The sequence below is a fragment of the Nocardia sp. NPDC004654 genome (genome assembly GCF_040609595.1).
In the GTDB taxonomy this organism is placed as follows: domain Bacteria; phylum Actinomycetota; class Actinomycetes; order Mycobacteriales; family Mycobacteriaceae; genus Nocardia.
On record NZ_JBEXKI010000001.1, the window covers coordinates 744,998 to 801,253 of the forward strand.

A 56,256-nucleotide genomic window follows, 5' to 3' on the forward strand; every position below is an offset into this window, starting at 1 on the left:
CGGAATTTTCGGGCTCGGAATGAGATCGCGCGCCTGGCCGAGGACGTCGCGCACCGCGCTGTCGAAATAGATGCCGTTGGAGGGGTCCTTGGTATTGCTGCGCACCAGGATGTTGCTGCGCCACGCCCACATGCTGCCCGCCAGCAAGTTGGGGAAGCCGAGTCCGGCGGTGTCGCCGAACGCGGTCAGCATCTCGCCGTGGCCGTTGTCCCACATGATGCCCAGATCGGTGCCGAGCACGTTGTAGGTCTGGGTGTTGTTGGGACTCGCCATGCCGGTCACCTGGAAAACCGCTCGGCTGCGACCGGCCAGATTCGGCAGCCCGGTGGTGCCGTTGAGCACCGGAATCGGGTTGATCGCGTTCGGGTTTGCCGTGGCGGGGGTAGTTGCCGTGAGAAGCAAGGCCGTGCTACCCGCTAGCGTCGAAAGCAGGATTCTTGCGGTCTTGTTCAAAGTCGTGGGCCCTCCGGGTCTCGCCGAATCGGCCTCGACACACCACCCCCCGATGTGTCCCGAAGCACATTTCGAATGGCTGGCAAATCGACGGAAATGCTAGCAGTCGAACCGGGGAAATTGGTGGCTTGCGATCTTGTCCCTACGAATCGTTGCTTTCGTTGTGCGATCTTCCATCGCGCTTCCTGGCCAATCGGAGCAGCAACGGCAGCTGCGTCGCGCGCTCGATGGCGAAAGTGCGCCGGGCCGACGCGTGCCAGGACCGCTCGAACAGCCGCTTGGCGCCGGCCACCGCGTGTGGCGAGCGGGCCGCGATGCGTTCGGCCAGCTTCTCGGCGGCCGCCAGCGGGTCCGCGGTCACCTCGGTGACCAGGCCGATGCGCTCGGCGTAGGCGGCGTCGACCACGTCGGCGGTCATGGTCAGCAGCAGCGCTTTGTCGATGCCGATCAGCCTGGAAAGGGTCGCCGCGCCGGTCATGTCGGGGACCAGGCCGTGTTCGGCCTCCATCACCGAGAACTCGGCGTCGGGTGTGGCGAAGCGGACGTCGGCGGCCAGCGCGATCTGCAATCCGCCGCCGAAACAGCGACCGTGCACCGCGGCGATGACCGGAATTTCCAGCCTTCGCCATGCCCAACAGGCCTCTTGAAAAGTGTTGGTGCCGCGCCAAGGCAGGGGCACGAAGTTCAGCGCGGCCGCGAGCGGGTCCTTGGTCGCCTTGGCGACGTCCAGTCCGCTGCTGAAGCTGGGGCCGTTGCCGGACAGGATCACGGCGCGGACGCTCTCGCGCCTCGCGACCGTACGTGCGGCGTCGACCAAGTCCTCGAGCATCTCGATGGTCAGGCCGTTGTGCTTGTCCGGCCGGTTCAAGCTCACGTAGGCGCGGTCGCCGTCGAACCGCAGCGCGATGTGGGATCCCATGCCCGGATCTTACTCTCGAGTCAGTTCTTGTCCACGGGCTATTGCCCTGGTCGGAGGGGTCTGCTTCAATCGAAACAAGTTACCGTCAATGTTGACGGTAACTGGAGTCGAGCGGAGGAACAATGCTGCCAGCCGGAATGGATCCGCGGACGCCGGTGCTCGTCGGTGTCGGGCAGGTCGTGCACAGGGCGGGGGAGCCGGGACTGCCCGGTCCGGTCGAGCTCGCCACCGAATCGCTGCGCCGCGCGGGCGCGGACAGCGGCGCCGGGGATCGGCTGCTGCGCGCCGCCGATCTGGTCGCGGCGGTCGCCCCGGTCAGCAAGCCGTACCCGGATCTGGGTGCGCTGGTCGCGGCCGAATTGGGCGCCGCGCCGAAGCGCACGATGCAGTCCGTGCGATTCGGCGGTGACGCACCGCAGCGGCTGCTGAACACGGTCGCGCAGGCCATCGCCGACGGACAGTCCGAGATTGCCCTGATCACCGGCGCCGAGTCCGTGGCGTCTTGGAACGCGGCCACTCGCGCGGGCGCCGCGCCCGGTTGGCCCGAGCAATCGGAGGATGTCGCGCCGAGCGAGGTGATCGGCTCGGACAAGGCGCCCAACTCCGAGATGGAGACCGCGGCCGGACTGTGGGGTCCGGTCTACTTCTACGCGCTGATGGAGACCGCGCTGCGCGGCAGGCTCGGACTGAGCGAGGACGCGCACCGCGAGCGGATCGGCGGACTGTGGTCGCGGTTGTCGGCGGTGGCCGCGGACAACCCCTACGCGTGGCTGCCCGCCGCGCAGTCGGCCGCCGATCTGGTGACGCCGTCGTCCGGCAACCGGATGGTGTCGACTCCTTACCCGAAACTGCTGGTCGCGAACTTGTCCGTGGATCTCGGCGCGGGACTGATCCTGTGCAGCGCGGCGGCCGCCGACGCGGCCGGAGTGCCGCGCGATCAGTGGGTCTTCCCGCACGGCGGCGCGACCGCGACGGACGAGTGGTTCGTCTCCGAACGCGCGGACATGAGCGTCTCACCCGCGATCGCGGCGGCGGGCCGGTCCGCGCTCGGCGCGGCGGGCATCGGAATCGACGATGTCGCGCATGTCGACCTGTACTCCTGCTTCCCCGTCGCGGTGCAGGTCGCCGCGGAGGCGCTCGGTCTGCCGATCGACGATCCGGCGCGGCCACTCTCGGTCACCGGCGGCCTGACTTTCGCGGGCGGCCCGGGCAACAACTACGCCACGCACTCCATCGCCACCCTCGCCGCGCGGCTGCGCGAGGATCCCGGCTCGTACGGTCTGGCGACCGCGCTCGGCTGGTACATCACCAAGCACGGCGTCGGCGTCTTCTCGACGCGCCCGCCCGCCAACCTGTTTCGCGCGGCCGAGGCCACGGTGCCCGTCGAACGTCGCGCCACCGCGCCCGGCTACACCGGCCCGGCGACCGTCGAGGCCTACACCGTCGCCTACCGTAAGGGCCCCGCGCCGGAGCACGCCGACGAACCCGAGGCAGTGGTGATCAGCGCGCTGAATCCGGCTGGCGCACGCATACTTGTTCGGGTTTCCGACGCCAAGACCATCGCGGCGTTCACCGACGGCGACCCGATCGGCGCCAGCGCCCAGATCATCGCCGCCGACCAGCTCACCCTGCGCACCGAGAGGACCCTCCGATGACCGACCAGGTACTCGTCGAACGCCGCGACGCGATCACGCTGTTGACCGTCAACCGGCCCGAGGCACGCAACGCGATCGATCTGGCCACCGCGCAGGCCATCGAGGCGGCCGTCGACGACTTCGAGGCCGACTCCGACGCGCGCGTGCTCGTGCTGACCGGTGCGGGCGGAACCTTCAGCGCGGGAATGGATCTCGTCGCGGCGTCGAAGGGCGAGATGCCGATGACGCAGCGCCGCGGCCCGCTCGGCATCGCGGCGAAACCGCCTGCCAAGCCGATGATCTCGGCCGTCGAGGGTTTCGCGCTGGCGGGTGGCTTCGAGCTGGCGCTCGCGGGCGATCTGATCGTCGCGGCCCGGGACGCGCAGTTCGGAATCCCCGAGGTGAAGCGCGGTCTGGTCGCCGCGGGCGGCGGTGTCCTGCGGCTGACTCAGCGCCTGCCGCGCCCCATCGCGGCCGAGCTCGCGCTGACCGGCGGGCGCATCGGAGCCGAGCGGCTGTACCAGCTCGGGCTGGTCAACCGGGTCACCGAGCCGGGCGCCGCGCTGGCGAGCGCGCTGGAGCTCGCCGCCGAAATCGTCGCGGCCGCACCGCTTTCCGTCGCGGCGAGCAAGCGCATCATCGACGAGTCGCCGGACTGGACGGTGGCCGAGGGGTTCGCCAAGCAGGGCGAGATCGCGTTGCCCGCGCTGTTCTCCAAGGACGCCGCCGAGGGTGCGCTGGCGTTCGCGCAGAAGCGCGAACCGAAGTGGCAGGGGCGCTGACCCGATGACCGAACGCGTCCGGGAGACGCAGGCGCAGCGCCGCGCGCGGATGCGCACCCGGCTCCTGGACGCGGCGATCGAGAGCTTGGTCGAGGTCGGATACGCGGGCACCACGACGCTCGAAGTGCAGAACCGCGCGGGCGTTCCGCGCGGTACGTTGCAGCACCACTTCCCGACCAAGCCGGACCTGCTCGCGGGCGCCGTCGAACATCTGGCCGCGCGCCGATTGGAGCAGCTGACAACCGAATTCGCGGCGATTCCTGAGGACGTCGATCGGCTGGCGACCGCTGTCGAACTCACCATGCGCATGTTCAGTGGTTCGTCGTTTCTTGCCGCACTGGAGATTTGGGTCGGCGCCCGCACCGACGCGGAACTGCGCGCCGCCTTCCTGCCGTTGGAACAGCGCCTCTTCGAGCTGATGCACACCAGCATCCGCGACATCTTCCGCGCCGAGTTCCCCGACGATCCCCGGGTGCCGACGATCACCGAGTTCACTATCGAGATCATGACCGGGCTGGCGATGCGTGCGCTGTTGACGGGAAATGTGGAGCGGAACCGAATTCTTCAGCAGCGGTGGGGGAATGCGGTGCGGGTGTTGTTGGGGACGGCTCCGGCGGACACGCTGCTGGAGGTTCGGTCGGTCTGAGTGGCGCCACCGGTCGCTCGCCTGCTCTGTTCCCAGGCGGCCCTAGCTGATCGCGACGGCCGCGAGCGTGCGCGCTACTTGTCCAACTGATCGAGCAACAGCCGAGCGCACCCCTCGGGGTCGTCGAAATACGGCGAGTGCCCGCTGCCGGGCAGCGTGACGTGCCTGGCGTTGGGAAACGCCGCCCGCGCCCTGCGGTGCTGGGTGGCGTAGGTGAGGAGGATGTCGCGGTTGCCCCAGGCGATGGTGACGGGAATGTCTGCGAGCGCGCCGATTTCGGGCAGTCGGACGTCGGTGAAGGAGTCCAGCGCTTCGGCGAAACCGGTCGAGCGGACCGCCCCTTCGGCCGTGTCGATCGCGACCTGCGCGTCCACCGCCCACGGCTTGCCGAAGATCAGGGAAAGGAAGACGGTGCGGCCCGCTGCGTTGCCGAGGATCTTGGGCAGCACCGGACGCAAGGTGCGCGCGAGCAGCACCGACTTGCCCAGCGACTGCTGGCACCACACCCGGCCCGCGGTGTCCCAGAACCCCGCCGGGGAGTAGGCCGTGACCGAGCGGGCCAGCCCGCGCGCGCCCAGTTTCAGGGCGATCAGTCCGCCCATCGAGTTGCCGCCGAGGTGCGGGCGCTCGATGCCCTGCTCGGCGAGCCAGTCGGCCAGCGCGTCGGTGAGTTCGTCGACGGATGTGTGCGGCAACGGATCCGAGTGCCCGAAGCCGGGCAGATCGACGGCGATCACGTCGAAGGACGCGGCAAGCGTTTCGATGATCGGCTCCCAGATCTGCCAGCGGCTGCCGACGCCGTGCACCAAGACCAGCGGTTCGCCCGTGCCGACCCGGTGATGATTCCACGCAGTCATGCTCGTCCTCGGTTATCTGTTGGCGGTGTGCCAACAGTATCAGGGCATCCGCGTTCCCGCTGGCAGAGTGGTCGTTCGCGGGTACGATAAATGGTATGGCAACGCGTAAGGTCACCCTCTCGCTGGACGAGGCGGCCTGGTCGTTCGCGGAACAAGCTGCGGCCAGGGCGGGCATGTCGCCGTCGGCGTGGATTTCCAAAGCCGCGCGGCGGGAAGCGGTGCGCACGGGCGTCGGTCCGGTGACCGACGCGGCGGCGGAAGCCGCGGCCGACGAGGCGGAGCTGGCCGCCGCCGAGGAGGCGATGCGTGCGCAGGGGTGAACTGTGGAGCTATCACCCGCACGGTTCGCCTCGGCGCCGTACCGTCGTGCTCATCAGCAGCGACGGCATCAACGAATCTCCCCGGCAGTGGCTGATCGCCGCCGAACTGCTCGACCAGGATCCGCAGGACATCCTCGCGGTCCAAGTGCCTGGACGCGGCTGGGTCCACGCGGGCAACATCGGCCGCATCTACCGCGGCTGGCTCGCCGAGCGCATCGATGACATGGACGCCGAGGTGCTGGAACGGTTGGACACCGCGTTGCGCGCCGCGATGGACTTGTGACGCGGATGGCTCGGCGGGGGTACGGTCCCGGTGCGGGAACCGTTGAGAGCGAGGGCATTCGGGTGAGAAGAACGGTCATCGCGGTGGCGTGTGTCGTGCTACCGCTGCTAGCGGGTTGTGGGGACGAGGCGAGCACGGCGTCTACCACTGCCGCCACGTCGACCGGGAGTACCGCGTCTGTCACCTCCGCCGCGACCTCCACCGTCGCGCTGCCCGCCGGGGACTTGGGCCAAGCCGATATCGCGTCGGCGCTGGCGGGCAAGGGGCTTCCGCCGAAGCAATCCGAGTGCGTCGCGCGAATCTATGTGGAGGAGAAGATCTCTCAGGACGGGTTGCGCAGGATTCTCGGTGCGGATCTGAGCGGTCCGGTAGACCCGGTGCTGCTCGGGCTCAGTGCGGAAGACCGGACGCGGGTCGGTACGGCCACCCAGCGGATGGTGCAGGAGTGCATTTTCTGACGGGATTCCGCGCCGCGGCGAGCCGTCCGAAAGGGATGCGCAAGGGCGCGGAGTTTGCGGCGTGCCACCCCACGCGCGACGGCAGATGAGCGGAATCGGCTTGCTGGCGAGCCAGTTCGCGCCCGGTGCAGCTCGACCGCTTGGCTCGCCGTGAACTGTCGCCCGTTGACGAGGATCCCGTGTCACCCAGGGCGGTCAGACAGCGATCGTCAGGTCGATCTCGGCGTGTGAACCTTCGACGAGATCCTCGGCGATCCGGACCGGCTTCTTCACCGGCAGCACGTACGTCCCGCGCTTCTTGTCCGGGAACAACGAGGTCGACCAGGCGCTCGCGCCGATCCTGACGCGCACGCGGACCGCCCCGAAACCCCCGGACCGGTGCCCGTAGCGCTCCTCGATCTCGTCGGCGATCTCCTCGGGCAGTGACACGAAATGCCAGGAGCCCGCGCCGGAGTGCTCCCATACCCGCGCCGTGAACGAATACCGCGAACCAGCCACGTGGCGACTGTAACGGCGCGGTCCGACACGGTCCGTCTCCAAACCCCGTCAGCCCATGCGATCGCACAGATTCAAACCCTCGTCTCACCACCGCCCCGGTGATGCACTGGGAACAGCCGGGTGCACCAGCAGCCGCGCCCGGCCACCCCACGAACTACCGGACACCACGGAGCGGCCATGACGACGGAGCGGATCGCGGAGCAGATCGAATTCGCCTAGCGGGTGCCCAATGTCAGCGGCGGCCTGGTCACCAGCGATATCGAACAGCCGCTGGAAATTCCAGCACATCGGCCGTGCCCTGCCGCACGAGACCACGTCACCCCTGCACGGCGTCATCTGACAGGGAAACCACGAAAGAAAGGACACAGCGGTGACAGTGACCGTCGTCGTCGGCAACCCGAAACCAGCATCCCGCACCCTGGCCGCGGCAACCCTGGTGGCGCGCGGCCTGCGCCCCGATGCCGAACCCACCGTGCTCGACCTGGCTTCCTACGGCCCGGCCCTGCTCAGCTGGGGTGATCCGGCCGTGGCCGATGCCGTGCGGACCGTGGCCGAATCCGAACTGGTGGTGTTCGCGAGCCCCACCTTCAAGGCCACCTACACCGGACTGCTCAAGCTGTTCCTCGAACAGTTCGACGGCGGAACGGGATTGGCGGGAGCGCTGGCCGTCCCGGTGATGCTCGGTGCGGGACCGGCGCACGCCCTCGCGCCGGACCTGCTGCTCAAGCCGGTGCTGGTCGAACTCGGCGCGACCGCCGCGTTGCCCGGCCTCTACCTCGCCGATCGGACCTTCGCCGAGGACGGCGTGATCGGTGCCTACGCCGAGCGCTGGGGGCCGGTTGTTCGAGCGTTGGGCCGTCCCGGTGCGGCGGAACCGGGCACGGACCGTTCCGGTGGGGGTGGTTCAGGGACGAGTTCTTCGGGTGCGGACTCAGCGGGCGCGAGCGTTGCGGGCGCGGACGCAGCGGGCGCCGCTGTTCCGGGCCGGACCCCTTCGGACGCGGCTCCGGACGTGCACACGAGCAAGGCGGTGGAACATGCATGACCTCTTCGAAACTCCTGCCGACGGAACGGGTTTGCGTCGCGCGTTCGCGAACTTCCCGAGCGGTGTGGTCGCGGTCTGCGCCGAGGTCGACGGCACACCGCACGGCCTCGCCGTCAGCACCTTCGTGCCCGTCTCCCTCGATCCGCCGCTGGTCTCCTTCTGCGTGCAGAACAGTTCCTCGACCTGGCCGCGCCTGTCCGCCGCGTCCCATCTCGGCCTGAGCCTGCTCGGCACGGATCAAACCGACGCCGCACGCGCGCTCGGCGCCCGCGACGGCGACCGCTTCCGCGCCAGCGAATTACACCGCGGCACCGGCGATGCCGTCTTCATCCGCGGCGCGTCCGCGTGGATCGAGGGCGTCCCCGAGGCGCAAATTCCCGCGGGCGACCACCTCGTCGTCATCCTGCGTATCCACCGCCTGGCCACCCGCCACGACGTCGACCCCCTCGTCTTCCACGGCAGTCGCTTCCGCCGCCTGCACGCCGAGCCGAGCGCGATCACCGACGTGGCGAGCTGATCACCCCCGGCCCTACCCTGGGCCGGTGCCCCTAGTCGAGGTGACCTACGCCCCCCACGTCCCCGAGTCGACCCTGCACGCACTCGCCGAGCACCTCCCGCACCTGGTCTCGGTCGCTGTGGAGTGCCCCGAGGAGCCCTACGACGGCGACCTCCAACCCGGCGACGTCGAACTCCGCTTCCGCCCCCTCGGCCCCTACGACCGCAGCGGCCTCGACGCGGTCATCGAGATCCGCTCCAAGTACTTCGACTCACGCGCCGCCACCCGCCAATCCCGCGTCGACGCCCTCCACCGCGCGATCACCGACCACACCCCACTCGCCGACTTCGGCATCTACCTCACCATGCCCATCGCCGCCTGGGCCCAGACGGAGTAGCCCCGGAAACGACGAAACCCGCTGCGGGGCAGCGGGTTTCGAATAGCTGAGCCGATGACGGGAATCGAACCCGCGCTGTCTGCTTGGGAAGCAGAAGTTCTACCATTGAACTACATCGGCGCGGTACCGAGGTACCACCCGAGACTGTAGCAGAAGCGGCGTTGCCGTGGGAAAAGTCGAGCTAGAAGGCCCTGACCTGCGCTGATGCTGCGGCAGCGAGACAGCCGACGCCGGCGAGCTGATCGGTGTCGCCCGTGCCGTTCGGTCGGATTCAGGGCGGTCGGTCTTCCCCAAATCTCGCGCTCCATCGCATCCGCCGAGCCAGCAAGTCGATCGTGCCGGTGGTTCAGTGGGCGAGAGCCGCCGCGGAATCGGTCCAGTTCCGGAGGACTTCCGTCAGGCCGTCGGCCGCCAGATCGTCGGTGGCCCAAGCGGTGTAGCCGTCCGGGCGGATGAGGACGGCGGCGGGGGCTCGTGCGGTTCACACGGTTCTACTCGCTGCGAAGCCTGTGGCAGGTCACGCGTGCGGATGGTGGCGAGCGAGGCGGGGATCAGGGCGCGCTTTCCAAGTCCGCCTTCAACCGCTGCAACGTGCGCCGGATGTTCCCGCGCTGGAACTCGGCGAACCCCGGCTTGCCGGTGGCGAGCTTGTCGAACCAGAGGGTCGGCAGGTCGGGCCAGCCGCGGCGGTCGTCGGTCCAGGTTTCGGTGATCATGGTTCCCTCGGGCACGGCCTCGAAGCGGTATTCCCAGCTGGCGATGGCGACCCGCAGGACCGGCTTGCGCAGGCCATAGCGGCGGACCTTGAACGCGAAGCGGCTGCCGCGGTCGGCGGCGGTGACCTCGCAGCCGGTGGACCAGCGCACGCCGCGGCGGACGTTGGTGCCGACGAAGCGCATGCCGACGCGTGCCGGCGCGCCTGGCTCGGCGACGACCGCGCCGGTGTTCTCCGGGCTCCAGCGGTGGATTTGGGTGACGTCGCTGACCCGGTCGTAAGCCGTCACCGGGTCGATCGCGACGACGATGCTGTCGGAGATCCGCTTTGTTCGTGGCACGGATCGACTGTAGCGGCGGCCCCCGAACGCAGCGTCAGGTAGCGGAACACGGCCAGGCAGAGCAGGATCCACAGCGCCCCGATGGTCCAACCCGCCAGCACGTCGGTGGGCCAGTGCACGCCCAGGTAGACGCGGGAAGCGCCGACGGCGGCGATGAACAGGACCGCGACCAGCGCCGCACCGACTCTGGCCGCCGCGTGCGCCAGCTTGGGGATGAGCACGATGGCCACGATCCCGACCACCACGAACGTGCCCGTGCTGTGGCCGGACGGATAGGACAGGCTGTTCTCCACCGCGAGGCGATCGGCGACCGGCGGGCGTTCCCGGCCGACGAGTCGTTTGGCGATCGCGACGATGAGCGCGGCCCCGAGCCCGGTCACGGCGATGAGTACGGCGCGCAACCGGTCGCGCTCGCGCAGCAGCGCCACGCAGACGATCACGGTCAGGATCGTCATGGACAAGGTGTCACCGCAGTTGCTGACCATCTGCGCGGTGGGCGTGAGCACCCCGTTGCGATTGTCGACGGCCCAGCCGGAGATCTCCGGGTCCATCGTCGCGAGCCCGCTGCTGTCGAGCACATTGCGGGTGAGCACGGTGATGAAAGCCGCGAGCAGCACACCGAGCGCGATGAGCGTCGGCACCGTTCTGCGGAGATTCGAGTTCACTGTTCCTAGGTTGCCCGCTCGCGCTGAGAATTAACTGAAGAACGGCGGCCGCTTCGCCCGCACCCGTGCCGTCGAAGGACCCGATTCGCCGAACGCTACGCTCGTGCCGTGCTGCTTTCCGATCGTGACCTCCGTGCGGAGATCGCCGCTGGCCGTCTCGGGGTCGAACCGTTGCTGGAGAGCCTGATCCAGCCGTCGAGTATCGACGTTCGCCTGGACCGGATGTTCCGCGTCTTCGACAACACCCGCTACACCCACATCGATCCCGCGCAGCGCCAAGACGAGCTGACCAGCCTGGTCGAGCCCGGTCCGGGCGAACCGTTCGTGCTGCACCCCGGCGAGTTCGTGCTCGGCTCCACGCTGGAGGTGTGCACGCTGCCGAACGACCTGGCCGGGCGGCTGGAGGGCAAGTCGAGTCTCGGCCGTTTGGGCCTGCTCACGCATTCGACGGCGGGCTTCATCGATCCCGGTTTCAGCGGCCACATCACGCTGGAACTGTCGAACGTCGCGAACCTGCCGATCACCCTGTGGCCGGGCATGAAGATCGGCCAGCTGTGCCTGCTCCGTTTGACCAGCCCCGCGGAGCACCCGTACGGCAGCGCGGTGGCCGGTTCCAAGTACCAAGGCCAGCGCGGGCCGACTCCTTCGCGCTCCTACCTGAACTTCCCGCTGCCGACCGAGGTGGTCGACGCCGCGGAATCGCGGTAGGCCGCGCACCCCGCGACCCACGACCGAATCCGCCCCGCCGACTGCCAACAAAGGGGGCGGATTCGGCCGCCGATCGGCGGCGAGGACCGACGACGCATTCAGTCCCCGCCGCCCGCTCCCACCGCCAGCGCCGTCGTGACGACGGCGGACAGCGGCGGAAGCGTGTCGCCGCGGCTCGGCGGGTTCACCCAGAAGCACCCTTCCCGGGTGAAGCGTCCGAGCCCCGTCGGCAACATCACCGCACTGCCGATGGCAGGTATCCCGATATCCAGACGGTTCAGCACCTCCAGCACCTGCGCGCCGGGACGGCTGTCCGGCTCGGCAAGGAAGCTCCAACGGATCTGCCTGGCCAGCATGGGACCCCTCGTCCCCTGCTGTTCCAGTGCCGCCCTGACCTTTTCGGCCCGGACGGTCGGCAGATGAACGACGCAGACTCGGCCGCTGATGGGCAGCATTACGAAACCGCCACGCTCGGTCACCGGTAGCCCGTACTCGTGCCGGTAGAAGGCCACCCAATCCTCGACTGTCCTGAGTTTGTCCACGTTCACGGCCAACTCCTTGCCTCCTGCTACCAGGGTCGGGCCATCGACCGCGACTCGGCATCGCCCCCATGCCCGCCTTCTACTGCCAATCCGCTGCCCTTGACCGGAAGGACCTCGCCGACCTGAGCCGCCAAAACCCGCAGCGCCCATAGCAACTAGGAATTATGTGTGGCAGTCGCCACTCGGCCCTCGTACCCTGGATGAAAGTTCGTGCGGAAGGGATGACATCGTGGTCCGGCACTGGTCAGGTAGAGAGACCCGCGCCCTTCGCGATGCCAAGCGGATGAGTATCCGGGAATTCGCGGCGCATCTCGGTGTCCACGAACGCCTGGTGTCCAAGTGGGAGGCGGGGGGCGACCGAGTCCATCCGCGTCCCGTCAACCAAGCCGCGCTCGATACATCCCTTGCCAGGTCCGACGAGGTTGTGCGGGCACGGTTTGCGGCGCTGACCGGCGATTCGCCGGTCGATGGATCTGCCGCCGGATTCGACGTGCGTTCCGCAGCGGGGGCGCGTGCGAGTTATTCGAGCGACGCGGACCTTCTTGCTCTCATAGACGCCGGTGCGATGAGAGGTGATGCGTTAGCAGCTATTTCGGAGAGGGATCTGATCATGGCGGCTGCCCACGAGGCCAGCGAACACGCAGGCCGGGCCGAGAGCACCAATGTGGGTGCGTCCACGTTGGAACAGCTCGACGCCGATGTCACGCGCATCGCGAACGAATACGTGCACATCCCGCCGGTTCCGATGATGGTGGAGATGCTTCGGGTCCGGCGCCGGGTGTATCGACTGCTCGAGGGTCATCAGCGCCCGGCCGACACCAGCCACCTGTATCTGCTCGCGGGCACGCTGTCCGGCCTGCTCGCGAACGCGAGCACCGACCTCGGCTACTACGACGCGGCGGGCGAGCAGGCCAGAGCGGCATGGGCTTACGCCGAGCTATGCGGGCACAACGGGCTGCGCGCCTGGACGCGCGGCATGCACGCGCTCATCGAGTACTGGTCGGAGCGTCCGCGCCGGGCCGTGCTGCTCGCTCAGAGCGGGCAGGACTTCGCCGATTCGGCGACCGCCAAGGTCCGGCTGCTCAACATCGAGGCCAGGATCTGGTCCAAGATCGGCAGCGCCGCCGACACCGACCGCTGCATCCGCGCCGCCGACGAGGCGCGCGAGCAGGCCGCCAGCGACGACCTGCACGACGGGATCGGCGGCGTCTTCGGTTTCCCCGACGCCAAGGCCCAGTACTACGCGGGCGCCACCTATATCCATCTCGGCCAGGCCGAGCCCGCGCTCACCGCGACCGAGCGCGCCATCGACCTCTACTCGAACGGTCCGTCGGAGAAGCGCTCCTATGGCGCCGAGGCGCTCGCCCGGGTGGACTGCGCGGCCGCGCATCTGATCAACGGCAGCCTGGACGGCGCCGCCGAGGCCCTGCACCCGGTGCTAGGACTGGCCGAGGACAAGCGCATCGCCCAGCTCGAGGAGCGGCTGACCGGAGTGCGAAGACGGATCGCCCAGCCCGCGTTCCGCGACGCCGTCGAGGCCCGTTTCCTGGACGAACGCATCGAGGAGTTCTGCGGCTCGACCGCGGCCAAGGGCATCCCGCCCGGTAATTCCGCACCTTGACGCACTGTCGAATGCCCTTGCGAGGGGATGGCACCATGGGAAGGTGAGCCCGAGTCATCTCCCCCACCATCCGCCGCGCGTTCTCGAGCAGTCCACGAAGCTGCAGAACGTCGTCTACGAAATCCGTGGACCGGTACACGCGCACGCGGCACGGCTGGAGGCGGAGGGCCACCGCATTCTCAAGCTGAACATCGGCAATCCGGCGCCGTTCGGTTTCGAGGCGCCCGACGTGATCATGCGCGACATCATCGCCGCGCTGCCCTACGCCCAGGGTTACTCGGAATCCAAGGGCATCCTGTCGGCTCGGCGCGCCATCGTGACCCGCTACGAGCTGGTGCCCGGCTTCCCCGAACTGGACGTGGACGGCGTCTACCTGGGCAACGGCGTCTCCGAACTGATCACCATCACCATGCAGGCGCTGCTGAACAACGGCGACGAGGTGCTGATCCCGGCGCCGGACTACCCGCTGTGGACGGCGATGACGAGCCTGGCGGGCGGCACCCCGGTGCACTACCTGTGCGACGAGTCCAACGGCTGGCAGCCCGACGTCGCCGACATCGAGTCGAAGATCACCGACAAGACCAAGGCGCTGCTGGTGATCAATCCGAACAACCCGACCGGCGCGGTCTACTCGGCCGAGGTGCTCCAGCAGCTGGTCGACCTGGCGCGCAAGCACCAGCTGCTGCTGCTCGCCGACGAGATCTACGACAAGATCCTCTACGACGACGCCAAGCACATCTCGCTGGCCAGCCTCGCGCCCGACCTGCTGTGCCTGACCTTCAACGGCCTGTCCAAGGCCTACCGGGTCGCCGGATACCGTTCGGGTTGGCTGGCCATCACCGGTCCGAAGGATCACGCCGCGGGCTTCCTGGAGGGCATCGACCTGCTCGCCTCCTCCCGTTTGTGCCCGAATGTGCCCGCGCAGCACGCGATTCAAGTCGCGCTCGGCGGGCACCAGAGCATCGAGGACCTGATTCTGCCCGGCGGGCGGCTGCTCGAACAGCGCGACGTCGCGTGGGAGCGGTTGAACATGATCCCGGGTGTGTCGTGCGTCAAGCCGAAGGGCGCGCTCTACGCGTTCCCGCGGCTGGATCCGAATGTGTACGACATCCACGACGATTCGAAGCTGGTCCTGGATCTGTTGCTCCAGGAGAAGATCTTGATGGTGCAGGGCACCGGCTTCAATTGGCCGAACCACGATCATCTGCGGATTGTCACGCTGCCGTGGGCGCGCGACCTCGCGGTCGCGATCGAGCGATTCGGCAACTTCTTGGCGAGCTATCGACAGTGATCTGCGTCGCGGGCCTTTAGGGCCGAATCGCCCCGCTTCTGGGCCGGAAACATACCGAATGTATGGATAGAAGCGAGTTTTGAAGACCCGCTAGCGCAAAAGAGCAACTTTTGTGTACAGTGGCTCTTGGCACTTCGAGTGCCCGGTCGGGTTGCCTACCCCCCCTGGGCAACCTGGCCTCGGGTTCGGCCGCCTACCCCCCTGGGCCGCCGGCCTGCGGGCGGCGGAGACATCCCCCTGCTCTCCGCCGCCCCGTCCCGCCTCACAGTCCCGCCTCTCCGCGTTTCAGGCCAGATTCAGGTGCGTGGTGATTTGCGTTGGCGACCGGCGGTAGGTGGGTGGTCGAGTCAGCCCGTACCCGGTGAGTTACCCGGATCTCGCGAGATCAGTTATCGCGTGTCGATGTTCTGGTTGTGTCCCGGTGGTGCTGGGCAGGCAACCTGATCTTGAAAATGACATCCTTTAAGCTCGGCACCGCGCAGCTGCCTCGGGGAAGCAAGCTCTTGCCGTCCGGCACGAGTGTCCGGGGCCACGACGGACAGGTAGGAACCCGGTGAGCGACCACCATCATCACCACCACCACGATCACTCCGGCCCGATCGCGATCGGCGACACCGCCGCGCGCGTCGTGGTCGGGCTGCTCGCCGTCATCGGCGTGATCACTGTCATCGCCACGATCTGGCTGTGGCCGAGCCGTCAGCACGTCGAGATTCCGCTGCCGATGCAGAACGCGGGCGGCGGCGCGGTGGTGACCGAGGCGGGCACGGTCATCGCGCAGGACGTCGGTCCGTGCGGCAGCCCGTCCATCGGCAAGGTGTTCGCCGACAAGCCCGAGCCGCCGCGCACCAACGCCTACACCTGCCAGCGCAGCCTTATCACCATCGACTCCGGTCCGCACGAGGGCAACAAGACGCTGCTCGAAATCGCGCCGGGCCCAGGGCAACCCGATCTGCGCGCCGGTGACGAGATCCGGTTGGTCCGGCAGACCGATCCGAACGGCACCCCGCTGTACTCCTTCGAGGACTACTCGCGCGGGCTGCCGCTGACGCTGATCGCGCTCGCCTTCGTGGTGGTGATCATCGTGGTGGCGCGATGGCGCGGTGTGCGCGCACTGATCGGTCTGGGGTTCGCTTTCGCGGTGCTGGTGATGTTCCTGCTGCCCGCGCTGCTGGACGGCAAGCCCGCGATTCCGGTCGCGTTGACGGCCGGGTCGCTGATTCTCTACGCCGTGCTGTATCTCGCGCACGGCGTCAACCTGCGCACCAGTTCCGCGCTGCTCGGCACGCTCTCGGCGATGCTGCTCGCCGCGGGGCTGTCCTGGCTGGTGATCGAGATGACCCATCTCACCGGTCTGTCCGAGGAGCAGAACACCAACGTCGCCACCTATATCGAGCACGTCAGCATCACGGGCCTGCTGCTCGCGGGCTTCATCATCGGTTCGCTCGGTGTGCTCAACGACGTCACCATCACCCAGGCCTCGGCCGCCTTCGAGTTGGCCGCCCTGGACGAATCCGCTTCGCGCCGGGAGGTTTTCGCCGCCGCCATGCGGGTCGGCCGAGACCACATCGCCAGCACCGTCTACACCCTCGTGCTCGCCTACGCCGGTGGTGCGCTGCCGCTGCTGTTGCTGTTCAGCGTCGCGGGCCGCTCGATCCGCGACGTGCTCGCCGGCGACGCGGTCGCCATCGAGATCGCGCGATCCTCGGTCGGTGGTATCGCGCTTGCCCTTTCGGTGCCGCTGACCACCGGTATCGCGGCGCTGCTCGCGCGGCCGTTCGGGCACAAGAAGGTGACCGCGCCCGCGCCTCGGCACGGGCGGCACTCGCGGGGGTGAGGGCTGGCGCTGTTCAGCCTGGCGGGGGCGGTGGGGGCGGGAAGGGGAAGACCTCGGGCGGGATGGTCGGCACCACGATCGGCGGGAGGCCGGGGACGACGAAGGTGTTCGGACCCTGGGTGGGCGGCGGGGTCGTGGTCGTCTGACGGCGCGGGGGCGGGGCGGCGACCGATTCCTCGGTCTCCGTCGTGGTGGCCGGTGCGACCGCGATCTGTGGATCGAGGGTGGTGGTGCGCGGCACGCCGCTCGGCGAGACCGACGTCGAGCCCTCGCTGCTCTGCGAATCCCGTTCCAGCACTTGGGGTCCGTAGCCCAGACCCAGTCCGATCGCGGCGACGACGGCCAACGCGCTGACGGTCAGCACGGCGCCGTTCAATTCGCGCTTCTCGTGGCGGCGCGGGTTGGCGGCGAGCCAGTCCTCGGCGAGACCGTCGATATCGTCGACGTCGTCCGGCTGCGGTCTACCCTTCGGGCGCTTCGGGCGGCGCTTGGGCGGCGCGGACAGCCAGGCCGGTGAGAGATCCTCGTCGTGGTAGCCGCCCGTGGGCGCCTGGCTCGGGGCGGGACTCGGCGCACCCGCCGGGGCCGCGGGCCGGACCGGTCTCGCGAGCAGCGCCGCACCGCGCGCGACCACCGTCTCCGGGCTCTCCGGCACGATGACCGGCACGCCCATCCAACGCTCGAGCACCTTGCCGATCAGCGGAATCCTGGCGCAACCGCCGATCGCGAGCACACCGTGTACCGGACGATCGGAACGCACGATCACATCCCGCGCCATCCGCGCCGACGACTCGATGGCCAGCATGATCAGCGATTCGAAGTTCTCCTGCGCGAGCAGCACCAGTCCCTGCTCGCTGGGCAGCGCGACCGCGGTATTGCTGGACAGCTGTTCCTTGGCCTCCCGGCACAGCGCGTCCAGCGCGGCGAGGCCCGCCGGGTCCTGCGGGTGCGCGATGCGGCCCGAGGCGATCTGCTGTTCGCGGATCAGCGAATCCAGGTAGTCGCCGCTGATGTCGCTGGTGCGCTCGCTGTGCCTGACCTCCCTGGTCTGGGTGTCGACCACGCTCACCGAGAGTCCGGTGCTACCGAGGTCGTAGACCACCAACGACGAGATGCCGCGGATATCGCCGGTGGCCTGGGCGAATTCGAGCGCGGCGAAGACCTCGGGCACCAGCTCGTAGTTGGTGATCTGCTGGCGCGCCATGGCGGCGCGGACCGCCCTGGCCTGCTGTTCGCTGCGATAGGCGAACGCGGTCGCGCCGATCTGGTGGGTCGCCAGCGTGACGCCGACCGCCTCCGCGGCGAGTTCTTCCGCGTGGTGCTGGGTCACCGGGATGGTCTGCAGGTCGAAGGCGTCGGGAGTGACGTGCCCGGGGGGATTACCGGCGTGCGGTCGCGCCATACGGACAGCGCCGGCCCCCACCGAAACCCCCAGTACCGAACTCATCAGCTGCCCATCTCGTTTCACGCTTCACGACAAAGCGAGCCCGCGTCGCCAAGGACGCGACCCGCTCCCGGGACCCTACCGGCGGCGCTCAGTCGCACACGAGGCAGGCAGGATCGGGAAATCCGGCGCGGCCTCGCCAGGCAACTCTACGGTGTGCCGAGTCCGGCGTACACCCATCCCGCCTCTCTCCAGGTGGCACGATTGAGACAGTTGCGACCGTCGATGATCGACCTGCCGCGCACCACCCGATCCAGCTCTCGCGGACGCAGCGCCGTGAACTCGTCCCACTCGGTGAGCACGAGCACCACGTCGGCGCGGTCGCACGCCTCGGCCACCGAGGTCGCGTAGTTCAGGGTGGGGAAGACCCGGCGCGAATTCTCCAGTGCCTTAGGGTCGTACACCGTCACCACCGCGCCGTGCAGTTGGATCATGCCCGCGACGTTCAGCGCGGGGGAGTCGCGGACGTCGTCGGATTCCGGTTTGAAGGCCGCGCCGAGCACCGCGACGTTCGCGCCGAGCAGCGAACCGCCGCAAGCCTTCGCGGCCATGTCGACCACTTTGGTGCGACGGCGCATGTTGATGTTGTCGACCTCGCGCAGGAAGGCGACCGCGTGGTCCGCGCCGAGTTCGCCGGAGCGCGCCATGAAGGCTCGAATGTCCTTGGGCAGACAGCCGCCACCGAAACCCAAGCCCGCGTTGAGGAATCGGCGACCGATGCGCGCGTCGTAGCCGAGCGCGTCGGCGAGCACGGTGACATCGGCGCCGGTCGCCTCGCAGACTTCCGAGACGGCGTTGATGAACGAGATCTTCGTCGCCAGAAACGCATTCGCGGAGACCTTCACCAATTCCGCGGTGGCCGAATCGGTCAGCAGGAAGGGGACCTCGGCCGCGATGAGATCGGCGTAGATCTCGCGCACCAGGTCCTCGACCCAGGCGGCGTTGTCCCTGGCGCGGTCGACGCCGAGCACCAGGCGGTCGGGGCGCAGCGTGTCCTGCACGGCGAAACCCTCACGCAGGAACTCCGGATTCCACGCCACTTCGACGTCGGTGCTCGCCAGCTCCCGGGCGCGCGCGCCGAGCGCGGCGGCCGTGCCCACCGGAACGGTCGACTTGCCGATCAGCACCGAGGGCCGCTCCAGCAGCGGGGCGAGCGTATCCACCACGGCGTGCACGTATTTCAGGTCGGCGGCGTACTCGCCCTTCTTCTGCGGCGTGCCGACGCCGAGGAAGTGCACGTCGGCGTGCGCGGCCGCCTCCGGATAGGACGTGGTGAACCTGAGTCTGCCCGCGTCGAGATTCCGGCGCAGCACCTCCTCGAGGCCGGGTTCGTAGAACGGCACCACGCCGTCGGACAGCTTCGCCACCTTGCCCGGATCGACGTCCACCCCGATCACGTCGTGCCCGAGTTCGGCCATGCAGGCGGCGTGCGTGGCCCCCAGGTACCCGGTTCCGAAGACTGTGCATCGCATGATCGATTGGTAAGCCCCCACGGTGGCCGCGCCACGTCAGTGAGGCAAGGGTCACGGCAACAGCAGGTGTACAGGTGGCAACAGCCTCCGCTCGGCGGCGGTGACCTGCGGTGATGCGGTGCCGATACGATCGAAGGCGTGCGACGACGTTCGGTGACCCGTGCCCTGATCGGTCTCGTCGCGGTGCTCGTCGTCGCTGTCGTCGCGCTCTGGCCGGTCTATGTCCGGCCGCGCACCGATCCGCCCGCGCCGGCCGACGCGATCCTGGTGCTCGGCGGCGCGCACGACGGCCGCGAGCAGCTCGGCCTGCGCCTGGCCGCGGCGGGTTACGCGCCACGGGTGCTGTTCTCCGACCCCTACGAGTACAGCGCGCGGATGAACCGCATCTGTCACGGCGGCTACCGCTTCGACGTCATCTGCTTCGATCCGTCCCCGCGCACCACCCGCGGTGAGGGACGCGAGCTCGCTCGCCGCGCGCGCGCCGAAGGATGGCGCCGCGTCATCGTCGTCACCTTCACCCCGCACATCTCCCGCGCCCGGTTCATTCTCGAAAAGTGTTGGGACGGTGAGCTTCTCTTCGTCGATCCGGAACCGGATCTTTCGGCGCTCCGGTGGGCGTACGACTATGTCTACCAATCCGCCGGGTACACAAAGGCTTTCTTCGAGAACTGCTGATTCTGCTCCGAGCAGACTGTGGGCAAATTTGTAGGTAGTAGTTCCTACAAAACCCACGTGCGCTTGCCGCCCGGGGTGCAATATGTCTGCACGCACGACGACTCCTGTCGGGGGGAGCCGCCTTCGGGCCACCAGAGGTCGCGCGACCGACTACGAGCAGGGGATACATCCATGGCTTACCCGACGCAGCAACCGCACGGGAATTTCGGTCCTCAGGGTAGCGGGCCGTATGGGCCGCCCAAGAAAGGAGTACCGGGGTGGGTCTGGGTCGCAGCGGTTTTCGGGGCGATTCTGTTCGTGGGATTGATCGGAACCGCGCTCGGCGGCGGCGAGCGAGAGAAGTCGGTCGAGCCCGCTGCTGCTCCCGTCGCCGCCGTGCCGACATCCGCCGCGCGGGTGCCGGTCGCGGCCGTGCCCACGTCCGAGGCGGTTCGACCGACCAGCACGCAGAGGACCACTGCCGTGGCCGCGCCCGCGGTGCAAGTGCCGATGCCCAACGTCGTCTGCATGAATCTGCAGGCGGCGCAGGACGCTATTCAGGCTGCGGGCGTCTTCTACTCGCGGTCGACGGACGCCACCGGCGCGGGCCGGATGCAGATCATGGACCGGAATTGGATCGTCATCGGCCAGAATCCGGCGCCGGGTGTGTTGATTGGCGAAGGGGATGCGGTGCTGTCCGTCGTGAAGTACGGCGAGACGAGAACCTGCGGCTGAAAGCGCTCTGCCGGGCGGAGGGTTCCGCCTCGAACCACCGGAAGAGACCCCGTAGGTTCTGCGCCGACGCCCGACATCGTCTGGAAATTCACGAAGACGATCTTTCTGCCGCGGCCAGGGGCCGGACCTACGTGTCTAAACTGAGGGCAAGGTGCTTCAGTTTGATTTCCCGGCGGCGGGCGTCCTACATTGGGGACATGTTGGCCGTTGGCCAATAGTGGTGCACCGTGGCATACCCCGCCGGGAGGACAGATGGATTACGACTGGTCAGCGGCCGATCTGGCCTTTCGGGACGAGGTGCGGGGTTTTCTCGACGCGAAGCTGACGCCGGAGTTGCGGCGGGCCGGGCGGCTGGCGACGAGCGTCTATCCGGACCACGAGGCCAGCATGGAGTGGCAGCGGATCCTGCACGAGCGCGGATGGGCGGCGCCGCACTGGCCGGTGGAGCACGGCGGGTGCGGCTGGAGCCTGACCCAGCACTACATCTTCAGCCGGGAATCGACGCTCGCCGGCGCGCCGACGCTGTCGCCGATGGGCATCAGAATGGTCGCGCCCGCCATCATCGCCTTCGGCACCCCGGAGCAGAAGGCCTTCTACCTGCAGCGCATCATGACCGGCGAGATCTTCTTCTGCCAGGGCTATTCGGAGCCGGAAGCGGGCTCGGACCTGGCCTCGCTCAGCATGGCGGCGATCGACGACGGCGACGATTTCGTCTGCACCGGAAGCAAGATCTGGACCACCCACGCCACCGAGGCCAACTGGATCTTCTGCCTGGTGCGCACCTCGCGCACGGGCAAGAAGCAGCAGGGCATCACCTTCCTGCTCATCGACATGAACACCCCGGGCATCGAGATCCGGCCGCTGGTGATGACTTCCGGCGAGCAGGTGCAGAACCAGGTGTTCTTCGACAACGTCCGGGTGCCCAAGAGCAATGTGCTCGGCCGCGTCGACGACGGCTGGACGGTGGCGAAATACCTGCTCGTACACGAGCGCGGCGGCGCGGCGGCGCCGATGCTGCAGGTCATGGGTCAGGAGCTGGCCGAGGCGGCGGCGCGGCAGCCGGGCCCGGACGGGAATCCGCTCATCGACGATCCCGGCTTCGCTCTGCGCTTGGCGGACGTCAGGATTCGCACCGATGTGCTGGAAGTGCTGGAGTATCGGACCATTTCGGCGATGGCGCAGGGCAAGGACCCCGGTCCCGCCTCGTCGATGCTGAAAATCCTGGCGACCGAGCTGAGTCAGCAGCTGACCGAACTCGCGCTGGACGGCGCGGGCCCCGTCGGTCGCGTTTACCAGCCGCATGCCACCGCACCGGGCGGCCCGATCGCCGAATTCGCGCCGCCCGCAGACGGTTACCACAGCGGCGCGGACTGGCAGGCGGTCGCGCCGCTGCGCTACTTCAACGACCGCGCCGGATCGATCTACGCCGGTAGCAACGAGATTCAGCGAAACATCCTCGCCAAAGCAGCATTGGGGCTCTGATGGACTTCACACTCACCGAGGAGCAGCAGCTGCTGCGTGACGCGGTCGCCGGATTCCTCGGCGTCCGCTACGACCTGGAGAAGAGCAGGGCCGCCGCCAAATCCGCGCAGGGCTGGCAGCCTGCCATCTGGCGCGGATTCGCCGAGGAGCTCGGGATTCTCGGCGCGACGCTGCCCGAGCGGGTCGACGGAATGGGCGGTGGCCCTGCCGAATTGATGGTCATCGCCGAGGAATTGGGTCGCGCGCTGGTCGTCGAGCCGTTCGTCGACACCGTTGTGGTCGGCGCCGGTCTGTTGGAGCGATCCGGAGGCGCGCGGGCGGACGAAGCGCTGCGCGGGATCGTCGCGGGCGATGTGCGCACCGCGTTCGCGTCGCTGGAACCGACTTCCGGTCCGACGCTGCACGACGTCAGCACCGTCGCGCGCCGAGACGGCGACTCGTGGGTGCTCGACGGAGCCAAATGCGTGGTGACCAGCGCGCCGCTCGCTACCCATCTGCTCGTCACCGCGCGCACCGCGGGTGAGCGGCGCGATCGAGCCGGAATCTCGCTGTTCCTCACCGAATTCGACGCGGCGCATCCGCCCGCCGGAGTCGAGGTGCACTCCTACCGCACCATCGACGATCGTGTCGGATCCGACCTCGTCTTCACCGGATTCCGGCTCCCCGCCGACGCGCTGCTCGGCGCCGAAGGCGCGGCGTGGGACGCGATCGAACCGACGGTGGACGTCGCGATCGCCGCGATCTGCGCCGAAGCCGTCGGCTGTCTGCGCAAAGTGCTGGGCGACACCGTCGAATACGCCAAGCAGCGCCAGCAATTCGGCGTGCCGATCGGCAGTTTCCAGGCCCTGCAACACCGCATGGTCGACATGTACATGGAACTGGAGCAGTCCATCGCCGCGGCCCACCTAGCCACCCACGCCCTCTCCGCCGCCCCCGCCGACCGCGCCCGCGCTCTCTCCGCCGCCAAGGTCACCATCGGCCGCGCCGCCCGCTTCATCGGGCAGAACGCCGTCCAACTGCACGGCGCCATGGGCATGACCGAAGAACTCGCCATCGGCCACTATTTCAAACGCCTCACCGCCCTGGAACGCGAATTCGGCACCACCGACCACCACCGCGCCCGCTACGCGCGGCTGACAAGGCCGTAGGCTTGCTCAGGCGGCGAGCATGAGTTCGACGGCCTCGTGCATCTTGTAGCGGGTAGCCAGGATGGCGAGCACTTGGTCGACCGTCTGTGCCGGGTCGCGGTGGCGCATAGAGATCTTTTGGACGGCGACCAAGGCGCGGGCCGGGTCTACGGCGCAGGTGTTCGCGGCGAACTCGGCGGCGCCGACGACCTGTAGGCCGGTCGGCATCAGGGATGCGGGGAAGTCGCGCCAGTTCTCGGTGACCAGGGCGCCGGCGTTGCTCACGACCGCAGCGGCGACCACGTGCTCGTCGTCCGGGTCGGGTAGGCCGAACGAACCTTCGAGGGGTTCCCATCCGCGCACGAGCGCGTCGTCGAACGCGCTTGTCATCACCGCGACGAGACCGCATGCCCGTCGGTGTGCGGTCGCCGGATCCGTGCCGCGACCTATGAGCTTGCGCTTTTCGTGCAGTTCGAGTTCGGTCAGGATTGCGTCGCTCCAGAGCGGCCGAAAGAGATTCTCGACCGCCAACGACAGCAAGAAGTCGCGCTGCAGGCTCGGCCAGAGGACGCAGGTGTCGAGCACCGCGCCGAACATCAGCCGCGCCGCCTTCTCGCGACCTCCTTGCGGATCTCGCGTAGCTCGGCGCGCACAGCCTCCATATCGTCCTCGTCATCGAGTTCGACCGAGCTCTCGGCGAGCGCTTCGTACTGCCTCTTCCTCCGCTCGTCACGGTAGGCGAGGACGTCGGTCAGCAGGACGCGTCGCCGGGAGCCGGTTCGCTCCGAAGGGATCTCGTTCGCATCGATCAGACGGACGACCGTCGGCCTGCTGACACCGAGTAGGTCGGCGGCTTGCTGGGTGGTCAGCGTCATGCTCTGCGGAGCGACGGTGACGGCCTTGCCCTCGCGCAGTGCCGCGACGACCTGGACAAGGACGCGATGCACGGACTCCGGAACCTCGACCTGATCGTGCTCGTCGGCGCCGACCAACAGGTAGCGAGGTCGTATGCGATCACCGCGGCGCGACTCTTGGGCCGCGAGGAAGCTCACGACGGGGGCGAGTTCCTCGGTCGGCTCGGGCAGATAGGTGTGCTGCATCAGGGCTTCGGACGTCATCGACGTAGCCTCCTTTCGAAAGAATCGTAACTCGTTTCGAATCGTTCGTACAGCGACTTGCCGCGAACAGCGCTCGGCCCGGGTTCCGATCGAACCCGGGCCGAGCGCTGTGTTCAGTTGGGGACCGTGTCAGTTCTTGCGGCCCGGGGCCTTCGCGCCCGACTTGAAGCCGAGGCCGCCTGGCTTGGCGGTCGGCGGTGCGACGGCGGCGCCGTTGCCGGAGGTGCCGTTGGTGGGCTGTTCCGGTGCGGGCTGCGGGGCTTCGGCCGGGGCTTCCGCGGCCGGGGCCGGTTCGGCAGCAGCCGGTTCGGCGGGGGCCGGGGTCGCGGCGGCGCCGGGGGCCTTGGGCCCGGGGCGCTTGAAGCCGGACTTCATGGCGAGGCCCTTGGCCGGGACGGTCGGCTTGGTCTCGGTGGGAGCCGAAGCCGAAGCCGAAGCCGGTGCCGCGGCAGGGGTTTCCGCAGCGGGCTCCGCGGGCGCGGCGGGGGCCGCGGCCTTCGCGCCGGGCGCCTTCGCGGCACCCTTCATCGCCAGACCCTTGCCACCGGGCGCCTTGGCCGCACCCTTCATGCCCAGACCCTTGACGGGCGGGGCCGCGGGCGCTTCCGTGGCGGGAGCTTCAGCGGCCTCCGCAGCCGGAGCCGCCTTCGCACCGGGAGCCTTGGCGGCGCCCTTCATGCCAAGGCCCTTGCCGGGAGCCTTGGCCGGACCCTTCATGGCCAGGCCCTTGACGGGCGCGGCGGGAGCGGTCGAAGCCTCGGCGGCCGGAGCGTCCGCGGCCGGAGCCGCTTCGGCCTTCGCACCGGGAGCCTTGGCGGCGCCCTTCATACCTAGGCCCTTGCCGGGAGCCTTGGCCGGACCCTTCATGGCCAGACCCTTGGCGGGCGCGGCTGCTTCCGCCGCCGGAGCCGCTTCGGCCTTCGCACCCGGCGCCTTGGCGGCACCCTTCATGCCCAGACCACCAGGCGCCTTCGCCGGGCCCTTCATGGCCAGGCCGCCACCGGTCGGCGCCGCCTTGGCGGGCGCCGGGGTCTCGGTCGCCACGGCGACGGGCTCCGGTTCCGGCTCGGGCTCCGGCTCGGCCTTGGGCTCCTGGATGACGGTCAGGTTCGCGGTCAGCGTGGCGGGCTCGACGCGCTCGATGGCGTCCAGCATCAGCTGGGCCACGTCGACGACCTCGACGCCTTCGCCTTCGCCCTTCTCCTGACGCGCGGTGACACCGTCGTTCAGCATCACGCGGCAGAAGGGGCAACCGGTCGCGATCTTGCCCGGCCCGGAGCCGTTCGACGCCGCGAGGGTCGACAGACCCTCGTCCACCCGGTCGACGTTGATGCGCTTGCCGAGCTGCTCCTCCATCCACATGCGCGCGCCACCGGCGCCACAGCACATGGAGCGCTCGCCGTGCCGCGGCATTTCGACCAGGGTCGAGCCGGAGGCTTCCATCAGCTCACGCGGCGCGTTGTAGACCTTGTTGTGCCGGCCCAGGTAGCAGGGATCGTGGTAGGTCACGTTCTGCGTCACCGAGGCGACCGGGATCAGCTTCTTCTGCCGCACCAGGCGGTTCAGCAGCTGGGTGTGGTGCACGACCTCGTAGGTGCCGCCGACCTGCGGGTACTCGTTGTTGAGCGCGTTGAAGCAGTGCGCACAGGTGACGACGATCTTCTTCTTGCGGTCCTCGACGCCCTCGAACACCGAGTTCAGCAGCTCGATGTTCTGCGCCGCCAGCTGCTGGAACAGGAACTCGTTGCCCGCGCGACGGGCCGAGTCACCGGTGCAGGTCTCCTCCTGGCCGAGCACCATGAACTTCACGCCCGCGGTGGCGAGCAGCTCGGCGACGGCCTTGGTGGTCTTCTTGGCGCGGTCCTCGTAGGCGCCAGCGCAACCCACCCAGAACAGGTACTCGTAGCCGTCGAAGCTGTCCGCGTCCTGGCCGAAGACCGGGATCTGGAAGTCGACCTCGTTGATCCAGTTCAGGCGGTCCTTGGCGTTCTGGCCCCAGGGGTTGCCCTTGTTCTCCAGGTTCTTGAACAGACCCGCCAGCTCGGAGGGGAACTCCGACTCGATGAGCACCTGGTAGCGGCGCATGTCGATGATGTGGTCGACGTGCTCGATGTCCACCGGGCACTGCTCGACGCACGCGCCACAGGTGGTGCAGCTCCACAGCACCTCGGGGTCGATGATGCCGTTGACGTCCTCGCCGCCGACCAGCGGACGCTCGGCCTCGGCCTTGGCCGCTTCCGAGATCTTGGCCAGCGCGGCCTCGTTCGGCTTGCCTTCGGCGTCGACCAGGCCGACCTCGTCGCCGCCCATGTCCTTGCGGCCACCGGCCAGCAGGTACGGCGCCTTGGCGTAGGTGTGGTCGCGCAGCGACATGATCAGCAGCTTCGGCGACAGCGGCTTACCGGTGTTCCACGCGGGGCACTGCGACTGGCAGCGACCGCACTCGGTGCAGGTGGTGAAGTCGAGAATGCCCTTCCAGGAGAAGTCCTCGATCCGGCCCGCGCCGAGGGTGTCGGTGTCGGGGTCGACGTTCTCCATGTCGAGGACCTTGCCGTTGGAGATCATCGGCTTGGCCGCGCCGAGGGCGACGCCGCCGTCGTCCTCGCGCTTGAAGTAGATGTTCGGGAAGGCCGAGAAGCGGTGCCAGGCCACGCCCCAGGTGATGTTGCGGCCGACCAGGTAGAGGAAGGCCATACCCGACATCAGCTTGATGAACGCGAAGATCGACACAAGGGTCGGGCTCGCGGGCAGCAGCTTGGCGACCTGCATGGTGAAGAAGTCGGTCGCGGCGTTGGAGTGGTGATAGGTCGCGATCTTGCCGGCCTTCACGAAGATCATGCCGAGGCCCTCGAGCAGGACGATCGCCTCGATGACGTAGGCCGGTGCGAACTTCGAGCCGCTGAACCGGGACAGGCGCTCGGGCAGGCGCGGGTGGTTCAGCTGCCGGATGATGATCAGCGTGCCGATGCCGACCACGGTGCCGATGCCGAGGATCTCGTCCCACAGGTGGTAGATCGCCGTGTCGCCGATGATCGGCCAGTGGAACTCGGGGTCGAAGGTCTGACCGTACGCCTCGAACCACAACATGGCGCCACCCATGAAGCCGATCATGACGAGCCAGTGCGCCCAGCCGACGGTGCGGAACTTGTTCATCCGCGTATGCGCGAGGAACTCGATCAGCATCTGCTTGAAGCGCGGGAAGAACGGTCGCCAGCGATCCGGCGCGCCCTGTCCGACCATGATGGTGCGAGCGATGTTCCTGACGCCGCCGAAGAACGACGCCCAGCACAGCAGACTGAGCGTCGCCCCAATCGTGCCCAGCGTCACTGTCAGGGCATTCATGTCGCGACCTTTCTTTGAGGCAACACGAGCGTTCTGGTGCGGCAGGCCTGCAGCACCGGTTGGCTCGTATCGTAACCGCCAGTAAGTTACCCACCGGTAACTTCTGGTGTCTATCGTACGATCGGTATTTGAGGCGTAACCCTGCTTACTGGGGCTTGACCTGAAATTTACCTGTGATCAATCTCACATGAACTCTTGGTGGTTCGTTGTGAGACCGGCCGGTCACCACCGTAAACGCCGAGCAAGTCGTCCTATTCGGTAAGGACAGGCTTACTCGGCGTGTTTTGTTATCGATCTCGCTTCTGGGCGTTCGTTCGATTACGCTCACGTGCGTTCTGTTTGCTACGCCTTCGTCACACCGCTCGGGGAGAATCCGAAGGGGCCGACCGCCTTTCGGGTTGAATGAGCGCTCTCGCGTGTGTAAGCGCGGCGCGCGGACAACGACACCTGATGGATTGGAAACTGAATTGAATCTCCGCAGAACCACCGCGGCTGCCGCGCTGGTCGTCGGCGCGATGACCATCGGTATGGGTACTGCTCACGCCGAACCTGCCGCACCCGCACCGGCCGAGGGCATCGACTACTCGGTCAAGCTTGTGGACAAGACGGTGGTGACGACGCTCAAGGGGGGGACCTTCGAGCTCGCCAAGTCGTCCGAGGACGTCCAGGAAAATGACCTCTACCTGGTCAAGGACGATGCGGGCAACACCGTGCTCGAGCTGCCGCTCGCCTTCAAGGTCGCCGACATCGCGGTGCCGGTGAAGCCGGAGGTCAAGAACGACGGCAAGGTCCTCGAGCTGACTCCGGACCAGAACGCGATCCCCGCCGACAAGAAGGCGGCCACGAAGGTCGACGCGGTGAGCTTGGCCGTCAAGCCGGTTGCCTCTCCGATGGAAAACCAGCGTGCGCAGAACGAGTTCGCCAGCCAGTTCGGCATCGCGACGGCGGTCGGCGGCTTCCTCGGCACCGCGATCGGTGTGGTTGCCGGTGGTCTGATCGGCACGGCGGTCGGCCTCATCGAGTGCCTCACGATTGTCGGTTGCATCGCGGCGATTCCGACTATCGCCGCCTTCGCCGGTATCGGAGGCATCCTGGGCACCATCGCGCTCGGCGGTCCGGCTCTGGCCCTCGCGGGTATGGACCTGATCAACACCCTGCAGGCTCCGGAAGGCACCACCAAGTGGGCCGACAAGCCGAAGGCCGGTCAGTCCGCGAACTGACCCGGCTCCGAACAGCCGACCGGCCCGTTCCCTTCGGGGAGCGGGCCGGTTTTCGTTTGCGCGGGTAGGTCTGCCAAAGCGCACCAACGCCCCAGGGCTCAGCGCCGCGAGCGGCAGCGGTTCAGTGGCTCAGCCGGGCAACTCCAGCGAGCCGTGGAAAGTGACCGCCCCCAACCGAACCCCCCTCTCACCGTAGGACCGCTCCGCCATCTCGAACGTGCCGTTCTCGCGCACCAGCAGCACCGTGCTGGCCCTGGTGCCGTGCACCTCGTTGGCGATGAACCGTGCCGACAACCCCCGCTCCATCTCCCGCGGGACGCCCGTGTGCGGCAACTCGTCGTCGGGGGCCTCCGTGCGATCGGAGAGGACGTCGAAATACCGGTCCACCGCACCGGGATCGGATTCCACCACCTTGCGCAGCTCGGTCAGGCCGTCCCGCACCTTGGGCCAGATTCGCTGCGGCGCCTCCAGTTCGGCGCCGGGCACCGCCTCCGCCGATGTGACGAAGGTGCCGTTGGACAGCCCGTGGAAGCCGGGAGCGAGCGGTTGCGGAGGATTCGCGCTGCGGTTCGAATGCCACCACAGCGCAGCGAGATCCGAGACGACGAGGTTGTAGCCGTTGTAGTCGTCGGGCGCCGCGGCGACCTCGCGAACGTACTTTTCCGGGCTGGGGAATTCGCCGCAGGGATGCCGGTCGTCGCCGCCGCGCAGGAAATCCATCAGCAGCGCGCCGCGTGAACGAGCGCCGATCCGTGCGTCATTCGGATTTCGGACGTTGGTCACCGCGGCGAAGCGATTGTGTGCGCCCGCCACGGTCGTGCCGAGCCAGGTGCCGGGCGGATCGCCCTCGGCCCTGCCGACCGCGCCCGTGTCCCGGCCCGCGAGCAGTCCGGGCACCTCCGGCCACCACCGCATGGATTCGGTAGGCCTGAGGTAGAACTCGTCCCGGTTGGCGGCCACGATCAACCGGTAGTCCGGGTGTGCGCGCCAGCCGATCAACACCAAACACATTGGTCCAGAATGCCGGAACACCCGCCGCCCGGTCATCGGAAAGGGCAGCGAAAACCGGTGCTGGAAACAGTAAAAAGGCGTACCTTCGCCTTCGCTGCGGCCGTGCGCGGTCGAACGACACCCGCCAACGGCGAAGGCCGCCGACGCGAACGTCGACGGCCTTCCGTGGACCCCGAAGGTCAGTTGGTGCGGATGCGCAGCCCCGGGTTGTCCGAGAGGACCACGCTGACCGGCTGCGCGAACAGCTGCGGCGTGTTGCCGGTGAGCGCGCCGATCAGGTTGGGGATCTCGCAGATCGGGTAGTCGGCCACCGACGACGCGCTGGAGATGCCGAGCGCGAGCCGTCCCGTGACGATCGGGCCGCCGCTGTCGCCGGGCAGGGCGCAGATGTTGGCCGAGAAGCTCTGCGTCAGTTCACGATCGCCGACCTGCACGGTCTGGTCGACGGCGTTGACGATGCCGCAGCTGAATCCGGTGCGCGAACCCGACTTGCAGACCGGGGCGCCGACCACCGGGGTGGCCACACCGTCGACCGCGATCGGCGCGGCGCCGGGCACCCGCACGCTGTTGTTGCTGAAACGGCCGACGAAGGCGTCGTTGATCCGGATGATCGAGTAGTCCTGGTTGCCCAGCACCGACTTCTGGAACACGCCGAGCTGGGCGCCGCGCGTCTCCCGTGGCAGCAGCTCGTGCACGGCCGAGGCGTTGTCGAGGTCGGGGTTGCAGTGGCCCGCCGAGATGTTCACGACGTTGCCCGCCCGGTCGGTGCCGTTGAAACCGAACGAGCAGCGCAGCTGGCTCCCGCCGCCCACCGACGCGTAGCCGTCGCCGCCCGCCAGCGCGGCCTGGTTGTCGCCCTCGGCGATGGCGGTGCCCTGCGGCAGCTGCTCGGCCGCCACCGGCGGCGCGATCACGATGACCCGCGCCGGGTCGACGAAGCTGGGCATCGGCAGACCCGCCTGGTCCACGCGCACCGCGATGCTGTTGTTGACCGTGTCGATCACGACGCCGCGCACCAAGGCGGCGACCGCCTCGGGCTGGCCCTCCAGCCAACGCTCGAACGCGCTCTTCTCGCCACGCAGCGCGGCCTCGCTCTTGGCGACGTTGCGGACCTCGAACCCGGCCGACGCGGCCGCGTTGCGCGCTTCCTCCGCGCCCGGCCCCTGCGCGATCGCGACGACGGCCTTGCCCGCGTCGTCGAGCCAAGCGCCACCGAAGACCTCCGGGTACTGGCGCTGCGCCGACGTGGCGAAGGCCGCGACCTGCTGGCCGAGATCGGCACGGCGCAGGTATTCCTCGGGGGAGATCTTCAGATCACGGGTGACCGCGGCGATGAGATCCGCGGGCAGGCCCGGGGCGGGTTCCGCGTTCGCCACTGCCGCCGTCGGCCCGAACAGCAAGATCGCCGCCGAGGCGGCGATCACTGATTTCCGGAACCTGGTCTGTCGCGCAGCGGATCGGAACTGACCTATACGTGGCAGGAGCATGACCAGACTATATGGGGTCCGGGCCGGTATTCCCACCCGACCGGGACCCCATTTTTGCCCGAATCGGACTTATCGGCTATCCGGCGTTCGGCCGGGTCCGCACCTGGATGCCGCTGCCGAGCCCGCCGCCCGCCGTCGAGTCGATGTCGGCGAGGATCGCGCGGATGGGAATGCCCAGCGAGGCGGTGCCGCCGTACGGAGCGAGCGCCAGGTTCGCCTCGTTGCAGTCCGGTGCGTCGGCGGCGTTCGAACCGCTGGTGATGCCGAGCGCGAGGGTGCCGGAGACGATCGCGCCGCCGCTGTCGCCGCCGAGGGTGCAGGCGGAGCTGGCGAAGCCGCGGATCGTCTTGCTCTCGCCGTCGGCGGTGTAGAGCTGCGTCTCGACCCGGTCCGCGACCACGAAACCGCAAGTGAACGTGGACGACTGACCCGACTTGCACACCGGAGCGCCGGTGATCGGGTCGGCGGTGCCGGTGATCGACAGGGTGGTGCCGTTGGCGCCACGCACCGAGGGCTGGTCCATGCCCGCACGGACGGCGCGCTCGTTCAGCTTGATCACCGAATAGTCCAGCGCGTTCTGCCCGCCCAGCGTCGCCTGCACGAAGGTGCCCAGCTCGGGGCTGTTCGGGAGGTCCTTCAGATTGGGCAGGTAGACGCCCGCCTCCTGGTTCGGCTTGCCAAGGTTCGGGTCGCAGTGGCCCGCGCTGATGTTGAGCGCGTTGCCCGCGTCGTCGACGCTGTTGAAGCCGAAGGAGCAGACGTCGACGTTGCGCAGCGACGAGTCGTGCAGGGAGCTGGGCGCGCTGATGTAGGTGTCGCCGCCCATCGGCCTGCGCTCGGCCGGGCCGCCGCTGCCCGGAGAGAGGATGACCTTGATGTTGGCGATCAGGGTCGGCAGGTTCAGCACGTGACCCGCGGGGGTGTTCGCGACGCTGAGCACCAGCTGGCTGTTCAGGAAGTCGATGGCCACCGAGTTGATCGCCTCGGACAGCTCGCGCGGCAACGAGGTGATCCACTGGTTGAGCTGCATCAGCGAGCTTTCCAGGCTGTCCGCGGAGACCGGGGCGAGCCGGGTCTGGTAGCCGTCGGCCGCGGCGATGCTGGCGGCATCCGGCGAGGTCACCGCGACGACGGGCTTGCCGTCGGCGCTCATCCACGCGCCCGCGTAGGACTCGGGGCGCTCGGAGCGGAAGTCGCGGGCGTAATCCCTGAGCTGCTGGGCGCGGGCCGCGCGGTCGAGATACTCGGTGGGCGTCATCTTCAGATCGCGCGCGATCGCCTCGACCAGCTCGGCGGGCAGGGTATCCGCGCTGAGCTGTGGCGGTGCGGGTTCCGCCGTCGCCGTGCCGGACAAGGGGGCCAGGAGAACGGTCGCCGCGGCTCCGAGAGAGGCTGCTTTGACCGCGGCGCGACGCGCCACCAACTTGCGCATGAAGTCCCTTCGTCGGCACAGAAGTGCCAGCTAAATCCGTGGGCCGTCGGCGGCGAACCCGTTGGCGCACAGTCCTCGTCCAGCGACACGATTCGCCCGGGAAACGTCGGACGGACCGGTCAGCGCTTCACTCTAGGCCACAAACCGCTTCCGTTCGCTATTAAACGACCTCGAATCAACGGGGCCGATTGTTTCCGGGCGGCTGCCACTGCGGAGTCCACCATTCGTACGGGTTGTCGGAGTCGTACGGGTACCACGGGTTGGTGGGGCGCGTGGTGGTCCGGCGCGGCACGGTGGTGGTCGGCGGCGCGGTGGCGCTCGGCGTGGTGGTCGACTCGGTGGTCGTCGGGGGCGGCGGCGCGGGCTCGGTGGTCGGCTCCGGCTCGGTGGTCTCGGTGACGACCACCGGCGGCTCGGCGACCGGCGGGGCGATCGGCGCGGGCGGCGGCGGGGGCGGGACGACGGTGCTCGAGGTGCCGGACTGGGCGTCGCGCACCTGCGGAACGGCGGGCGATTCGTCGCCGCGGAAGAGCACGGCGACACCGAGGCCGCCGAGCGTCAGGCCGATGAACGCGGCGACCGCGATCAGCACTGTGACGCGGCGGCGATCGCCGGATTCGGCTGGCGGGGCCGGTTTTTCGAGCGGCGTCGCCTCGGTGAGCAGCTCGGTCGGCAGCGGCGTCGCGGGCAGCGCCGCCGAATAGGCCTGCATGGTGGGCTCGGGCGCGGGCACCGCGGGGATCACGTCGGTCACCACGGTCGAGTTCTCGGCGGCGCTCGGATCCGGCGGCGTCGCGCCCGCGGGAGTGGCGAGTACCGAGGCCAGTGCGGCCCGTGCCGCGTCGTAGGCGAACGACTTGCCGGGTTCGGCGGTGTCGACCGCGGGCAGATCGGCTTCGCTGACCAACACCACCGACTTCAGGCCCAGGTAGTCCAGCGCCTCGCGCAGCGACTGCACCTGTTGGGCAGGCCAGGCGCCGGGGTGGGTGGCATAGAACTCGGCCGCGCCGCTGAGGTGCTCGGTGGTCAGGTTGATCAGGCAGAACAGGGCGGTGGCGACCAGGTCTTCGGCGCGATACGCCTCACCGTCGTCGACGGAGATACCAGCGGGATTGCCCACCGCGCCGACGAAATCGGTGATGGAGTGCGAGTGGTCCGACGGCGCGTCGCCGCCGAGCACGGTGTCGCCGTCGTCGGACATGTGCAGCACCGACTCCCGGACGACGTAGTGCAGGTCGCCGGAGTCGGTGACGATCGCGGCGGTGCAGTCCGCATCGGCGATCCGCAGGCCCACCCCTGTGGCCATCACATTCCTCGTTTCGACGTCGATCGGCCCGCCCAGAGGCGATCACACGAGCAACGAGCCGTGTCCCATGGCGCGGAGCATTGACAATAACTCCGAGCGCGATCGCGCACCGATCCGACGTCGGATCCGGGCGACGTGATGCTCCACCGTCTTCGCGGAGATGTACAGCCGCGCGCCGATCTCGCGGTAGGTCAGTCCGAGCAGCACCAGTTCGGCGACTTCGCGTTCCCGCTCGCTCAGAATCGCCGCGCCGTCCGCCGGGGCATCCGGCGCGTTCGAGGCGCGCGGCGCGGCGGTCGGCGGGACCGGCTGCTCCTGCGGCTTGGACTCGGCGCGCACCATGCGGGCCAGCTTGAGCAGCGCCGTCGCGGTCGAGGACTCGGCGGCCGACAGCGCGGCCTCGCTGGCCAGCCGGGCCGCGTCCCAGGTCAGGCCGATCTCGCGCAGCCCGTTGACGGCCACCTCGACCGGTTTCACTTCGACCTGTCCGCGCAGCACGAGCACCCAGGTGCGGCCCGCGTCCACCAGCACGGCCGCGTGCCGGTCACCGGCCTCCGCGGCGGCCTTGAGCAGTCGCGCGTGCGGCAGCAGTTCCGCGGGGCTCTCGTGCGCGATGGCGGCCTGCACGCCGTACCAGTGGAAAGCATTGGCCCAGGCGGGCGGCTGATCGAGGCGGCCGAGCAGGGCGAGTGTCGCGTCGACGAGCGGCGCAATGCGGCGTTCGTCGCGCAGCCGGATGCCCGCGAGCCACAGTTCCCCGATCGGCAGCACGGTGAGCAGGTCGGCGTCGACGTCGTCGAAGAGCGGGTAGGCGGCTTGCCACGCGCGGGTGAGCGCGGCGTGATCGCCGCCGCGGCGGGCCAGGCCGACCGCGACGCCGTGCGCGAGCAGCCGGTCGCGGACGTCGAGCTGGTCCCAGTCGAAGGCGGCGACGGTGTTCGCCGCGGCCTGTTCGTCACCGCCGAGCATGGCCGCCCACGCGGTGAGCACTTGAAGTTGATGGCAGCGCAGCCCGCTGGTGGCGGCCCGGCGCAGCGCGTCACCGGCGCGGCGCGGCTCACCCGTGCTCAGGCACAGCAGAGTCGCGATGGAGACGGCCGTGCACGGCAGGAAACGGTCGACGCCGGAGTCGGCGTGCGCGGCCTGGATGAGCGCGGAAACCGCGGTGGGCGTCGCGCTTCCGTGGTCGACGAGGGTGTTCGAGAGCGCGGTCGCGATGAGTTGGGCGTGCGCGCCCGCCTGGGTGGGCGGCCAGTTGCCCGCCGTGCCGGACAGCTCGCCCGCGGCGTGCACGTTGCCCGCCAGATACAGCACGGTGGCGCCCACCGCCCAGTCCGGCCCCACTCGGTTCGGGCCGAGCCAGCCGTAGAGCTGGGCGGCGCGGCCGATCAGACCGCGGCGAGTCAGGACGCCCGCGCAGATCCGCACGGCGTCGGCGAGTTCGGGTCCGTCGACGCCCGCCCTGGCCAGCACGGGTTCGGCCAGCCGCATGGCGGTCTCACCGTCGCCGGTGCGGGCGGCGGCCTCGGCCCAGCGCAGCGCGATCTGATTCGCATCGGCGCCTGCGGAGGCGGCGGCGGCGTAGTAACGGACGGCCTCGCGTCCGGCGGTTTCGGCTGCGGTGCAGAGGAATTCGGCGAGCCGAGGGTCGCGGACGCCGGATTCGGCGAGCAGCAGCGCGGTGTGGTCGCGCAGCAGGCCCGCGTCCAGGCGTGCGGTGAGCAGCCTGCGCTGTACCGCGACGAACCTGCGGTCGCCGAGCATGGTGCGCAGCGGAGCGACCGCGGGGGCCAGCAAGAGATCGGCGTCGGTCACCAGGGCGGTGGCGCGGGCGCGGTCGATGAGGGACTGAGCGGCAGTGGATTCGACGCCGAGCACCTCGGTGAGTTCGCTGGAATCCAGGCCGGTCCCGGTGGTCGCGACGACCAATGTCTCCAGCAGGTCCGGTTCCAGGTTGTCCAGCTGCGAGCGCGACCAGTCGGCCACCGCCTCGTCCACGACGCGAATCCCGGCGTCCAAGCGCGCCGAGCAGGCCGCGGTGAGCGCCGCGACGACGCCGCCGCGGATGCCGCCGGTCTGCTGATGGATGTGCTGAGCGACGGGCCGCGGCACCATCATGCCCAATTCCCTTGCGAAGGGCAGGATGTCGGCGACGCCGAGTGGTCGCAGGTCGACGATGCGCCCGCGCCGGGCCACCGCCTCGGCGAGGGTGCGCAGCTGCGGGTCGTGCGGGCGCGGCTGCACCGCGATCACCGCCGTGTAGTTGCCGGATTCGACGGCGGCGCAGAGCGTTTGCAGTTCCGTCGCGCCCAAGGTGTGCGCGTTGTCGATGACGAGCGCGGGGCGGGGCGCGTCCGGGTCGACGCTGTCCACGTGGCCGTGGTGCGCGCCGTTCGTCGCCACCGTCGGACCGGGTGCGGCGACGTTGTCCTGCAAGGGGATACCGCGTCCGCGCAGGCGTGTCCGGATGACGGAAAGCAGGGTGGACTTGCCGGTGCCCGAGCGGCCGCGGATCAGGTAGACCGCCGGTTCCTGCTCGGCGCTGTCGAGTTCGCGCAGGATGTCGCGGGCGCTCGGCAGGGTGTCGAACGCCGTGTCAGCCACCGTTCCCCCCGAGGATCTCGCCCGGCGCGCGCAGCACCGTGCCGACCGCGCCGCCCACTCCGTCCACGACCTCACCGAGCGGTTCGGTCAGCACTTCGGTGGGCAGGTCCGGGACCTGGGGTTGTTGGGGCTGCGGCTGCGGTTGCGGCGCAGGGGGATTGGGGCCGGGAGTGGGTTGCGGCGCAGGTTGCGGCGCTGTCTGTTCTCCGGCAGCGGGCTGTCCCGGCGCGGGTTGCCCGGGCGCGGGCTGACTGTTCACCACCGCCACGGTGCTGGAGCCGGGGACCGAGTTCGCCGACGAACCCGGCTGTGCGGAAACGGGTTTCGGCTGCTGCGGTGTGCCGTTGCCGGAATCGGTGACGGGGTTGTCCGTTACAGGTGCGCCCGTGCCGCCGGGGGCCGCGACTTCGGCGGGTCCCGGCGACGTGGACTGTTCGGCGGTGGGCGAGTTCGCCGGGGACTGCGCGCCGGTGCCGATCGCGACGGTTCCGGTGGCGAGCAGTCCGATGACCAGGGCCGCGCCCGCGACGATCGCGGCGCGCTGGCGGCCGGTAAGCCTGCGAATACGGGAAACCGGCAGCCCGTTCTCCTTGCCGCCGGGACGGCTGGACCGCTCGAGGGCGGGCAGTTCCTTGGTCTTCGGCGCGGCGGGGGTCTGGGCGAGCGCCGCGACCGGCGCGGTGTCGATCGCACTGTCCAGCAGGTCCGCGGCCAGCGCGGCAGCCCCGCGTGCACTGGTGTTGGCGGGCTCGGGCGCGGCGACCAGCGGGAGACCGAACTCGCTCGAGATCAGCTCGCCGACCAACGGAATCGCACCTCCGCCGCCGGTCAGCAGCACCCGGCTGATGTCGCCGATGTCGAGTCCGGCGCGGTGCACGGTGTCGCGGATCAGATCGATGGAGGTGAGCAGCGGACCGCGGATCAGTTCTTCCAGCTCGCTGCGGACCAAGCGGATCTGGTCGCCCGCGGGAGAAGTCGGGTCGAGGCGGACGGGGACGACCGTAGCGGTATTTATGGAAAGCTCTTCTTTCGCATTTTTGCAGCGCTCTCGTAATACCGACAATTCACGTTCCACAACCGGGTCGAACGGATCGAAATCATTTCCACGCAATGCGTTAGCCAGCACGTAACGCATGGTCAGCAGATCGAATTCGGAACCGGCGACGTCGGTCGAGCGGAGCGACGCGAGCAGGGCCGTCTGGCTACCCGTGCGCACCACCGAGACGGTCGATCCGGTCGCGCCGAGGTCGTAGACCACCAGCGCGCCCTCGCCGAGCGGACCGTGCGCGGCCTCGAGCCACTGCACCGCCGCCGTCGGCTCGGGGACGAGCGTCACTTCGTGCAGGCCCGCGGCGTCCAACGCGGCGCGCTGCACGTCGATCGTGTGCCGCGACCACCACGCCGGATGGCAGGCGACGACGGCGCCGGGCTGTTCCCCTGTGGCATCGGCGATTTCGTCGATGAGACAGGTGACGGCCGTGGCGACCAAGTCCTCCGCCGCGTGCGCGGAACCGTTTTCGGCCAGGATGTCGACCGGATCGCCGACCCGAGCCAGAAACCCTTCCAGCACCGCGTCACTGGAATGTCTTCCGGTGCGCCCCGCGCCGGACCCGAAGGTAGGCGGGGCGTCCTGGCTCAGACGCAACACACTCGGGTGGCTCACGACGGCGCCGCCCGCCGCGGGGCCTGCCTGGGTGTCGCCGATCTCACCCGTCGTCGCCACGGCGACCGAATTCGACGCCCCGACCTTGATGCCGAGCGCCAGACGCTGTGTCATTGGTGAACCTCGTATGGGGAAACCGTGGGATCCGGTAGTCGCTGCTGTGTTGTTCGATTGTGCGATATAGCCGTGTGATCCGGCCTGCCAGATCTGTCGGTTGCTGGGGGGCCGCCGTTACCGAGGTAGGGGAAAGAGCGGGGAAATGCCCCTAATGGCGGACGCGCCCCTAATGCGTCGCTCTCGTGATTGGTGGGGGTCCGCCCCGTTCCCCCGTAACGCGAGGCGTGCCTAGCGTGAAATGCATTCCAACGAGTGCGGATCGCGTGGTCCGCCGATCCCAGGAGACGATCCTCGATGACCCCCAATGTGATTCTCGAGTTCATCCTCGGCCTGCTGCGCGACCGCGAGGCCGCGGTGGGTTACTGCGCCAACCCGGAAGGCGCGCTGGCCGCCGCGGGACTGTCCGCGGTCACGCCGGAGGACATCGCCGCGGTGGCCCCGATGGTGGCCGAGTCGGCTTTGGTGGCCGGCGGCTCGCAGCTGTCGGCGATCGTCGCGGCGGGCACGTCGGCCGGTGCCGCCGTCGGCGTCGGTGCGGCCGCGTCGGCGGGTGCGAACGCGGCGGTCGGCGCGGGCGTCGACATGGGCGCCGGTGTGAACACCGACATCGACCTCGGCGCGGACGTGAACACCGACATCGACCTCGGCGCGGATCTGAACACCGACATCGACCTCGGCCTGAACGGCGACCTCGGCGCGGGCCTCGACCTGGGCGGCGCGCTCGGCGCGGGCCTCGGCGGGGTTCTCGGGGCGGGCGCGGGTGTGGGCGCTGGCCTGGGTGGTGCTGTCGGTGGCGTGCTGGATGGCGTCGGTGATATCGCTGCCGGAGCGGGCGCCGGTCTCGGTGGCGTGCTCGAGGGGGCTCTCGGTGCGGGCGCGGGTGTGGGCGCTGGTCTGGGTGGTGCTGTCGGTGGCGTATTGGACGGTGTCGGTGATATCGCCGCCGGAGCGGGTGCTGGTTTGGGTGGTGCGCTCGACGGGGGCCTGGGTGCGGGTGCTGGTTTGGGTGGTGCGCTCGACGCGGGCCTCGGCGCTGGCGCTGGGCTGGGCGCGGGTCTCGAGGGTTCCGTCGACGCTGGTCTGGAAGGCGCGGTCGGTGCGGGCGCCGGTCTCGGCGGCGCGCTGGAAGGCACGATCGGATCCGTCGCGGAGGCGGGCGCGGACCTGTCTGCGGGCCTCGGCGGCGCTCTAGGCGCAGGCGGCGAGCTCGCGGGCGGGCTCGAAGGGGCGCTCGGCGCAGTCGGAAACGTGGGCGCTGGCCTGGGCGCGGGCCTGGACGGCGCACTCGGAGCTGGCGGCGAGTTCGGCAGCGACCTGTCCGCTGGTGTCGGCGGCGCGATCGATGCGGGTGCCGATCTGGGCGCTGGCCTGGGTGGTGCGCTGGACGCGGGCCTCGGTGCCGGTGCCGAAATCGGCGGTGACCTGTCGGCGGGACTCGGTGGTGCTCTCGGCGCCGGTGCTCAGGCCGGTGCCGATCTGGGCTCGGGCCTGGGTGGCGCGGTGGATGCGGGTGCCGATCTCGGTGGTGATCTGTCGGCCGGTCTCGGTGGTGCTCTCGGCGCGGGTGCGCAGGCGGGTGCCGACCTCGGTGTGGGCCTGGGTGGCGCGCTCGATGCTGGAGGCGAGTTCGGCGGTGACCTGTCCGCTGGTGTCGGCGGCGCGATCGACGCAGGCGCAGAAGCCGGTGCCGGCTTGGATGCGGGCCTCGGTGGTGCTCTCGACGCCGGTGCCCAGGCCGGTGCCGATCTGGGCGCGGGCTTGGGCGGTGCGCTGGATGCGGGTGCGGACTTCGGCGGCCAGCTTGCCGGTGGTCTGGAGGGTGCGCTGGATGCGGGCCTCGGTGCGGGCACCGAGCTCGGCGGCGACCTGTCGGCTGGTCTCGGTGGCGCTCTCGGCGCTGGCGCTCAGGCCGGTGCCGATCTGGGCGCGGGCGTAGGCGGTGCGCTGGATGCGGGCGCCGAGTTCGGCGGTGACTTGTCCGCTGGTGTCGCTGGCGCGATCGACGCGGGTGCTGAGGCTGGTGCCGGTTTGGGCGCTGGTCTGGGCGGTGCGTTGGATTCGGGTGCCGAGTTCGGCAGCGAGCTGGCCGGTGGTCTGGAAGGCGCGTTGGACGCGGGTGTCGGTACGGGCGCCGAACTGGGTGGCGATCATTCCGCCGGTGTCGGTGGTGCGCTTGGCGCGGGTGCTCATGCGGGCGCCGACCTCGGTGCGGGCCTGGGTGGCGCGGTCGACGCGGGTGCGGACTTCGGTGGTCAGCTGGCCGGTGGTCTGGATGGCGCGGTCGACGCGGGTGCCGGGCTCGGTGGTGACCTTTCCGCTGGTCTCGGTGGCGTGATCGACGCCGGTGCCGAGGCGGGCGCTGATTTCGGCGGCGGGCTCGAAGCTGGTCTCGGCGGTGCGGTCGATGCCGGTGCCGGGTTCGGTGGGGATCTGGCGGCTGGTCTCGGCGGTGCGGTCGACGCGGGGACCGAGTTCGGTGGTGATCTGTCGGCCGGTTTCGATGGCGCGCTGGACGCGGGGACGAATCTTGCTGCGGGCGTAGAGGGTGTGCTCGGAGCGGGTGCCGAGGCGGGCGCTGGTCTCGCGGGTGGCCTCGAGACCGGGTTCGGTGGCGCGGTTGACGCGGGCGCGGACTTCAGCGGTGATCTTGCCGCGGGCCTCGAAGGCGCTGTCGGTGCGGGCACCGGGCTGGCTGGGGGACTGGAGTCCGGGTTCGGCAGCGCGATCGATGCCGGTGCGGACTTCGGCGGTGATCTTGCCGCGGGTGCGGGTGCGGGTCTGGAAGGCGCGTTCGGTGCGGGCGCGGAAGCTGGCGCCGGACTGGCCGGTGGTCTCGAGACCGGGCTGGGTGGCGCGGTCGACGCTGGCGCTGATTTCGGTGGCGACCTGGCCGCGGGTCTGGGCGGCGGCTTCGAGGGTGCGCTGGGTGCAGGTGCGGAAGCCGCGGCCGGTCTGGAAACCGGGCTGGGCGGCGCGCTCGACGCGGGGACAGGTTTGGAGACCGGTCTCGGTGGCGGGTTCGGCGCTGATCTCGCGGCCGGTCTCGGTGGCGCGGTCGATGCGGGCGCCGGTCTGGCCGGTGGGCTGGAAGGCGCGGCGAGCGGCGCGCTCGAGGCGGGCGGCGAACTGGCCGGTGGCGTCGAAGGCGCGCTGAGCGCGGGCGCCGAGGCCGGGGCCGGAGTGGCGGCAGGGCTCGGGACCGCGGCGGAGTTCGGCGGCGATTTCGCCGGCGGCATCGGCGGGGCTGTCGAGGCCGGTTCGGGCCTGGGCGCCGGGCTGGAGAGCGGGTTGCAGGGGGCGGTGGAAGCCGGAGCGGGCGTCGGGTCCGGTGTGTCCGGCGGGGCGAACGCGGGTGGTCAGGCGGTCACCGGCCTGGAGACGAGCATGTCGGCCGGGCTGGGCACGGTGCTCGGCGCGGAGCACGAGATCGGCGGCGGGCTGAACAGCGAACTCGGCGGTGTGCTCGCCAGCGGCGCGCAGGGCGGCGCGGAACTGGGCGGCGGTTTGCAGGGCTTGGTCGGCGGTGTGTCCGGGTTCGGCGGCGACCTGTCCGGTGGCGCCGAAGCCGCCGTCGAGGCGGGCGGCGAATTCGGATCCGGTCTGGAGACAGGCCTTTCCGGCGGTATCGAGTCCGGCGCGGCGGCCGGCGCCGACCTGGCGGGCGGCCTCGGCGGCGCGATCGAAGCGGGCGGCCAGGCGGTGTCCGGGCTCGAGGCGGGCCTCTCGGCGGGTGTCGGCGCGGCCACGCAGGCGGGCGCCGGTCTCACGGCTGGACTCGAGGGTGCGATCGGCGCGGCGGGTCAGGCGGGCGCCGGGCTCGAGTCGGGTCTCTCGGCCGGACTGGGTGCCGCGGGGAACGCGGGCGCTGGCCTGAGCAGCGGCCTCGAAGCTGGTCTGGGCGCTGCCGGGAATGCGGGTGCGGGCCTCAATAGCGGTCTCGAAGCTGGTTTGGGTGCGGCAGGCAACGCCGGTGCCGGTCTGTCCGGCGGCCTGGAAACCGGCCTCGGTGCCGCGGGCAACGCGGGCGCTGGCCTGAACAGCGGGCTCGAAGCCGGTCTCGGTGCCGCCGGAAACGCGGGTGCCGGTCTGTCCGGTGGTCTGGAAACCGGCCTCGGCGCCGCGGGCAACGCGGGTGCGGGCCTCAACAGTGGCCTCGAGACCGGCCTGGGCAACGCGGGCGCCGGTCTGGACTCCGGCCTCGGCGGCGACCTCTCCTCCGGCGCGTTCGAAGGCGGCGCGGACGCCACGGGTTCGCTCGGCGCGCAGGGTGCGCTCGGCGGCGGTTCGAACCTGGGTGGCAGCATCGGATCCACGGCGGAGACCACCGCGAACACCTGGTCGTCGCTGGACGTTTCGAGCGCGTTCGGCTCCGGCTTCGACGGCGGCCTCGGCACTACCGGCGAGACCTCGCTGTTCGCCGAGGGCGAGTCGAGCGCCGAGCTCGGCGGGTCGACGGACCTGTCGGGTGACGCGTTCCTGCACTGAGAGAGGACGACAACGCGATGGGAACACCCGTACCCGCTTCCGCGCCCGGAGTGCCGCTGCTGTCGGTACTGGGTGAGACCATCGCCGCGGCGCGCGCCGCGGGTCGCACCGACCTCGTCGGCCGCCTGGAAACGGCGGCCGACCGGGTCCGCGACCCGCGGCGTCGCATCGTGATCGCGGGCCAACTCGGCCAGGGCAAGAGCCGTTTCGTGAACGCCCTGCTGAACTTCGACATCTGCCCGGTGGGCGACGACGCGACCACGGTCGTCCCCGCCACGCTCTCGCACGGTGAATACGCGCAGGCTCAGTTCCTGCTCACCGAACCGCGCGGCGGCAGCGAGAGCCGGGTGCCGGTCCCGATCGAACAGATTCCGACGATCGACTCCCGCAGCCCGCTCGCCGACGGCAGGCGGATGATGCGCCTGGAGATCCAGCTGCCGAATCCGCTGCTCGCCGACGGCATCGTCCTCGTCGACACCCCGGGCGTCGGAGGTCACGGAAACGCCAGCGCCACAACGGTTCTCGGCATGGTTCCGGCCGCCGACGCGGTGTTCGTGCTGTCCGACGCCTCCACCGAGATCACCGAACCCGAGCTCGCCTTCCTGCGCCAGGTCCGCGAGCTGTGCCCGACGGTCGCGCTGCTGCTCACCAAGATCGATCTGTACCCGCACTGGCGCCAGGTCCACGAGGCGAATCTCGGCCACCTGTACCGCGCCGGGTTGGAGGTGCCGATCATCCCGGTGTCCGCGCTGCTGCGCGAGCACGCCATGCGTTTGCAGGACGCGCAGCTCGGCCAGGAATCGGGTTTCGGTGTGCTGTATCAATTCCTGCGCGAGCAGGTGGTCGCGCGCGACCAGGCCGAGACCCGCGCCGCCGTCGCGCGCGACATCCAGTCCGCAGCGGAGCATCTGGCGCTCGCGCTGGGCAGCGAACTCGTCGCGCTGCGCGATCCGAACCAGGGCGCGGCCGCGATCAAGGAACTCCAGTCCGCGAAAGCCGCTGCGGAAGACCTGCATCGGCGCACCGCCGCCTGGCAGCAGACGCTCTCCGACGGAATCACCGATCTGGCAAGCGATGTCGACCACGACCTGCGAGATCGCTTGCGACACCTCACCCGAACCGGCGAGGAGTGGATCGACGAGCACGACCCGGGCAGGCACTGGGACGCCATCACCGAATGGCTCACCGGCACCGTCGACAGCGCCCTCGCCGACAACCTGCTGTGGACCCACAAACGCGCGGTCCAGCTGGCCGAACAGGTCGCCGAACACTTCATCCACTTCGGCGCCGTCGACCTGCCCGACGTGAAGAGCGGATTGAACGCCGAGGACAACCCGATCTCCGGCACCCTCGGCGATCTGGAACCGGACATCGGCTTCGCCAGCAAGCTGCTCGTCGGCATGCGCGGTTCCTACGGCGGTGTGCTGATGGTCGGTCTCGCCAGCACCTTCGCCGGACTGGCCATGCTCAATCCGATCTCCATCGGCGCGGGTGTCATCGTGGGCGGCAAGGCTTTTCGTGACGACAAGCAGGCCCGCCTCGCGCGCCGCCGGGTCGAGGCGAAGAACGCGGTGCGCCGCTTCGTCGACGACGTCGCCTTCCAAGCGGGCAAGGAATCCAAGGACCGCCTGCACCGCATCCACCGCGCCCTGCGCGACCACTACAGCGGTGTCGCCGAGCGCAGCCTCCGCTCCCTCGAGGACTCGCTGCGCGCCGCGCAGGAGGCGGCCACGATGGAGACCGCGCGCCGCACCGAGCGGTGCACCGTGCTGGAACGGCAGCTGCGCTTCGTCGCGGAACTGCGCCGCTACGCCGACGCGATGCAACAGCCCATCGCCGCCGCGCCCGTCCGGGGAGCCCTCGGTACGGTATCGGGGTGATCACGACACCCCACTCGCGCTCGACCAGGGGCGCCGCGTCCTTCCGGTGCGCATCCGTCGAGGCCCGAATCGGCGTTCGCGCCATGGGGCGCCGGTGACCACGAGAGTCGCGCCCGGCATCGTCGTCGAGGCGCATCGGCTGGTGGACGCGGCCCGGCAGGCGTTCGCGCGCGAACCGCGCCCGAGGGCTCTGCTCGCGGACTGCGCGCGCAGGTTGGATCAGCCGCTGCGGGTCGCGCTGGCGGGTTCGCTGAAGGCGGGCAAGTCGACGCTGTTGAACTCGCTGGTCGGCCAGGACATCGCGCCGACCGACGCGACCGAGTGCACCAGGGTGGTCACCTGGTATCGCAACGGCCCGACCCCGAGCGTGACCGCGTACGCCCCCGACGGCGCCACCGCCAACGTGGTGGTGCGCCGCGGCGGTGGTGCGCACGGCCTGACCTTCGACCTGGAACGGCTGAACTGGAACGCGCCGGGCCCGCGCGAGGTCGACCACCTCGAGGTCGAATGGCCCGCCGCCGCGCTGGCGCACACCACCATCATCGACACACCGGGCACCTCCTCGCTCTCGCGCGAGGTGTCGCGGCGCACCGCCCGCCTGCTGACCCCCGACGACGAGGAGGCCGAGGCCACCCTTTCCGTCCCCGGCGCCGACGCGGTCGTCTATCTGCTGCGCAGGTTGGACGCCACCGACGTTCGCTTCCTGGAGCGCATCGGTTCGGGAACCGCTGCGCGGCAAGGCGCTTCGGGATTGACCGGTCCTCTCGGCGTGGTTGGTGTCGTCTCACGGGCGGATGAGATCGGCGCTGGACGCATCGACGCACTGCATTCGGCTCGCGACGTCGCGTCCCGGTTCGCCACCGAGCTGGAGCGAACCGGGTTGTGCCAGGCCGTGATTCCCGTCGCGGGCCTGCTCGCCTTCGCCGCGGAGACGCTGCGGCAACAGGAGTTCACCGCGTTCCAGGCCTTGGCGAGCGTCCCGGTAGACGAGCTGACCGCGGCGATGTTGTCGGCGGATCGCTTCGCGCGCCCCGACATTCCGCTGCCCGTCGCGCCGGAACTGCGCGCCCAGCTGGCCGAGCGTTTCGGCATGTTCGGTATTCGCATGGCCGTTACTTTGATTCGGCTCGGCGTCCGCGATTCCGCCACGCTCGCCGCGGAATTGACCAGCCGCAGCGGCGTCGACGAGCTGCGCTCGGTCCTCGATGTCCAGTTCGGCCAGCGGGCCGATCAACTCAAGGCGCATTCGGCACTGACGGCACTGGCCAGGGTGCTGACCGCCTATCCGGGCACCTCCGCCGATCAACTGATGCCCCGAGTCCGCACCCTGCTCGCCGACGTGCACGGTTTCGCCGAACTGCGCCTGCTCGGGCGCCTGCGCACCGACGAATTGACCCTGCCCCCAGCGGATCTCGCCGAACTGCACCGTTTGATCGGCGGCTCGGGCATCGCACCCCACCTGCGCCTCGGCCTCCCGCCGAACGCGGGCCCGGAGGCCCAGCGCGCGCAGGCCGTCGCCGCGGTCCGCAAATGGCGCGAACGCGCCCGCCACCCCATGGCCGACCAGCTCACCACCCTCGCCTGCCTCACCGCCGCCCGCAGCGCCGAGGGCACGTTGAGCATGCTGCCCCCGGCCCCGGAGATGCGCATGGGCCGCCGCTGATCGGCTTCCGCGCGGTGGCGACGACACCTCGATCGTGCGCCCGGCACCACCGGCCCGCCGTGGTCGACAACTCCGGATCGATCGCTTCCCGCGCGGTGCACACCCAGACGTGGCTGGAATGGCTGCGGTGCTGCCGCTCAGCGAACTCGGCAACATGGCGAGCAGCGTTGGTGAGCACATTGCCCGCGCACTGCCGCGGTTCGATTCCCTGGCATCAACGCGCCGACTCGGGGTACGCGTCCGGCAGGAGTACTTCCGCCTCGCCTTCGGCCGTGGGTGGTCTGTGGGCGGACGGCGCCTGTAAGGAGGCCGTGATGAGCGATCGCGAAGTCGTGCAGACCCTGCTGGACCGCGCGGGCACCGGATACGCCGCCGAGGCGGGCATCAAGCTCGCGGACAAACCCGCGCCGCTGTTCCAATTACTGATGCTCGCCGAACTGCTGAGCACCCGGATCTCCGCCGACATCGCCGTTTCCGCCGCCAAGGAACTGATCGACAGCGGTTACCGCACGCCGCAGAAGGTCGCCGACGCCGACTGGCAAGACCTCGTCGACGCCCTCGGCCGCGCCCACTACAAGCGCTACGACGAGAGCACCGCGACCCGGCTCGGCGCGAACGCCCACCGCGTCCTCGACCAGTACCACGGTGACCTGCGCGAACTGGCCTCCGCGGCGGACGGTGACGCCCATCGGGCCGCCGACCTGCTCCAAGAATTCGACGGCATCGGCCCGACCGGCAGCGACATCTTCCTGCGCGAAGTCCAAGACACCTGGCCCTGGGCCCGCCCTCATTTCGACGACCGCGCCCTTCGCGGCGCCCGCCGAGTCGGCCTCCCCGCCGCCCCGGAGAAACTCGCCGACTTGGCCCCGCACGACCGCACCGCCGACTTGGCCGCGGCACTGGTCCGAGTCACCCTGGACGACAAGGTCGCAGACGACCTCCCAACCTGACCCGCCCGCTGCCGCGTGCGCACCAGCGCCACATCAGGCAACTCCCACACGCCCCGCACACGCCTCACACAGCCACCGCCTATGCGAGGAGTGCACACCCTCTGTGGCAACCTCAGCACACCTGCCGCCATGACCCCTGCGACCGACGGCCATCGGTAGAGAAAAGGCGGTTGCTCTTCACGGCGTGAGCGCCGAGCTGGTCGGGTCGATCAGAATCTTGGCGTGCCGCTCCGGATTGCCGAGCGCGGTGAAGGCGTTGTCGATGCCCTCCAACCCGACCGTTCCGGTGACGAGCGGCGCGGGGTCGACCTTGCCGTCGGCGATCATGTGCAGTGTGTCGCGGAACTCGCCCGGGTCGTAGCCGAGCACGAAGCGCAGCTCGATCTCCTTGTTGATCGCCATCGCCGGGTGGAAGCGGTCGGTCTCCATGCACACGCCGACCACCACGACCCGGGACAGCGGCGGAGCGGCGGTGAGAATTTGGTCGATGATGCCAGGAACGCCGACGCATTCGAAGATCACCGGTCCGGCGGGTCCGCCCTCGAACGTGTGCGCGAGCCGAAAGACGTACCACCACGGCAGATTCGGGACCCGGCGCAGGCGCTGCATGGTGTCGAATCCGAGTCCCAGCAGATCCGTGACGCTCCCGATCCCCTTCTTTGGCGCTGCCTCCCAAGGGGATTCGGCCGCCGGATCCACCACGACATCCGCACCGCACGCGGCGGCGAGTTCGCGGCGGCGCGGCGAGAAGTCGCTCGCGATCACCGTGCGAACGCCCGCCGCTTTCAGCATGCTGATCACCGCGAGACCGATCGGCCCGCAGCCGATCACGAAAGCGGTCCGACCCTTGCCGACCCGCCCCTTGCGAACGGCGTGCCAGGCCACCGCCATCGGTTCGGTGAGCGCGGCCAGCTCCGCCGAAAGCCCGTTCGGCACTGGCATGGTCATCGACTCTTGCACCACCACCTGCTCGGCGTAGCCGCCGGGCGCGGCCGTCGTCAGTCCGGTGAGATGCGGCTGTCCGTCGTGCCGGATGATCGGCAAGGCAACGACTTTCGTCCCCGGCTTCCACCGCTTCCGGCAGTCTGGACCGTATTCGACTATCTCCCCGCTGAATTCGTGCCCGAGCACCACACTCTGCTCTGACCGCATGAACCCGTCGTACCCGGTCGCGCTCGCCAAGTCGGCCATCTCGTCGGCATGCGTCCGAGCATGCAGATCGGATCCGCAGATCCCACACCGAACCACATTGAGCAACACCTGCCCGCGCCCCGGCCGCGGCGTCGGCAACTCCTCGACCTGGAATTTCGTATTCGTCACGACAGCGGCTCGCAAACCGAACTCCTCTCGGACCACCCCGCGCCGAACCTACCACCGCCCGGCCGACCCCCGCGGCCGATCGAATTCCAGCGACGAGCCCGTGACTCTCAGCCGTTGACGAAGGTGAGGCTGGTCGGGTCGTAGCGGGTGCCGGCGATCTGGGAGGGCGGGGCGGCGGATTCGATGGCGGTGAGGTCTTCGGGGGTGAGGGTGAGGGAGAGCGCGGCGAGGTTTTCCTCGAGGTAGCGCTGGCGTCGGGTGCCGGGAATGGGGACGACGTCGTCGCCGCGGTGCTGCACCCAGGCCAGGGCGAGTTGGCCCGCGGTGACGCCCTTGGCGGCGGCGAGTTCGTTCAGTTTCGCGACGATCGCCAGGTTCTGTTCCAGGTTGCCGTCGGCGAAACGGGGCTGGCTGCGGCGCACGTCGGTCTCCGCCAATTCGTCGACCGAGTTGTATCGGCCGGTCAGGAAGCCGCGGCCGAGCGGGGAGAACGGGACGATGCCGACGCCGAGCTCGCGGCAGACCGGGAGAATTTCGGCTTCCAGGTCGCGGGTCCACAGCGACCACTCGCTCTGCAACGCGGCGATCGGATGCACCGCGTGCGCCCGCCGGATGGTTTGCGCGCTTGCCTCGGAAAGCCCCAGGTGACGGACCTTTCCGGCCCGCACGAGCTCGGCCATGGCGCCGACGGTCTCCTCGATCGGCACCCGCGGGTCGACGCGGTGCTGGTAGTAGAGGTCGATATGGTCGACGCCGAGCCTGCGCAGCGACGCATCGCACGCCTGCCGCACGTAGGCGGCGTCGCCGCGGATCGCGGTGGGTTCGCCGAGGCGGTTGGCGAAGCCGAACTTCGTGGCGAGCACCACCTCGTCGCGGCGTCCGGCGATGGCCCGGCCGATCAGCTCCTCGTTGTGGCCGGAGCCGTAGAAGTCGGCGGTGTCGAGGAGGGTCACCCCGAGATCGAGTGCGCGGTGCAGTGTCGCGATCGATTGCGCGTCGTCCGCGGCGCCGTATCCGTGACTCATCCCCATGCATCCCAGACCCTGCGCGGAGACCGCGAGTCCACCGAGATGCCGGATGCGACCGTCGATCATGGTGCTACCTCCTGTGCTCGAAAAACCTTCCGGCACAGAACGCTATGAGTTGGAGTGCGCTCCATGTCAACAAGCGGACACCGAGACCGCGAGTGTGCTCCGCGACCCGAGTTGGTGGCGACCACTCGAGCGCGAGGCGCACCGAACTTCCGTTGACGGAGCGGCAAATCTGCCGCGATCGGGAGCAGATGGCTAATGCCCTGGCAGGTGAATTCGCCCGGCCGCCGGGCATACCTGCTCTTGTGCGTTCCCAACCCCGATCGGAGCCCGCCGTGATCCACACCCTGCTGTCCGCCGAGGACTTCCGCCAGGCCCTCGCCAACAACGCCAAGGTCGTCGTCTACTGCCAGGTCGAGCGAGACCCGGAGTGCCAGGACATCAAGAAAGAACTCGACCGCCTCGCCGAGGAGCATGCGGACGTCTCGTTCTTCGCGCTCGACCTGGACACCGTCCGGGACGCCGTGGGGCAGGAACTCGACGACCCGGTCGAGCCGCCGAGCTACTACCTCTTCCTGGACGGAAAACGGGTCGACGTGGTGCGCGGAGCCGCCCGAAACCTGACCGCCGCGTTGAGCGCGCACTTCTGACCCCGCGAACTCCTACCCGCCGCGTGCCGATCGACGTGACGTCTGGCTACCCGCGCTGGCGGTGCTTCGCGTTTTCGCCGAGAGGCACCGGTGTGCCGAACCGCGCCGGCTCGCCCGACACTCGCGGATGACGCCTACGCGAGCGCCAAGAAGACGAGCGACGCCAGCACCACGAGCCCCGAGAGGACCATCCCCACCGTATTCCCCAGCTCGGTCCGCGACGCCCGGGTCGCTTTGTCCAACCCTTCCTCCTTGGCCGACGGCAGGAAGAACAAAACGATGAAGCCGATCGGACCGGCCGCGAGCAACCAGGCCAACGGTTGCAACCCCTTCTTGTACGCGAGTGTGCCGACCAAAGCCATCATGGCGATCGCGATTCCGACCTGCATCCGTCCTCATCCCCGAGCGTTGCGCTGACCTGCCTGCATCGCCTCGGCGGAAATGCTTGTTACACAGCGCAAGCGACAATCACGCCACCGAGGTATCGGCGGTTCTCATGGGTAGGTCGCGATACCAGGCGACGACCAAGGCGCTTATCGTCCGCACGCCCGGCTCGGACTCTCATTCGATCCGAGTCGATGAATCCGAACGCCCACTTCGACCCGCCGCCGCGGCACCAAATCTTCGTCGACCTTCGCTCGGAACGGACAGGAATTGCGCGATGGCTTCACGAGTCAACTCCGCGACCGTGACGCCTCGTCGCTGCGCCTCATGGCGCAATCGCTCACCGAGCTCGTCGGGTAGCTTCACGGTCGTCGGCATCATGGTATGCAAGCACGTCTTTCAGACCGACTTGACGATCCCCCCGTCGATCAAGTGATCCGACCCCGTAATACTCCCCGCCACATCCGAAAGCAGGAACGTGATCAGCGCCGCGACCTCGTCCGGCTCGGTGATCCGCCCCGTCACCATCCCCATCCGCGCGGGCACGTGACCGAGGAACTCGGCTTGCTCCACCGCGACAGCGGCGGCCAGCTTTCCGCCGAAACCGTCCGGCGCCTCCCAGATATCGGTCCGCACCGGACCCGGGGAAACGGTCGCCACCCGAACACCTTGTGGGCCAAGCTCTTCGGACAACCCCTTGCCGAACGCGGTGAGCGCGGCCTTGGCGACGTTGTAAGCCAGCGGCGGTCCGGCCGGGCGGCGTGCGCCGATCGATGACACGTTCACGATCGCGCCGCCGCCGTCGGTCAGGAACGGCAGCGCCGCCCTGGTGACCCTGACGGCGGCAAAGAGGTTGAGATCGAACACTTCTCGCCAGTGCGCGTCATCGATACTGGCGAATCCGCCGATGTCCACCGCGTCGCCGCCGCCGACATTGTTGACGAGCAGATCGATGCCGCCGAGTTCGGCCGTCGCACGCTCCACCAGTTCGTCCGCACTCTCGGGCGCGGCGAGGTCGACCGCCACGGCCACCGCACCCGTCGCCTCGAGTTCGGCGGTGGGTTTGCGCGCCGCGCCGACGACGCGCACGCCCTCGCCGGTCAGCCGGCGCACCGTCGCGAGCCCGATGCCGCGACTCGCCCCGGTGACGACCGCGGTCTTGCCGTTGAGCTGGAGATCCATGGTGCCTTCCATTCTTTAACTAGAGGTACAAAACTGGGGTGTGCGAAAGCCGCTCGAAAGCAGAGAATTCAGAGCGAGTCGATCACCGCGTCGATCGTGCGCATCGAACGGTCCGGCCCGTCGGCCGTCTTGGACAGCACCTGCATCCCGATCAACGTGCTGAGCAGCATGCTGGCGATCGCCCGCGAATCCCGGCCGCGGTCGATCTCCCCGGCGCGCTGCCCTTCCTCGATGGCGGCCTGGAACGCCGCCTCCGTGCGGTCGAACATCCGCCGGACCAGCGCGGTGGCCGCCGCGTCCGCGCCGCCGAGCGCCGCCGCGGTGTTCACCGCGAAGCAGCCGCGACGGTCCGGATCGGCGAGATTGGTCTCCGCGACCAGTCGCAAGGCGCCGCGTAGCCGCTCTTTCACCGACCCGGATTGCTCGAGCAGTCCCGTGATGGCCGCGGCCTGATTGTCCCGGTAGTGCCCGAGCGCCCGCTCGAACAGCGCGTGCTTACTGCCGAAAGTGTTGTAGAGGCTGCCTTTTCCGATGCCGAGCGCGTCCACGAGGTCCTGCGGGGTCGTGTCGGCATAGCCCTTGCGCCAGAACACCTCGGTCGCCCGTGCCACCGCGGCCTCCGGATCGAACTGTTTCGGCCTGCCCACGCGATCGAGCGTAGTCGGTTTTGTACCCGTAGGTCAATTTTAATTTCTGGGAATAGGTCGCGCAGGTCGGAGGTTGAGCTTGTCGACGACGTTGAGTGTATCGGACTCAAGTTTGAGTTGACGCCCGGCGCGGATCGGGTGCAAGATTGAGCCGACCACGCTCAGCGTTGCTGGGACCGTGCTCCGTGAGGTGCTAGGGGCGAGGTCTCGCGGCGGTGCGACGCACACGCCGTAGGGCGGGCCAGACTCGCCCGGCACCGACAAGTAAGTACGTCAATCAGGAGGAACCAACATGGCTCGTGCGGTCGGAATCGACCTCGGGACCACGAACTCGGTAGTCGCCGTTCTCGAAGGCGGCGAGCCGGTCGTCGTCGCCAACTCGGAAGGATCGCGCACCACCCCGTCGATCGTCGCGTTCGCGAAGAACGGCGAGGTGCTGGTCGGTCAGCCTGCGAAGAACCAGGCCGTGACCAACGTCGACCGCACCATCCGCTCCGTCAAGCGCCACATCGGCACGGACTGGTCCGTCGGCATCGATGACAAGAAGTACACCGCGCAGGAGATCAGCGCGCGCGTGCTGATGAAGCTCAAGCGCGACGCGGAGGCCTACCTCGGTGAGGAGATCACCGACGCGGTCATCACCGTGCCCGCCTACTTCGAGGACTCGCAGCGCCAGGCCACCAAGGAAGCCGGTCAGATCGCCGGTCTGAACGTGCTGCGTATCGTCAACGAGCCCACCGCTGCCGCGCTCGCGTACGGCCTGGACAAGGGCGACAAGGAACAGACCATCCTGGTCTTCGACCTCGGTGGCGGCACCTTCGACGTCTCGCTGCTGGAAATCGGCGAGGGCGTCGTCGAGGTCCGCGCCACCTCCGGTGACAACCACCTCGGTGGCGACGACTGGGACGAGCGGGTCGTCGGCTGGCTGGTCGACAAGTTCAAGGGCACCTCGGGCATCGACCTGACCAAGGACAAGATGGCCATGCAGCGTCTGCGCGAGGCTGCCGAGAAGGCCAAGATCGAGCTGTCCTCGTCGCAGTCGACCTCGATCAACCTGCCCTACATCACCGTCGACGCGGACAAGAACCCGCTGTTCCTCGACGAGCAGCTGACCCGCGCCGAGTTCCAGAAGATCACCTCGGACCTGCTGGACCGCACTCGTGCGCCGTTCCAGTCCGTGATCAAGGACGCCGGCATCAACGTCGCCGACATCGACCACGTGGTCCTCGTCGGTGGCTCGACCCGTATGCCCGCCGTCTCCGATCTGGTCCGCGAGCTGACCGGCGGCAAGGAGCCCAACAAGGGCGTGAACCCGGACGAGGTCGTCGCCGTGGGCGCCGCCCTGCAGGCCGGTGTGCTCAAGGGTGAGGTCAAGGACGTCCTGCTGCTCGATGTGACCCCGCTGTCGCTGGGCATCGAGACCAAGGGCGGCGTGATGACCAAGCTCATCGAGCGCAACACCACCATTCCGACCAAGCGCTCGGAGACCTTCACCACGGCCGACGACAACCAGCCGTCGGTGCAGATCCAGGTGTTCCAGGGTGAGCGCGAGATCGCCTCGCACAACAAGCTGCTCGGCTCCTTCGAGCTGACCGGCATCCCGCCGGCCCCGCGCGGCGTGCCGCAGATCGAGGTCACCTTCGACATCGACGCCAACGGCATCGTGCACGTCACCGCGAAGGACAAGGGCACCGGCAAGGAGAACACGATCAAGATCCAGGACGGCTCCGGCCTGTCCAAGGAGGAGATCGACCGGATGGTGAAGGACGCCGAGGCGCACGCGGCCGAGGACAAGGCGCGTCGCGAGGAGGCGGAGACCCGCAACCAGGCCGAGTCGCTGGTGCACCAGACCGAGAAGTTCATCAAGGAGAACGAGGACAAGGTGCCCGCGGACGTGAAGTCCAAGGTCGAGGCGGCCATCGCCGAGGCCAACGAGGCGCTGAAGGGCACCGACATCGCGGCCGTGAAGTCCGCGGTGGAGAAGCTCGCCACCGAGTCGCAGGCGCTCGGCCAGGCCATCTACGAGGCCTCCGCCGCCGAGCAGGCCGCGTCCGGCAACGGCGCGTCCAGCTCCGCGAACGACGACCAGGTCGTCGATGCCGAGGTCGTTGACGAGCCGGTCGACACGGAGAAGAAGTGACCGAGGACAACCAGGGCGATTCGGCACAGGAGCCGATCACCTTCGTCGACAAGCGCAAGGTCGATCCGGCCACCGGTGAGGTTCGGGAACCGGTCGCGGACAACGCGACCGGGCCCGGCCCCGAGGGCGCGAACGGTGCGGAAGGCAATGGCGTCGGGACTGCCGAGGCAGCCGAGACGCTGGCCGACACGATCGGTGTCGAGCTGGCCGAGCGCACCGCCGACCTACAGCGGCTGACCGCGGAATACGCCAACTACCGGCGCCGCGTCGAGCGCGACCGCAAGGCCGCCATCGACGGCGCCAAGGCGGCCGTGGTCACCGAACTGCTCGGCGTGCTCGACGATCTGGATCGCGCGAGGGCCCACGGCGACCTCGAGTCCGGACCGCTGAAGTCGGTGGCGGACAAACTGGTCGACGCGCTGCGCAAGCAAGGCCTCGAGGAGTTCGGCACGGAGGGCGAGCCCTTCGATCCGACCCTGCACGAGGCCGTGCAGCACGAGGGTTCCGGCGCGGATCCGGTGCTCGGTGTCGTAATGCGCAAGGGCTATCGGTTCGGCGATCGGGTGCTTCGGCACGCGCTCGTCGGGGTAACCGATGGCGTGGCCGATTTGGCTGAGAACGAGGCATCGGATGCAGATGCCAATGCTGACGACTAACACTGCTGCGCGAGCGACGGACCCGGAGGCGGTAGCGAAGCGTGGCCACGTAGGGGCCCGGGAGCGCGGCAAATCCAACCCCGCTGCGCGAGCGACGGACCCGGAGGCGGTAGCGAAGCGTGGCCACGTAGGGGCCCGGGAGCGCGGCAAATCCAACACTGCGAAAGGAGGAGATACTCGGTGAGCCAACGGGAGTGGATCGAAAAGGACTTCTACAAGGAGCTGGGTATCTCCTCCAGCGCTTCGCAGGACGAGATCAAGAAGGCGTACCGCAAGCTCGCCCGCGACCTGCATCCGGACGCCAATCCGGGTGACACCAAGGCCGAGGAGCGCTTCAAGGCCGTCAGCGAGGCGCATGCCGTGCTGTCGGATCCGGCCAAGCGCAAGGAGTACGACGACACGCGAAAACTCTTCGCGGGCGGCGGTTATCCGCGTGGCGGGTTCACACCCGGTGGCGGGGGCGGCTTCTCGCAGGACTTCAATATCGGCGATATCTTCGGCGGCGCCACCACAGGTGACGGCGGGCTCGGTGACCTGCTCGGCGGTCTGT

General features: G+C 69.2%; 52 protein-coding genes, 1 tRNA gene and 3 pseudogenes (2 of these 56 only partly in view). 28 read left to right on the top strand and 28 right to left on the bottom strand.

Translation table 11 applies throughout. The features are described 5' to 3' along the window. Together ABZV58_RS03345 and ABZV58_RS03350 are read right to left on the bottom strand one after the other, a co-directional pair. Positions 1 to 402, bottom strand: the beginning of a protein-coding gene (locus ABZV58_RS03345) for a DUF4185 domain-containing protein (protein ID WP_354998547.1). Its footprint begins 654 nt before the window's first position; the window shows 402 of its 1,056 coding nt (coding positions 1–402); it begins with the start codon at positions 400 to 402; its stop codon lies off the left edge, out of view. 193 nt (positions 403 to 595) lie between these two features. Continuing rightward, positions 596 to 1,360, bottom strand: coding sequence for a crotonase/enoyl-CoA hydratase family protein (locus ABZV58_RS03350; protein WP_354999019.1), 765 nt, complete (start codon positions 1,358 to 1,360; stop codon positions 596 to 598). A 134-nt stretch (positions 1,361 to 1,494) separates the two neighbouring features. Here ABZV58_RS03350 and ABZV58_RS03355 point away from each other — a divergent pair, with 134 nt between their 5' ends. Genes ABZV58_RS03355 through ABZV58_RS03365 form a run of 3 tightly spaced genes read left to right on the top strand, consistent with a single transcriptional unit; the run spans position 1,495 to position 4,434 of the window. After that, positions 1,495 to 3,027 carry an acetyl-CoA acetyltransferase gene (locus tag ABZV58_RS03355; protein WP_354998548.1) on the top strand — a complete coding sequence of 511 codons (1,533 nt, stop codon included), beginning with the start codon at positions 1,495 to 1,497 and terminating at the stop codon, positions 3,025 to 3,027. Beyond that, positions 3,024 to 3,788 (top strand): crotonase/enoyl-CoA hydratase family protein, encoded by a 765-nt coding sequence (locus ABZV58_RS03360; protein WP_354998549.1) that lies wholly within the window; start codon positions 3,024 to 3,026, stop codon positions 3,786 to 3,788. Before ABZV58_RS03355 ends, ABZV58_RS03360 begins: the two co-directional genes overlap by 4 nt. A gap of 4 nt (positions 3,789 to 3,792) precedes the next feature. Beyond that, positions 3,793 to 4,434: a TetR/AcrR family transcriptional regulator gene (locus ABZV58_RS03365; protein WP_354998550.1), complete on the top strand. Its 642-nt coding sequence runs from the start codon at positions 3,793 to 3,795 to the stop codon at positions 4,432 to 4,434. A 74-nt stretch (positions 4,435 to 4,508) separates the two neighbouring features. On the opposite strand, the gene ABZV58_RS03370 is transcribed toward ABZV58_RS03365, so the two are convergent. Then, positions 4,509 to 5,291, bottom strand: a complete 783-nt coding sequence (locus tag ABZV58_RS03370) for an alpha/beta hydrolase (RefSeq protein ID WP_354998551.1) — start codon at positions 5,289 to 5,291, stop codon at positions 4,509 to 4,511. A gap of 95 nt (positions 5,292 to 5,386) precedes the next feature. Here ABZV58_RS03370 and ABZV58_RS03375 point away from each other — a divergent pair, with 95 nt between their 5' ends. The 3 genes from ABZV58_RS03375 to ABZV58_RS03385 all read left to right on the top strand — a co-directional run bounded on the left by ABZV58_RS03375 (position 5,387) and on the right by ABZV58_RS03385 (position 6,352). Beyond that, entirely contained in the window at positions 5,387 to 5,611 is a 225-nt protein-coding gene (locus ABZV58_RS03375; RefSeq protein ID WP_354998552.1) for a hypothetical protein, read from the top strand. Next, on the top strand, positions 5,598 to 5,894 hold the full coding sequence (locus tag ABZV58_RS03380) for a hypothetical protein (protein WP_354998553.1): 297 nt from the start codon (positions 5,598 to 5,600) through the stop codon (positions 5,892 to 5,894). Before ABZV58_RS03375 ends, ABZV58_RS03380 begins: the two co-directional genes overlap by 14 nt. A gap of 62 nt (positions 5,895 to 5,956) precedes the next feature. Then, entirely contained in the window at positions 5,957 to 6,352 is a 396-nt protein-coding gene (locus ABZV58_RS03385; RefSeq protein WP_354998554.1) for a hypothetical protein, read from the top strand. A 195-nt stretch (positions 6,353 to 6,547) separates the two neighbouring features. On the opposite strand, the gene ABZV58_RS03390 is transcribed toward ABZV58_RS03385, so the two are convergent. Then, positions 6,548 to 6,850 (bottom strand): DUF1905 domain-containing protein, encoded by a 303-nt coding sequence (locus ABZV58_RS03390; protein WP_354998555.1) that lies wholly within the window; start codon positions 6,848 to 6,850, stop codon positions 6,548 to 6,550. Positions 6,851 to 7,220: 370 nt separating this feature from the next. Between ABZV58_RS03390 and ABZV58_RS03395 the strand changes: the two are divergent. From ABZV58_RS03395 to ABZV58_RS03405, 3 genes and pseudogenes are all read left to right on the top strand, one after another. After that, positions 7,221 to 7,703 (top strand): annotated as a pseudogene (locus tag ABZV58_RS03395) (NAD(P)H-dependent oxidoreductase); the annotation flags it as partial. A 184-nt stretch (positions 7,704 to 7,887) separates the two neighbouring features. After that, positions 7,888 to 8,412, top strand: a complete 525-nt coding sequence (locus ABZV58_RS03400) for a flavin reductase family protein (protein ID WP_354998556.1) — start codon at positions 7,888 to 7,890, stop codon at positions 8,410 to 8,412. A gap of 25 nt (positions 8,413 to 8,437) precedes the next feature. Then, the gene (locus ABZV58_RS03405) at positions 8,438 to 8,788 is read left to right on the top strand and encodes a hypothetical protein (RefSeq protein ID WP_354998557.1); all 351 of its coding nucleotides are present in this window, start codon (positions 8,438 to 8,440) and stop codon (positions 8,786 to 8,788) included. Positions 8,789 to 8,837: 49 nt separating this feature from the next. On the opposite strand, the gene ABZV58_RS03410 is transcribed toward ABZV58_RS03405, so the two are convergent. From ABZV58_RS03410 to ABZV58_RS03425, 4 genes and pseudogenes are all read right to left on the bottom strand, one after another. Continuing rightward, a tRNA-Gly gene (locus ABZV58_RS03410) sits at positions 8,838 to 8,908 on the bottom strand. A 226-nt stretch (positions 8,909 to 9,134) separates the two neighbouring features. Next, positions 9,135 to 9,248, bottom strand: a pseudogene (locus ABZV58_RS03415) (hypothetical protein); the annotation flags it as partial. A gap of 91 nt (positions 9,249 to 9,339) precedes the next feature. Then, entirely contained in the window at positions 9,340 to 9,843 is a 504-nt protein-coding gene (locus tag ABZV58_RS03420; RefSeq protein ID WP_354998558.1) for an SRPBCC family protein, read from the bottom strand. Further along, positions 9,789 to 10,508, bottom strand: coding sequence for a phosphatase PAP2 family protein (locus ABZV58_RS03425; RefSeq protein WP_354998559.1), 720 nt, complete (start codon positions 10,506 to 10,508; stop codon positions 9,789 to 9,791). Before ABZV58_RS03425 ends, ABZV58_RS03420 begins: the two co-directional genes overlap by 55 nt. 108 nt (positions 10,509 to 10,616) lie before the next feature. Between ABZV58_RS03425 and dcd the strand changes: the two genes are divergently transcribed. Further along, entirely contained in the window at positions 10,617 to 11,216 is a 600-nt protein-coding gene (gene dcd / locus ABZV58_RS03430; RefSeq protein WP_354998560.1) for a dCTP deaminase, read from the top strand. A gap of 98 nt (positions 11,217 to 11,314) precedes the next feature. Here dcd and ABZV58_RS03435 read toward each other — a convergent pair whose 3' ends face one another. Next, positions 11,315 to 11,764 carry a hypothetical protein gene (locus ABZV58_RS03435; protein ID WP_354998561.1) on the bottom strand — a complete coding sequence of 150 codons (450 nt, stop codon included), beginning with the start codon at positions 11,762 to 11,764 and terminating at the stop codon, positions 11,315 to 11,317. A gap of 604 nt (positions 11,765 to 12,368) precedes the next feature. On the opposite strand from ABZV58_RS03435, the gene ABZV58_RS03440 reads away from it, so the two are divergent. The 3 genes from ABZV58_RS03440 (at position 12,369) to ABZV58_RS03450 (ending at position 16,504) form a co-directional block, all read left to right on the top strand. After that, on the top strand, positions 12,369 to 13,379 hold the full coding sequence (locus tag ABZV58_RS03440) for an XRE family transcriptional regulator (RefSeq protein WP_354998562.1): 1,011 nt from the start codon (positions 12,369 to 12,371) through the stop codon (positions 13,377 to 13,379). A 43-nt stretch (positions 13,380 to 13,422) separates the two neighbouring features. Then, complete coding sequence (locus ABZV58_RS03445; RefSeq protein ID WP_354998563.1) at positions 13,423 to 14,670, top strand: pyridoxal phosphate-dependent aminotransferase; 1,248 nt, start codon at positions 13,423 to 13,425, stop codon at positions 14,668 to 14,670. 553 nt (positions 14,671 to 15,223) lie between these two features. Continuing rightward, positions 15,224 to 16,504, top strand: coding sequence for a YibE/F family protein (locus ABZV58_RS03450; RefSeq protein WP_354998564.1), 1,281 nt, complete (start codon positions 15,224 to 15,226; stop codon positions 16,502 to 16,504). A gap of 13 nt (positions 16,505 to 16,517) precedes the next feature. On the opposite strand, the gene ABZV58_RS03455 is transcribed toward ABZV58_RS03450, so the two are convergent. Then, on the bottom strand, positions 16,518 to 17,951 hold the full coding sequence (locus tag ABZV58_RS03455; protein WP_354998565.1) for an Hsp70 family protein: 1,434 nt from the start codon (positions 17,949 to 17,951) through the stop codon (positions 16,518 to 16,520). Positions 17,952 to 18,097: 146 nt separating this feature from the next. Beyond that, entirely contained in the window at positions 18,098 to 19,420 is a 1,323-nt protein-coding gene (locus ABZV58_RS03460) for a UDP-glucose/GDP-mannose dehydrogenase family protein (RefSeq protein WP_354998566.1), read from the bottom strand. Positions 19,421 to 19,558: 138 nt separating this feature from the next. On the opposite strand from ABZV58_RS03460, the gene ABZV58_RS03465 reads away from it, so the two are divergent. The 4 genes from ABZV58_RS03465 to ABZV58_RS03480 all read left to right on the top strand — a co-directional run bounded on the left by ABZV58_RS03465 (position 19,559) and on the right by ABZV58_RS03480 (position 23,439). Beyond that, on the top strand, positions 19,559 to 20,095 hold the full coding sequence (locus ABZV58_RS03465) for a YdcF family protein (protein WP_354998567.1): 537 nt from the start codon (positions 19,559 to 19,561) through the stop codon (positions 20,093 to 20,095). Positions 20,096 to 20,266: 171 nt separating this feature from the next. Next, positions 20,267 to 20,809 (top strand): hypothetical protein, encoded by a 543-nt coding sequence (locus tag ABZV58_RS03470; RefSeq protein WP_354998568.1) that lies wholly within the window; start codon positions 20,267 to 20,269, stop codon positions 20,807 to 20,809. A gap of 252 nt (positions 20,810 to 21,061) precedes the next feature. Continuing rightward, complete coding sequence (locus ABZV58_RS03475) at positions 21,062 to 22,291, top strand: acyl-CoA dehydrogenase family protein (RefSeq protein ID WP_354998569.1); 1,230 nt, start codon at positions 21,062 to 21,064, stop codon at positions 22,289 to 22,291. Then, positions 22,291 to 23,439, top strand: coding sequence for an acyl-CoA dehydrogenase family protein (locus ABZV58_RS03480; RefSeq protein ID WP_354998570.1), 1,149 nt, complete (start codon positions 22,291 to 22,293; stop codon positions 23,437 to 23,439). The genes ABZV58_RS03475 and ABZV58_RS03480 overlap by 1 nt, the downstream gene beginning before the upstream one ends. A gap of 6 nt (positions 23,440 to 23,445) precedes the next feature. Here ABZV58_RS03480 and ABZV58_RS03485 read toward each other — a convergent pair whose 3' ends face one another. The 3 genes from ABZV58_RS03485 to ABZV58_RS03495 all read right to left on the bottom strand — a co-directional run bounded on the left by ABZV58_RS03485 (position 23,446) and on the right by ABZV58_RS03495 (position 27,878). Then, positions 23,446 to 24,015, bottom strand: coding sequence for a PIN domain-containing protein (locus ABZV58_RS03485; protein WP_354998571.1), 570 nt, complete (start codon positions 24,013 to 24,015; stop codon positions 23,446 to 23,448). Beyond that, the gene (locus tag ABZV58_RS03490; protein WP_354998572.1) at positions 24,015 to 24,536 is read right to left on the bottom strand and encodes a helix-turn-helix domain-containing protein; all 522 of its coding nucleotides are present in this window, start codon (positions 24,534 to 24,536) and stop codon (positions 24,015 to 24,017) included. Before ABZV58_RS03490 ends, ABZV58_RS03485 begins: the two co-directional genes overlap by 1 nt. 129 nt (positions 24,537 to 24,665) lie before the next feature. Then, entirely contained in the window at positions 24,666 to 27,878 is a 3,213-nt protein-coding gene (locus ABZV58_RS03495) for a (Fe-S)-binding protein (protein ID WP_354998573.1), read from the bottom strand. A gap of 467 nt (positions 27,879 to 28,345) precedes the next feature. Here ABZV58_RS03495 and ABZV58_RS03500 point away from each other — a divergent pair, with 467 nt between their 5' ends. After that, positions 28,346 to 29,098: a hypothetical protein gene (locus ABZV58_RS03500; RefSeq protein ID WP_354998574.1), complete on the top strand. Its 753-nt coding sequence runs from the start codon at positions 28,346 to 28,348 to the stop codon at positions 29,096 to 29,098. 129 nt (positions 29,099 to 29,227) lie between these two features. On the opposite strand, the gene ABZV58_RS03505 is transcribed toward ABZV58_RS03500, so the two are convergent. From ABZV58_RS03505 to ABZV58_RS03530, 6 genes are all read right to left on the bottom strand, one after another. Continuing rightward, entirely contained in the window at positions 29,228 to 30,109 is an 882-nt protein-coding gene (locus ABZV58_RS03505; protein WP_354998575.1) for an NRDE family protein, read from the bottom strand. Between the two features lie 179 nt (positions 30,110 to 30,288). Further along, positions 30,289 to 31,533, bottom strand: a complete 1,245-nt coding sequence (locus ABZV58_RS03510) for a S1 family peptidase (protein WP_354998576.1) — start codon at positions 31,531 to 31,533, stop codon at positions 30,289 to 30,291. Positions 31,534 to 31,672: 139 nt separating this feature from the next. Next, the gene (locus ABZV58_RS03515; protein WP_354998577.1) at positions 31,673 to 33,028 is read right to left on the bottom strand and encodes a S1 family peptidase; all 1,356 of its coding nucleotides are present in this window, start codon (positions 33,026 to 33,028) and stop codon (positions 31,673 to 31,675) included. Between the two features lie 175 nt (positions 33,029 to 33,203). After that, the gene (locus tag ABZV58_RS03520; protein WP_354998578.1) at positions 33,204 to 34,334 is read right to left on the bottom strand and encodes a hypothetical protein; all 1,131 of its coding nucleotides are present in this window, start codon (positions 34,332 to 34,334) and stop codon (positions 33,204 to 33,206) included. 42 nt (positions 34,335 to 34,376) lie between these two features. Further along, entirely contained in the window at positions 34,377 to 36,938 is a 2,562-nt protein-coding gene (locus ABZV58_RS03525) for a LuxR C-terminal-related transcriptional regulator (RefSeq protein ID WP_354998579.1), read from the bottom strand. Next, entirely contained in the window at positions 36,931 to 38,715 is a 1,785-nt protein-coding gene (locus ABZV58_RS03530) for an Hsp70 family protein (RefSeq protein ID WP_354998580.1), read from the bottom strand. The genes ABZV58_RS03525 and ABZV58_RS03530 overlap by 8 nt, the downstream gene beginning before the upstream one ends. Positions 38,716 to 39,012: 297 nt before the next feature. On the opposite strand from ABZV58_RS03530, the pseudogene ABZV58_RS03535 reads away from it, so the two are divergent. Continuing rightward, a pseudogene (locus tag ABZV58_RS03535) lies at positions 39,013 to 39,111 on the top strand (hypothetical protein); the annotation flags it as partial. On the opposite strand, the gene ABZV58_RS03540 reads toward ABZV58_RS03535, so the two are convergent. Next, a complete protein-coding gene (locus tag ABZV58_RS03540) occupies positions 39,078 to 39,320 on the bottom strand; it encodes a hypothetical protein (RefSeq protein ID WP_354999054.1) in 243 nt (80 codons plus the stop codon). The pseudogene ABZV58_RS03535 and the gene ABZV58_RS03540 overlap by 34 nt on opposite strands. A 200-nt stretch (positions 39,321 to 39,520) precedes the next feature. On the opposite strand from ABZV58_RS03540, the gene ABZV58_RS03545 reads away from it, so the two are divergent. Continuing rightward, complete coding sequence (locus tag ABZV58_RS03545; RefSeq protein WP_354999055.1) at positions 39,521 to 39,910, top strand: hypothetical protein; 390 nt, start codon at positions 39,521 to 39,523, stop codon at positions 39,908 to 39,910. Here ABZV58_RS03545 and ABZV58_RS03550 read toward each other — a convergent pair. Continuing rightward, positions 39,907 to 42,141, bottom strand: coding sequence for a hypothetical protein (locus ABZV58_RS03550; RefSeq protein WP_354999056.1), 2,235 nt, complete (start codon positions 42,139 to 42,141; stop codon positions 39,907 to 39,909). The genes ABZV58_RS03545 and ABZV58_RS03550 overlap by 4 nt on opposite strands. On the opposite strand from ABZV58_RS03550, the gene ABZV58_RS03555 reads away from it, so the two are divergent. The 4 genes from ABZV58_RS03555 to ABZV58_RS03570 all read left to right on the top strand — a co-directional run bounded on the left by ABZV58_RS03555 (position 42,103) and on the right by ABZV58_RS03570 (position 47,696). Continuing rightward, complete coding sequence (locus ABZV58_RS03555; protein WP_354999057.1) at positions 42,103 to 43,203, top strand: hypothetical protein; 1,101 nt, start codon at positions 42,103 to 42,105, stop codon at positions 43,201 to 43,203. The two genes, ABZV58_RS03550 and ABZV58_RS03555, sit on opposite strands and share 39 nt — an antisense overlap. A gap of 17 nt (positions 43,204 to 43,220) precedes the next feature. Then, on the top strand, positions 43,221 to 45,083 hold the full coding sequence (locus ABZV58_RS03560) for a dynamin family protein (protein ID WP_354998581.1): 1,863 nt from the start codon (positions 43,221 to 43,223) through the stop codon (positions 45,081 to 45,083). A gap of 94 nt (positions 45,084 to 45,177) precedes the next feature. After that, positions 45,178 to 46,746, top strand: coding sequence for a dynamin family protein (locus ABZV58_RS03565; protein WP_354998582.1), 1,569 nt, complete (start codon positions 45,178 to 45,180; stop codon positions 46,744 to 46,746). Between the two features lie 314 nt (positions 46,747 to 47,060). Further along, entirely contained in the window at positions 47,061 to 47,696 is a 636-nt protein-coding gene (locus tag ABZV58_RS03570) for an endonuclease (RefSeq protein ID WP_354998583.1), read from the top strand. A 177-nt stretch (positions 47,697 to 47,873) separates the two neighbouring features. Here ABZV58_RS03570 and ABZV58_RS03575 read toward each other — a convergent pair whose 3' ends face one another. Beyond that, entirely contained in the window at positions 47,874 to 49,031 is a 1,158-nt protein-coding gene (locus ABZV58_RS03575) for a zinc-binding dehydrogenase (RefSeq protein WP_354998584.1), read from the bottom strand. A gap of 92 nt (positions 49,032 to 49,123) precedes the next feature. Beyond that, positions 49,124 to 50,095: an aldo/keto reductase gene (locus ABZV58_RS03580; RefSeq protein ID WP_354999020.1), complete on the bottom strand. Its 972-nt coding sequence runs from the start codon at positions 50,093 to 50,095 to the stop codon at positions 49,124 to 49,126. A 287-nt stretch (positions 50,096 to 50,382) separates the two neighbouring features. Between ABZV58_RS03580 and ABZV58_RS03585 the strand changes: the two genes are divergently transcribed. Then, entirely contained in the window at positions 50,383 to 50,697 is a 315-nt protein-coding gene (locus ABZV58_RS03585) for a thioredoxin domain-containing protein (protein WP_354998585.1), read from the top strand. 134 nt (positions 50,698 to 50,831) lie between these two features. On the opposite strand, the gene ABZV58_RS03590 is transcribed toward ABZV58_RS03585, so the two are convergent. The 4 genes from ABZV58_RS03590 to ABZV58_RS03605 form a co-directional block, all read right to left on the bottom strand. Then, on the bottom strand, positions 50,832 to 51,086 hold the full coding sequence (locus tag ABZV58_RS03590) for a hypothetical protein (RefSeq protein WP_354998586.1): 255 nt from the start codon (positions 51,084 to 51,086) through the stop codon (positions 50,832 to 50,834). Between the two features lie 172 nt (positions 51,087 to 51,258). Next, positions 51,259 to 51,462: a CopG family transcriptional regulator gene (locus tag ABZV58_RS03595; protein ID WP_354998587.1), complete on the bottom strand. Its 204-nt coding sequence runs from the start codon at positions 51,460 to 51,462 to the stop codon at positions 51,259 to 51,261. An 18-nt stretch (positions 51,463 to 51,480) separates the two neighbouring features. After that, positions 51,481 to 52,275: an oxidoreductase gene (locus ABZV58_RS03600; RefSeq protein ID WP_354998588.1), complete on the bottom strand. Its 795-nt coding sequence runs from the start codon at positions 52,273 to 52,275 to the stop codon at positions 51,481 to 51,483. A gap of 56 nt (positions 52,276 to 52,331) precedes the next feature. Continuing rightward, positions 52,332 to 52,910: a TetR/AcrR family transcriptional regulator gene (locus ABZV58_RS03605; protein WP_354998589.1), complete on the bottom strand. Its 579-nt coding sequence runs from the start codon at positions 52,908 to 52,910 to the stop codon at positions 52,332 to 52,334. 292 nt (positions 52,911 to 53,202) lie between these two features. Here ABZV58_RS03605 and dnaK point away from each other — a divergent pair, with 292 nt between their 5' ends. The 3 genes from dnaK to dnaJ form a co-directional block, all read left to right on the top strand. Then, entirely contained in the window at positions 53,203 to 55,050 is a 1,848-nt protein-coding gene (gene dnaK / locus ABZV58_RS03610; RefSeq protein WP_354998590.1) for a molecular chaperone DnaK, read from the top strand. Beyond that, positions 55,047 to 55,706 (top strand): nucleotide exchange factor GrpE, encoded by a 660-nt coding sequence (gene grpE, locus ABZV58_RS03615; protein WP_354998591.1) that lies wholly within the window; start codon positions 55,047 to 55,049, stop codon positions 55,704 to 55,706. The genes dnaK and grpE overlap by 4 nt, the downstream gene beginning before the upstream one ends. Positions 55,707 to 55,886: 180 nt before the next feature. Beyond that, positions 55,887 to 56,256 carry the 5' end (the start) of a molecular chaperone DnaJ gene (dnaJ, locus tag ABZV58_RS03620; protein WP_354998592.1) on the top strand. Its footprint extends 788 nt past the window's final position, so the window shows 370 of its 1,158 coding nt (coding positions 1–370); it begins with the start codon at positions 55,887 to 55,889; its stop codon lies off the right edge, out of view.

Bases quoted from the DNA above. Each gene is read 5' to 3' on its own strand.
- ABZV58_RS03480 (WP_354998570.1), top strand. From the start codon at position 22,291: ATGGACTTCACACTCACCGAGGAGCAGCAGCTGCTGCGTGACGCGGTC.
- ABZV58_RS03475 (WP_354998569.1), top strand. From the start codon at position 21,062: ATGGATTACGACTGGTCAGCGGCCGATCTGGCCTTTCGGGACGAGGTG.
- ABZV58_RS03555 (WP_354999057.1), top strand. From the start codon at position 42,103: ATGTCGGCCGGGCTGGGCACGGTGCTCGGCGCGGAGCACGAGATCGGC.
- ABZV58_RS03570 (WP_354998583.1), top strand. From the start codon at position 47,061: ATGAGCGATCGCGAAGTCGTGCAGACCCTGCTGGACCGCGCGGGCACC.
- ABZV58_RS03370 (WP_354998551.1), bottom strand. From the start codon at position 5,291: ATGACTGCGTGGAATCATCACCGGGTCGGCACGGGCGAACCGCTGGTC.
- ABZV58_RS03495 (WP_354998573.1), bottom strand. From the start codon at position 27,878: ATGAATGCCCTGACAGTGACGCTGGGCACGATTGGGGCGACGCTCAGT.
- ABZV58_RS03485 (WP_354998571.1), bottom strand. From the start codon at position 24,015: ATGTTCGGCGCGGTGCTCGACACCTGCGTCCTCTGGCCGAGCCTGCAG.
- ABZV58_RS03460 (WP_354998566.1), bottom strand. From the start codon at position 19,420: ATGCGATGCACAGTCTTCGGAACCGGGTACCTGGGGGCCACGCACGCC.
- ABZV58_RS03455 (WP_354998565.1), bottom strand. From the start codon at position 17,951: ATGAGTTCGGTACTGGGGGTTTCGGTGGGGGCCGGCGCTGTCCGTATG.
- dnaK (WP_354998590.1), top strand. From the start codon at position 53,203: ATGGCTCGTGCGGTCGGAATCGACCTCGGGACCACGAACTCGGTAGTC.
- ABZV58_RS03400 (WP_354998556.1), top strand. From the start codon at position 7,888: ATGCATGACCTCTTCGAAACTCCTGCCGACGGAACGGGTTTGCGTCGC.
- ABZV58_RS03590 (WP_354998586.1), bottom strand. From the start codon at position 51,086: ATGCAGGTCGGAATCGCGATCGCCATGATGGCTTTGGTCGGCACACTC.
- ABZV58_RS03520 (WP_354998578.1), bottom strand. From the start codon at position 34,334: ATGGCCACAGGGGTGGGCCTGCGGATCGCCGATGCGGACTGCACCGCC.
- ABZV58_RS03440 (WP_354998562.1), top strand. From the start codon at position 12,369: ATGGCGGCTGCCCACGAGGCCAGCGAACACGCAGGCCGGGCCGAGAGC.
- ABZV58_RS03545 (WP_354999055.1), top strand. From the start codon at position 39,521: ATGGCGTCGGTGATATCGCTGCCGGAGCGGGCGCCGGTCTCGGTGGCG.
- ABZV58_RS03365 (WP_354998550.1), top strand. From the start codon at position 3,793: ATGACCGAACGCGTCCGGGAGACGCAGGCGCAGCGCCGCGCGCGGATG.
- ABZV58_RS03530 (WP_354998580.1), bottom strand. From the start codon at position 38,715: ATGACACAGCGTCTGGCGCTCGGCATCAAGGTCGGGGCGTCGAATTCG.
- ABZV58_RS03560 (WP_354998581.1), top strand. From the start codon at position 43,221: ATGGGAACACCCGTACCCGCTTCCGCGCCCGGAGTGCCGCTGCTGTCG.
- ABZV58_RS03490 (WP_354998572.1), bottom strand. From the start codon at position 24,536: ATGACGTCCGAAGCCCTGATGCAGCACACCTATCTGCCCGAGCCGACC.
- ABZV58_RS03515 (WP_354998577.1), bottom strand. From the start codon at position 33,028: ATGCGCAAGTTGGTGGCGCGTCGCGCCGCGGTCAAAGCAGCCTCTCTC.
- ABZV58_RS03375 (WP_354998552.1), top strand. From the start codon at position 5,387: ATGGCAACGCGTAAGGTCACCCTCTCGCTGGACGAGGCGGCCTGGTCG.
- ABZV58_RS03355 (WP_354998548.1), top strand. From the start codon at position 1,495: ATGCTGCCAGCCGGAATGGATCCGCGGACGCCGGTGCTCGTCGGTGTC.
- ABZV58_RS03470 (WP_354998568.1), top strand. From the start codon at position 20,267: ATGGCTTACCCGACGCAGCAACCGCACGGGAATTTCGGTCCTCAGGGT.
- ABZV58_RS03600 (WP_354998588.1), bottom strand. From the start codon at position 52,275: ATGGAAGGCACCATGGATCTCCAGCTCAACGGCAAGACCGCGGTCGTC.
- ABZV58_RS03505 (WP_354998575.1), bottom strand. From the start codon at position 30,109: ATGTGTTTGGTGTTGATCGGCTGGCGCGCACACCCGGACTACCGGTTG.
- ABZV58_RS03360 (WP_354998549.1), top strand. From the start codon at position 3,024: ATGACCGACCAGGTACTCGTCGAACGCCGCGACGCGATCACGCTGTTG.
- ABZV58_RS03595 (WP_354998587.1), bottom strand. From the start codon at position 51,462: ATGATGCCGACGACCGTGAAGCTACCCGACGAGCTCGGTGAGCGATTG.